We start from the raw sequence: 57,443 nt of genomic DNA, 5'->3' as shown, positions 1-57,443 counted from the left end.
ACACCGAGCGCAAGGCATCATTGAAGGCATGCTGGCAAGCCTTGGTTTCGAACAGCGTCTCGAACTTGCTGCCGAGGCCTGGAGCCAGGACGCAGTCGCGACCGCAGCTATCGAGGGCGAACGCGTCGACCTCGCCGCCGTGCGCTCGTCTGTGGCACGGCGCTTAGGTGTCGGGAATCAGGACGGCCCGAACGCACCGCGAAGCGTCGAAGGCCTACTCGACATCATGGACGACGCGGTGCGGCAACGAGAAGCGCCCCTCACACACGAGCGATTGTATGCATGGCAGGCCGCGCTCTTTCCCACCGGCTACTCGGGTATGACCGAAATTCTTGTCGGCGCCTACCGCGAACATGCTGAGCCAATGCAGATCGTCAGCGGGCATATCGGACGCGAGCGGGTCCACTACGAAGCTCCGCCATCGGAGCGCGTCGCAGCCGAAATGCAGACGTTCATCGAGTGGTTTAACGCAACGACCGAGCACGACACGCTGGTCAAAGCCGCACTCGCTCACCTCTGGTTCGAAACGATTCATCCGTTTGAGGACGGGAATGGACGCATCGGTCGCGTTCTGATTGACCTGGTGCTGGCACGCGACAGCGGTGAGGTCAGCCGCCTCATTCGAACCTCGCAGCGCTTGCTTGATAAGCGACGCGACTACTACGCGCAACTCGAGCGCGCGCAGCATAGCCAGCTCGACGTGACCGAATGGGTGCTGTGGTTCGTCGAACAGGTGCGCGTGTCCTGCGAAGAAGCGTCCAGTGCCGTGGACGCCTCACTGGCTAAAGCCATGTTCTGGATGAACCATCAGGACAAAGTACTCACGCCCCGGCAGCGCAAAGTCGTCAACCTTCTCCTCGATGCCGGCCCGAACGGTTTCGAGGGGGGCATGAGCACCAGAAAGTACGAGAGCATCGGCGGCACCTCGCGGGCCACCGCCTCGCGCGAACTGATCGAACTCGAGGACATGGGACTACTGCGTCGGTTCGGTGGCGGTCGTTCAACCCGCTATTACCTGAACATCTCCGGATGGGGCCCAACGGATACGTCGGCTTAAGCGGCGATAGGCGCATACCCCAATCTTCGCTTGTGCGGCGGCCTCACCAACTTGGCCCATCGCGCTCCCCATCGTCAAGCGTCGAGCACCGTAACAGCGCGCCGCACGCTTTGGCCGCACCAGCTTCGCCCATACCTGTCCATCCCTTTGCGCAATAGCAGTGCTGGCACACAGCTTGCTGTGGTCGGCGGGCCGCATAAAAACGGCACCGCTTGATGCGGTCTTATCCATACCAATCGCAATCCACCCACCGGCAAGGGGAAGCACATGAAACGTCGCAGCCTGTTGAAGCTCGGCACGGTTTCGGGCGCACTGGCACTCGCAGGGCAAACGCCGTTCGCGCGTGCGCAATCGAAAGACCCGATTAAAGTCGGCATCTTGCATTCGCTCTCGGGCACGATGGCGATCTCCGAGACGTCGCTCAAAGACACCGCGCTGATGACCATCGCCGACATCAACAAGAGCGGCGGTGTACTCGGCCGGCCGCTCCAGCCGGTTGTGGTCGACCCCGCATCGAATTGGCCGCTCTTCGCCGAGAAAGCGCGCCAGTTGCTCACGCAAGAGAAAGTCGCTTGCGTGTTCGGATGCTGGACTTCGGTTTCGCGCAAATCGGTGCTGCCCGTGTTTGAAGAACTGAACGGCTTGCTCTATTACCCCGTGCAATACGAGGGTGAAGAGATGTCGCGCAACGTCTTCTATACCGGCGCGGCCCCGAATCAGCAGGCCATTCCCGCCGTCGAATATTTGATGAGCCCCGAAGGCGGCGGCGCCAAACGCTTCTTTCTGCTCGGCACCGACTATGTCTATCCGCGCACGACCAATAAGATCTTGCGCTCGTTCCTCCATGCGAAAGGCGTGAAAGACACCGATATCCAAGAGATCTACACGCCGTTCGGTCACAGCGATTATCAAACAATCGTTGCGAATATAAAGACGTTCGCACAAGGCGGCAAAACCACAGTGGTCTCGACGATCAACGGCGATTCGAATGTGCCGTTCTACAAGGAGCTTGGCAACCAAGGGCTCAAGGCCACCGACGTGCCCGTGGTCGCATTCTCCGTTGGTGAAGAAGAATTGCGCGGCATCGATACGAAACCGCTAGTCGGCCACCTCGCCGCATGGAACTACTTCATGTCAGTGAAGAGCGCCGAGAACACGAAGTTCAAAACGCAATGGGCCGAATGGGTGAAGTCGCAAAAGCTCGCAGGCGCCGGCAAACGCGTGACGAACGATCCGATGGAAGCCACCTTCGTCGGCATCCATATGTGGAAGCAAGCGGTCGAAAAAGCCAAGAGCACCGACGTCGACAAAGTGCGCACGGCGATGATCGGCCAGTCCTTCAATGCGCCCTCCGGTTTCATGCTGTCGATGGACGGCAATCACCATCTGCATAAACCGGTGATGATCGGCGAGATTCGCGGCGACGGCCAGTTCAACGTGGTCTGGAAAACGAAGCAGGCAGTCCGCGCGCAACCGTGGAGCCCGTACATCGCCGGCAACGGAAGCAAACCGGACATCGTCAGCTCGATTCCTGAATTCCTGCGGCGACGCTTCATTGCCTGATGGTTCATTGATCGTCTGATGATCATTTGACCGGCATGCGCGCGACCCACGATGCGTGTCGTCGCGCATGCTCCATTTCTCACACCGCGACGTCCTCATGATTGACCGCGTACGCTATTGCCTGCGTGTCTTGCCGATCGTCTGTGTACTCTGGCTCAGCACGTCGGCCCATGCCCTGACGCAAGTCGATATCGCCCCGCTTGCAGGCGACGACTTCGACGCCAAATCGGCCGCCATCGACAAACTCGTCGCGGCACACGATTCCGCTTCGTTAGGACTCCTCAATGCATTGGCGAACGACCAGGCGTTGGCCGGCACATCCGGCCAAGTGCTGATTCAAAGCGGCGATGCTGCCGATCAAGCACGCGATGCGCTGACGAACAAGGTCATCGCTGTGGGCGATGCGCAGCCCGTCACGCTCAACAACCTGTTACGCAGCAAAGTCGCAGGCGCATTAGCCGGGCTCAAGCTCGCCTCGCCCGAGATCGCCGAGCGCCGTGCCGCAATCGACGCGCTGCTGAACAACCCCGATCCGTCGATGAAGCCGCTGATCGACAGCGCACGCGCAAAAGAAACAGACCCGGTGCTCAAGCGCCGCCTCGATACGCTATGGGCAACAACGGCGCTTTCCGATAGCAACGCGGTCAAGCGGCTGGAAGCAGCGCAACTTGTCGCGGCGCGGCGCGACCCCGACATGTATTCGCTGCTGCGTCCGCTGGTGGCCAAGCGAGCCGACGGGACCTTCGCTGAGCCCGACGCACACGTACGCGAAGCTGCGCAAAAAGGCATCGATGCGCTCGATACGATCGAGCGGGAAAGCCGCATTGCGGGGACGCTGTTCGCAGGTATCTCGCTCGGCAGCGTGCTGCTGCTTGCCGCGCTTGGATTGGCGGTCACGTACGGCGTCATCGGCGTCATCAACATGGCTCATGGCGAGTTCCTGATGATCGGTGCCTACGCCACCTATGTCGTGCAAAACCTCTTTCAACGCTATGCGCCTGGCGCCTTCGACTGGTATCCGCTCGCAGCCGTTCCTGCTGCCTTCGTGGCAGCGGCCATCGTAGGCGCCGTCATCGAGCGGCTCGTCATCAAGCATCTTTACGGCAGGCCGCTCGAAACGCTGCTGACGACATTCGGTGTCAGCCTGGTACTGATGCAAACCACACGCACGATCTTCGGCGCGCAGAACGTGCAGGTTGCCAACCCGCATTGGATGACGGGTGGCATCGCGCTGTTGCCCAATCTCATCTTGCCGTACAACCGCCTGGCGATTCTCGCGTTCTCGGTGGCCGTGATCACGATTGCATGGGCGGTGCTCACACGCACGCGGCTCGGGCTCTTCGTGCGCGCCGTCACGCAAAATCGCAGCATGGCCGCGTGTGTCGGCATCAAGACCGCGCGCATCGATTCATACGCCTTCGCGTTCGGCGCCGGCATTGCGGGCCTCGGCGGCTGCGCGCTCTCGCAAATCGGCAACGTCGGTCCCGATCTTGGCCAAAGCTATATCGTCGATTCGTTCATGGCCGTCGTGCTCGGCGGTGTCGGGCAACTTGCCGGCACCGTGCTCGGCAGCTTCGGGCTGGGCATCCTGGCCAAAGCCATCGAGCCGTTCTCGGGCCCGGTGCTCGCGAAGATCGCCGTGCTCGTGCTGATCGTGCTCTTCATCCAGAAACGTCCGCAAGGTTTGTTCGCCCTCAAGGGACGTAGCGCATGAGACATGCAATGACTTCCGCCACTCCTCTCGCTTCCGGTGCGACGGATTCGCCCGCCGCTAATGACCGGCGTGCGTATGCCGAATTCGCATTGGGCCTACCGCCGCGACGCGCGCTGCTGTCGCGTCCCGCGTGGGCTGCGCTCATTGCGCTTGTCCTTGCAATAGGTATCGGTGTGCCGTTCGCCGCGCTCGTGATACCCGAATCAAGCGCATTGCATCTGTCCGCCTATGGGCTCACGCTCGGCGGCAAGTTCATGTGCTATGCAATCGCGGCACTCGCGCTCGATCTTGTGTGGGGCTATTGCGGCATTTTGAGCCTCGGACACGGCTTGTTCTTCGCACTTGGCGGCTATGGCATCGGCATGTATCTGATGCGATCGATCGGGCACGACGGTGTCTATGGCAGCGATTTACCCGACTTCATGGTCTTCCTGAACTGGCATGCTTTGCCGTGGTACTGGCACGGCACCGAGCATCTCTGGTACGCGCTTGCATTGGTGGTGCTGGTGCCCGCGGTGCTCGCGTGGACGTTCGGTTTTTTTGCGTTTCGCTCGCGCGTGCAAGGCGTGTATCTGTCGATCATTACGCAGGCGCTCACCTACGCCGCGATGTTGCTTTTTTATCGCAACGAAACAGGCTTCGGCGGCAACAACGGCTTTACCGATTTCAAGCGCATAGCGGGCTTTGCGATCACGCATCCAGGCACGCGCACCGTGCTCTTTCTGATGACGTTCGCAACACTCGTGCTCGCGTTTCTCGCCGCGCGTGCGATTGTCTTGTCGAAACTTGGCCGCGTCGTCACGGCGATGCGCGATAGCGAAACACGGCTGATGTTTCTCGGCTACAGTCCGCTCGCTTATAAGCTTTTCATCTGGACGTTGTCGGCCGTTCTGTGCGCCATTGCCGGCGCACTGTATGTGCCGCAAGTCGGCATCGTCAATCCAGGTGAAATGTCGCCCGGCAACTCCATTGAAATGGCAATCTGGGTCGCCGTTGGCGGACGCGGCACGTTGCTTGGGCCCATCGCCGGTGCGTTCGCCGTGAACGGCGCCAAGAGCTTTTTTACGGCCCATTTCGCCGAATACTGGCTGTTCTTTCTCGGCGCATTGTTCGTCATCGTGCCACTCGTGTTGCCGCGCGGGCTCGCCGGTCTCGTCGAGACCTTGCTGGCAAGGAGGACCCAACGATGACCACCGTCCAACACGACGCAGCCAATGCGAGCGGATATGCGCTTTCCGGCACCGCGGGCATGGCGCATACGCTTACGCCAGGCGCGATCGATGTATCGCACGGAACGATCCTCTACCTCGAAGACGTGAGTGTCAGCTTCGACGGGTTTCGCGCGCTCAATGACCTCTCGCTGACGCTCGACGTCGGCGAGCTGCGCTGCGTGATTGGCCCGAACGGAGCGGGCAAGACGACGATGATGGATGTCGTCACCGGCAGAACGCGTCCCGATCACGGTAAGGTGTTCCTGGGCCAAACGCTCGATCTCACGCGCATGGACGAGCCGACGATCGCACGCACCGGCATCGGGCGAAAGTTTCAAAAGCCGACAGTGTTCGAACAGCATCCTGTCTGGGAGAACCTCGAACTCGCGATGCAAATGAACAAGGGGTGGTGGACATCGTTGCGCGCGCAACTAACACGCGAAGCGCAAGCGCGGATTGAAGCCACGCTCGAGACGATTGGCCTCGAAGCGCATGCGCGTCGCGCAGCGGGCGAACTTTCGCATGGACAAAAGCAGCGGCTCGAAATCGGCATGCTGCTGATGCAGCGCCCCGCGCTGCTGCTGCTCGACGAACCGGCCGCGGGCATGACCGACGACGAAACGATGGCGCTGGCCACATTGCTCGATCGATTGCGCGGCACCTGTTCGATGCTCGTCGTCGAGCACGATATGGAGTTCGTGGCCGCTCTTGCCGGTGCGCATTCGCGTGTGACTGTCATGGCTGAAGGCCGTGTGCTCGCAGAAGGAACGCTCGACGAAGTCAAACGTAATGAGGCCGTCATCGAGTCGTATCTCGGCCGATGAGACAGAACACAGAAAACAGAAAGCAGAAATCGGGATCACGTCGATGCTGAACATATCAGGACTGAACCAGTACTACGGCGGCAGCCACATCCTTCGCGACCTGACGATGGATGTGCCACAAGGCTCGCTCACGGTATTGCTCGGCCGTAACGGCGTGGGCAAAACCACTTTGTTGCGTTGCTTGATGGGTCTCGTACGCGCAAAAAGCGGATCGATTGCATGGGCCGGTCAAGCACTCGAAACACTGCCCCCTCATGCGCGCGTGGCGCGCGGCCTCGGCTACGTGCCGCAGGGGCGCGAAATATTCGGACGGCTCACGGTCGAAGAGAATCTGCTCGTTGGCGCGGCGAGCCGTAAGCCTGTCTCGCGCGTGCCCGAGCGCATTTACTCGCTTTTTCCGGTGCTCGAGGAAATGCGCAAACGCCGCGGCGGTGATCTGTCGGGTGGGCAGCAGCAGCAACTCGCCATCGGCCGCGCGTTGATGAGCGAGCCTCAATTGCTGATTCTCGACGAGCCGACGGAAGGCATCCAGCCGTCGATCATTCAGGAGATCGGCCGTACGTTGCGCCAGCTCGTCGACGAGACCGGCATGACGGTGCTGCTCGTGGAGCAGTACTACGACTTCGCGCGTGCGCTTGCAGACCGCTATTGGGTCATGCGCCGCGGCGAGATCGTCGCAGGCGGCGCAGGCGCGGAGATGGACGAAAAAGGTGTGCGCGAGCTGATCGCCGTGTAGGGTACGCCGAGTACTTCTCGCACATCGTACACCTCGGAGCCTGAGAACCACGATAACGGTAATTCGGACTCCTGAACTTTCGCGTAACCAAGGAAATCCCTCGCGATGAGTCCAGTGAGGCGCTCGATATCATCGGCCGTGGCCGAGCGTGCAAGCTCCGAAATAGATGTGCTATAGGCCTGCGCGTAGCGAGCAATCGTTCGATAGCCAACGATACCCATCAAGACAGGACGTGCGAGTAAATCTGGCCATAACGCAGCGCATTCGTCGAGCATCGAGGCGCCGGCTGAATGAAGCAGCATCGAGCGCACACGCGTGGCGGCCTTGGCCTTGAACACCTCGATCGGAGGCAGATGCAGCCGTTCGAATGTCCATTCGTATTCGCGCCAATTCGCATCCCGCGCCATCGCCTTTAGCATCGAGATCGATCCGCCTTCGAGCACGACGGTGGCATCGTAGCGCGCGAGCCGCGCGATCGCCTCGTGCAGCAACTTGTTCGCCTCGCCTGGAGGCAACTCGCCGTCTGCAACCGCCCTTTCGCATAGATACACCCTTCGTGTCGAGCGCAGTTCGGCCACTGAAGGCCTGCCGCTTCCCACGGCAAGTTCAGGGTGACACTGGATGCGATCGACGGCAACGACCGAAGCCCCCGTTTCGGCGGCTAGCGACACCGCCCGATCCGTTTTGCCGGTGGTCGTGGGACCCACGATGAAGTGCAGCTTAGGTTTCACGATATGGCCGAATCAAAAATGATCGCGCACGCGCTCGAACGCGCTGCGAAACCAGGCGGCGAATTCATCAGGCGAATCAGACAAACGTTGCTCGATCGATGCTATAGACGTGTACATCCACTCGCTCACTTCGCCGGGGTTGGGCGTGGGCGTGTCGGAGAACGACCCGATGAACAAATGGTCGATCTCGTGCTCGATCAGCCCTTGCCCCACGTCGGCTCGATAGCGAAAGACGCCAGCCCAGCGAAGCGCGCAGTCGAAGCCCATCTCTTCGCGAAGACGGCGATGCGCCGCCGCTTCGATCTGTTCATCTTGCAGCGGATGGCCGCAGCAGGTATTCGCCCACCGTGACGCGGAGTGATACTTGCCGGCGGCACGCCGCTGCAACAGCACTTCGCGTTCATCGTTGACGACGAAGATCGAGAACGCCCGATGCAATAAGCCGCGTGTGTGTGCGTCGATTTTTTCGGCAATGCCGACGGTTTGGTCGAGTTCGTTGACGAGGACGACCTGATTGATGTTGTGCACCAAGCGAACTCCCGCGCGACAAGTGAATAACGCAGCATGGACGGTGCGTCGAGGCACGCGTCAGACCACGGATTCAATCTTAGGATGCTGGACTCAGCCGCGCGCACGCGAACTCGTAGCCTGATGGGACAGTCCTCCGGTTGACTTGTCATTTTGATGAACTCGCGAGCGGCAAGTATCGCCCGCATCGGCTTTCGTGTAGATTCGCGGCACTGCATTTCGCTTCTCGTCGCCTTTATCATCGATGTCCACGCCGTATTCCTTCGCTCGATCGATCGCTTCGTTTGCGCCCCACCCCCGCGGCTGGGATGCGCGGCTGGAACTACATTTCGCTCGAATCGCTGCGCGAACTACGCTCACTCGACGCAAACATCTCGGCCCATTACGCGTGCAACGCCCGCTTTATCCCGAGGGCGAGGCGATCTGTCATGCGGTAATCGTGCATCCACCGGGCGGCGTTGCCGGCGGCGACAGGCTCGACATCGATATTGAACTCGGCGCGAACGCGCATGCGGTATTGACGACGCCGGGCGCAACGAAATGGTACAAAGCTAATGGCTTGAGTGCCTCGCAGCACATCGGCATTCGGGTTGCCGCAGGCGCCCGGCTCGATTGGCTTCCACAGAACAACATCGTTTTCGATGATGCCAATGCCGAACTATCGTTCGCGCTGGAGATTGCCGAAGGCGCCTCCGCGATGGGTTGGGACGCGGTTCAACTCGGCAGACAAGCAGCGGGCGAGCGTTGGATCGCCGGGTCGCTAACCGCCTTCACCTCAATCGCTCGCCCCAGTAATGGACCGCTGCTATGGCACGAACGTGTCCGGCTCACCGCGAACGATACGTTGCGCGCGGCACCGCAAGGCCTCGCCGGATACGCGGTGTTCGGCACGCTGTGGGCCGTGGGTGACGCCTGCACCGACGCGCTCGCCGAATCGCTTGCTGCGCAGTTGCCGTTCGACGATCGGCTGCGCGCGGGCGCAAGCACGTTGCCCGGCGGCGTATTGCTGATACGGGTGCTGAGCGCCTCGATGGAAGACCTGCAGCGGCTGATGCAACAGTGCTGGGCCACGCTGCGGCCAGTGGTGCACGGTACGTGCGCGCAGCCGTTACGTCTTTGGAGCACCTGAACACGCACAAAAACAGCGCCTGCTGACGGCGCATGCGCGATGGCTTGCCACAAATCGGCGCATGCAACGCGATAATTCCCCATTATCGTGCATGCGGCACCTGTCTTTCGACGTACACCGCCCGCTGCAAGATGGTGCACACGACGCTGGCACGAGCCTTGCTCTTTCGGGCGCTCGCACCGGTTACCGACGGTGCCGCTTTCCCGCGGCACGAGTAGCCGCGTAGGAGACCCCTTTCATGAAGCATCGCCTCATTGGGCGCACGTTCGCTGCGCTCGCTACTGTCACGGCCGTTGTCACGGCACTTGCAAGCCCTGCTGCGCACGCCGATGCGCTCGACACCGTCACAAAGAGCGGCGTGCTGCGCGTGGCGATCCCCGAGGACTACCCGCCATTCGGTTCGGTAGGCGCCGACATGAAGCCGCAAGGTTACGACGTCGACACCGCCGCACTGCTGGCCAAGTCGCTGGGCGTCAAGCTGCAACTCGTGCCTGTGAACAGCGCGAACCGCATTCCGTATCTCACGACCAACAAGGTCGACCTCGTGATCTCGTCGCTCGGCAGAACGCCCGATCGAGAGAAGGTCATCGATTTCTCGCAAGCTTATGCGCCCTACTATCAAGGCGTATTCGGCCCTGCCGACATCAAGGTAACGAGCCCCGCCGACCTGAGCGGCAAGACAATCGGCGCCACGCGCGGCGCACTCGAGGAAATCGCGCTCACACAAATGGCACCGAACGCCACGATCAAGCGATTCGAAGACAACAACGCAACCATCGCCGCGTTCCTCTCGGGCCAGGTTCAATTGATCGCGGCCGGCAATGTCGTCGCCGCGGCGATTTTGGCGAAACACCCGCCGCGACAGCCCGAACCGAAGTTCGTCATCAAGGATTCGCCCTGCTATGTCGGCCTCAACAAGAGCGAAACGCGCATGATGGAGAAGGTCAACGCCGCCATCGCACAAGCACGCCACGACGGCACGCTCGATGCAATGTCGAAGAAGTGGTTTGGCCAGCCGCTGCCGGCAACGCTGTAATGAGCTACACGCTCGAATTCGGCGAGCTCGCGCAATATGTCGGCATGTTCGGGCGTGGCGCGGCGCTGACACTCGCTTTGACGGCCGCATCGACCGTGTTGGGGGTGGCTGTCGGCATCACTGGCGCAGCGGCTCGCGAGAGCCGCTCCTCACTTGCGCGAGCGTGCGCCTCAATCTATGTCGAAGCGATTCGCAACACGCCCTTCATCATTCAGCTCTTCTTTGTTTTTTTCGGGCTGCCAGCACTCGGCGTGCGACTCGATGAAATCAGCGCCTCGGTGATAGCGATGACGCTCAACCTCGGCGCTTACTCGACCGAAATCGTACGCGCCGGTGTAGCGGCTGTGCCGCGCGGACATCTCGAAGCGGCAGCCTCACTTGCGATGACGCGCGCGCAGATTTACCGGCATGTGGTGCTGCCGCAGGCACTCGCCAAAGTCTTTCCGGCCCTCACGAGCCAGATCGTCATCGTCATGTTGGGCTCGGCGGTCATTTCGCAAATCTCGGTGCCCGACTTGACCTACGCTGCAAGCTACATCCAATCGCGCAACTTCCGCGCATTCGAAACGTACGTCGTCATTACAGCGTCGTATCTCGTACTTGCGATTGCGCTGCGCGCGGCATTGAACGCCACAGGCCGAAAGCTGTTCGCACGGGGCGCCCGATGATCGAATTCAGCTTTGCGCAGATCATCGAAAATCTGCTGCTCGCGGCACGCTGGACGATCGTGCTCTCGCTCGTGTCGTTTCTAACGGGCGGCATCGCGGGGCTCGTCGTGTTGTTTGCACGCGTGAGCCCATCGCGCATGCTTCGCACGACAGCCAAGGTCTACATCGAAGTGTTTCAGGGCACACCGCTTTTGATGCAGCTGTTCGTCGTGTTCTTCGGGCTGCCGCTCATCGGCCTCGATGTCGATCCGTGGGTTGCAGCCACGCTCGGCCTGACATTCTTCACAAGCGCTTATCTCGCCGAGATCTGGCGCGGCTGCGTCGAAGCCATTCCGCGTGGGCAGTGGGAAGCATCGGCCAGCCTCGCGATGAATTACTTCGAGCAATTGCGCCACGTGATCTTGCCGCAGGCGTTGCGAATTGCCATCGCGCCCACGGTCGGTTTTTCGGTGCAGGCCGTCAAGGACACCGCGCTCGTTTCGATCATCGGCTTTACCGAACTGACGAAAGCCGGCACCGTAATTTCCAACGCAACGTTCCGGCCATTCATCGTATATGGCTGCGTGGCCATCATCTATTTCCTGCTTTGCTATCCGTTATCGCGCACGGCCCGTGCGCTCGAAAGGAAACTGTATGTCGCTCGTTGAAGTCAGCCAGCTACACAAACAATTTGGCTCGGCACATGTATTGAAAGGCATCGATCTGAAAGTCGAGGCCGGGCAAGTGGTGACGATCATCGGACGCAGCGGCTCCGGCAAGAGCACGCTGCTGCGCACGCTCAACGGGCTCGAAAGTATCGATTCCGGCTCGATCGATATCGACGGCGAGCGCATCGACGCGCGTCATGCCGACCTTCGGCGGCTGCGGCTCAGGGTCGGCATGGTGTTTCAGCAATATAATCTGTTCCCGCATCTGACAGCCGGCCAAAACGTGATGCTCGCGCAGACCGTCGTGAAGAAAACGCCACGTGTGAAAGCCGAGGTCTTCGCCGCGAGGATGCTCGAGCGCGTTGGGCTCAGCGAAAAGTTCGATGCCTATCCGGAGCAACTCTCGGGCGGCCAGCAGCAACGCGTGGCCATTGCGCGCGCGCTGGCAATGGAGCCATCGCTGCTGCTATGCGACGAGATTACGTCCGCGCTCGATCCCGAACTCGTCGGCGAGGTGCTCGGCGTCGTCGAACAGCTTGCGAGCGAGGGCATGACGCTCGTTATGGTCACGCACGAAATGCGCTTTGCGCGTCGCGTCAGCGATACCGTCGTCTTCATGCATGAAGGGCGCGTGTGGGAGAGCGGGCCCCCCGAACTGATCTTCGATAGCCCGCAGAGCATAGAATTGCAGAAGTTCGTCCATTAATCGTCCAATCACGCGCTTTCAGACGGCTTTCACAGACCCAGCGATGAAGCTCACTCCACGCGAAAAAGACAAGTTGCTCATCTTCACGGCGGCGCTGTTGGCCGAACGTCGCAAAGCCCGCGGTCTCAAGCTCAACTACCCCGAAGCGGTGGCGTTCATCACGGCAGCACTGATGGAAGCAGCGCGCGACGGGCAAAGCGTCGCCGAGCTGATGCACTACGGCACCACGCTGCTCACGCGCGACGACGTGATGGACGGTATCGCCGAGATGATTCCCGACATCCAGGTCGAAGCGACGTTTCCGGACGGCACCAAGCTCGTCACCGTGCACCATCCGATTCCATGACCCGCTGCCGGCAGCGTCGGCATCGCGCCTAACCGTCTCAGGTCCTCTTCCATGATCCCTGGCGAAATTCTCACCGAACCCGGCGATATCGAGCTCAACGCGGGGCGCGATACGGTCGTGCTCAAAGTATCGAACACCGGCGACAGGCCCGTGCAGATCGGCTCGCACTTTCATTTTTATGAAGTCAACGCCGCGCTTTCGTTTGATCGCGAGCGTGCACGCGGTTTTCGGCTCAATATTGCGGCCGGTACAGCCGTGCGTTTCGAGCCAGGACAGGAACGTACTGTCGAGCTCGTCGCGCTTGCCGGCGATCGGGCCGTCTATGGCTTTAACGGCAAAGTAATGGGCCCGCTCTGACGTGCCGCATCGACGCCGCCCCAATCATTAGGACTGCGAATCATCATGACATTGCGCATCGACCGCCGCGCCTACGCGGAAATGTTCGGCCCGACGGCGGGGGACCGCATCCGCCTCGCCGATACGGATTTGCTGATCGAAGTCGAACGCGACTTCACGGTGTATGGCGAAGAAGTGAAGTTCGGCGGCGGCAAAGTGATACGCGATGGCATGGGCCAATCGCAACGCATCGCCGCACTCGTGGCCGATACGGTCGTCACTAATGCGGTGATCCTCGATCACTGGGGTATCGTCAAAGCCGACATCGCCATCAAGGACGGGCGTATCGCCGCGATCGGCAAGGCCGGCAACCCCGATATTCAACCCGGCGTGACGATTGCGATCGGCGCTGCGACGGAGGTGATCGCCGGCGAAGGATTGATCGTCACCGCCGGGGGCGTCGATACGCATATCCATTTCATCTGTCCGCAGCAGATCGACGAAGCGCTCGCATCGGGTGTGACGACGATGCTCGGTGGCGGCACGGGCCCGGCCACCGGCACCAACGCCACGACATGCACACCCGGCCCCTGGCACATCGAGCGCATGCTGCAAGCGGCCGACGGCTGGCCAATCAACCTCGGCTTTCTGGGCAAGGGCAACGCGAGCTTGCCCGAGCCGCTGACCGAACAGGTGGCAGCAGGCGCCATCGGTCTCAAGCTGCATGAGGATTGGGGCACGACACCGGCCGCTATCGATAACTGCCTGAGCGTGGCGGACGCAACCGACACGCAAGTCGCCATTCACACCGATACGCTCAACGAAGCGGGGTTCGTCGAAGCCACCGTCGCCGCATTCAAGGGCCGCACGATCCACACCTATCACACCGAAGGTGCGGGCGGCGGCCACGCACCCGACATCATCAAGGTGTGCGGCGAGGCCAACGTGCTGCCTTCCTCGACGAATCCGACGCGTCCGTATACGGTCAACACGCTCGACGAGCATCTCGACATGTTGATGGTCTGCCATCACCTCGATCCGTCGATTGCCGAAGATCTGGCGTTTGCGGAATCGCGCATTCGCCGTGAAACCATCGCTGCCGAAGATATCCTGCACGATCTCGGCGCGTTGTCGATGTTGTCGTCGGATTCGCAAGCGATGGGGCGCGTGGGAGAAGTCATCATTCGCACGTGGCAAAGCGCCCACAAGATGAAAGTTCAGCGCGGCGCACTGCCCGAAGACAGCGCGCGCAACGATAACTTCCGCGCGAAACGCTACGTCGCAAAATACACGATCAACCCTGCGATCACGCATGGAATAGCGCATGAAGTGGGTTCGATCGAGGCCGGCAAATGGGCCGATCTCGTATTCTGGGAGCCCGCGTTTTTTGGCGTCAAGCCGTCGCTCGTCGTCAAAGGCGGCATGATCGCGCTCGCGCAGATGGGCGACCCGAACGCGTCGATTCCAACGCCGCAGCCGGTGCACTATCGCGAGATGTTCGCCACGCGCGGCGGCGCGCTCGCGCGCACGTCGCTGACGTTCGTGTCGCAGATGGCGCTCGATGCGGGTATTGGCGAACGCTACGGGCTCGCCAAACGGCTTGTGCCCGTGCGCGGCTGCCGCAAGGTGACGAAGGCCGATATGATCCATAACGCGTGGCAACCTTCGATCAGCGTCGACCCTGAGACTTATCAAGTTGTTGCCGACGGAGAATTGCTTACATGCGAGCCGGCTACCGTCCTGCCGATGGCACAGCGGTACTTTTTGTTCTGAGTCCTAACTAATTTCGCCGGCCCCTATGCGCACCATCGATAAACGCATCGCCCCTAACATCAAACTCGCTGCCTCGCTTGTTGCGCGCGCGCCGACGCTCGTGCTCGCTTATGACGCGCGCTGCAAGAGCCGGCTCGCCGTCACACTCGATGCCGGCGAAGAGGTTGCGCTTGTTTTGCCGCGGGGCACCGTGCTTGCCGATGGCGATCTGCTCGTCGCCGACGACGGCGCACTGGTGCGCGTCGTGGCCGCACCCGAAGCGGTGTTGATCGTGCATGCAAGCGATGCGCTGACGCTCACGCGCGCGGCTTACCATCTCGGCAACCGGCATACGCCTGTGGAGGTTGGGGCTGATTACTTGAAACTAGCCGCCGACTCGGTACTCGAAGCGATGCTCAAGCGGCTCGGCGCGAGCGTCGAACGCGCGATGCTTGCGTTTCAACCCGAGTCCGGCGCTTACGGCGGCGGGCATCGCCATGGTCACGACGCCACGTTCGAAGAAGACTATGCGCTGGCGCAACAAGTCTTCCACGAACATCATGGCACACCGGCCTCCTCGTCTTGCGAAGAAGGTTGCGCGCACAACCATCATGGACATGAGCACGAGCATGACCATGATCATCGCCACGACGACGACCATGCGCATCGCTGAGCTGACCGCGCTGTTGCATCTTGCATCGCCTGCGTTGCCGGTGGGTGCATTCAGCTACTCGCAGGGCCTCGAATCGGCAATCGACACGCAGTGGGTCACCGATGAAACAAGCGCACGAACATGGATCGAAAGTGGCGTCGCGAACGTACTGGCGCGGTGCGAGTTGCCGTTTGTCGCGCATCAGCTTGCGCGCTGGAACGTAAATGATGGTGCGGGCCTCGCCGCCGCAGACGCGCAGTTTCTCGCCAGCCGCGAGTCGGCTGAATTGAGGCGCGAGACTGAGCAGATGGGCTGGTCGCTCAAGCAGCTGTGCCTCTCGCTCGAATGGGGCGATGAAGCGCGCCGCGCGACGCTGGCGGCTCTCGCTCCGGTCGCTCAACCGAGCGTATTTGCGTTCGCAATCGCGGCGCATGGCATCGAGATCGAAGCCGCATTGGCGGCCTATGCGTTTAGTTGGGTCGAGAACCAAGCCGCAGCAGCACTCAAGGCCGTGCCGCTTGGTCAAATGGCCGGACAGCGCATCATCGTCGGGCTGCGTGGGGCGATCGAAACAGCAGTCGAGCGCGCGCTTGCCACTTCGCCTGACGAGATCAACACGTTCGCGCCGATGCTGAGTGTGCTGTCGGCGCGGCATGAATCACAATATTCGCGACTTTTCCGCTCCTAGGCCAGCGATCGATAAAACGGATACATGCGATGAGAACGAAGAAACTCCCGCCGCTGCGGGTGGGTATCGGCGGCCCGGTTGGATCGGGCAAAACGACGCTGCTTGAAATGCTTTGCAAGGCGATGCGTTCGCGTTATGACCTCGTTGCGATTACGAACGACATCTATACGAAGGAAGATCAGCGCTTGCTGACGGTGGCCGGTGCGCTGCCGGCCGAGCGCATCATGGGCGTCGAAACCGGCGGCTGCCCGCATACGGCGATTCGCGAGGATGCATCGATCAACCTTGAGGCCGTAGACCGCATGCTCACGCGGTTTCCCGATGCCGACATCGTTTTTATCGAATCGGGCGGCGACAATCTCGCGGCGACGTTCAGCCCCGAGCTGTCGGATCTCACGATTTACGTCATCGACGTGGCGGGTGGCGAAAAGATTCCGCGCAAGGGTGGCCCGGGTATTACGAAGTCGGATTTGCTCGTCATCAACAAGACCGATCTCGCGCCGTTCGTTGGCGCGAACCTCGACGTGATGGCATCCGATGCGAAGAAAATGCGCGGCGAGCAGCCTTTTGTCATGTGCAATTTGAAGGCGCTCGATGGTGTCGAAGAGGTGGTTTCGTTCATCGAGACGAAGGGCTTGTTCGGTGCGTTTGGCGTGAAATAGCGCATCGCTAGCGATGTAATCCAGTCGTCCCAACCTATGACCAATCTGTCCGACCTGCCCAACCACACCCCCGCCGAAAGCCACATTGCCGTCACCGACGCGCAGCGAGTGCTTTCCTGCCACGAACTGGAGCGCGAGCGCGTCCACTTGTTGCTGATCGAAGAGGCCAGCAAGGGCCTGAACGATGTGCCTGCAGGCAGGGTGAAAGACGCTCGCAGCACCCTTTTCACCATCAAGCATCGCCGATTGAATCGCTGATTTGCACCGTGGCCGCGCGATGTATCGTCAAGCTCACGTGGAATTTCGAGCGCAGACATTGCTCGCCTAACCAAGCCACTCAACGCTCTTGCGGAGGGCAGCGAACTGCGCAAGTACTGATGACTCAATACCTGCTGTTATGTGTCCGGCGTCTTCGATATTGATGACGCTGTTGGGAGTGGCGAGGCGGTTAATGGATCAGGTCGGCGTTGACGTTCAATCGTTTCGCCAGAGCGGCTAGACGCCTATCCCGGGTCCATAGTTTTGCGTCTGACGTGAGCCTCGCTGCCGCGAGCAAATGCGCATCGACGTAGCCAATTCCAAGTCCGTAGAAGCGGTGCCGATTGATGAATTCAAACACCTCGGCATCAGTGGCGACGCTGGCCTGCGGCAGGTCTTGCAAGGCGTTAAGCACTATCTTGCGTTGTTTTAGAGAACCTAGTGCGATCTCCCCAGTGACGAACGGATGCGCGAGCACCCGGTTTGTCACCAAAAGTTCAGCAAGGATTGCGTCCCCAGACCGGAGATGATCAATCCATACGGACGTGTCGACGAGAATCATGCCAACCTCGATCGTCGGCGCGGCGGGGCTTCGATCGTCGGCTCCGAGCCGCCGAGCCTAGCGAGGCGTCTGGCGCTCTCGCGTTCGATCAGAGCTTTAAGCGCTTCGCGTATCAGAGCGGATTTCTCAGGCAAGCCCGTAAGTGCCTGTGCTTTCGCAAGCAAGTCGTCGTCGAGTGCGAGGGTCGTTCGCATGAGCACACCTATTTCGGCGGTGAAATATGCTCGAATTATAGCATCATTCGATGCGATTTTTTGTGCTGAACGTGCTCAGCATCGCCCGCCGGTGGTTACGAAGCAAACTTATTCCAGCATCGTGAAGATGGGCGCGTACGCGCCGCTTTGGCTTGATCCACGCAAGGGGTGGGGGAAGTGCCGAGATAACGTCAATCGAAGTGTGCAACGTAATCGGCCCGCAAGGCTTCGCGTATCGCGGTGGTCTGAAAGAATGCGCCGAGTTAGGAAGGCAGCGCCGGCCTCGCAGACCCGGCGAGCGGGTCGCCGGGGATGAATGAGGCGCAGGGGGGATCAATCGCGCCGGATGAGCCCCTTTCTAACGACGAATCGTTTGCCCGATCGAATCCGCGCGGCGAACAGCGCATCGTCGCGCGTCCTCGCATCGTCAACGGCAGGTTTTCTCACCGCTGATTTTCTTTGTCATGCGTTCCGTTACCGCGGTCTGACACAAGGCAATAGCCGTTGGCAGCATCGAGCCACCTTCATAATCCAATTTCGCTGACTTTTCACATCTGGCATCGCGCTTCTTCTTCCAAGCCGATATTCGTTTCTCAAGCGCCGCGCCGCACACGGGAGATTGAGCGCTGCGCTTATCGACCACTTGCTGTAACTGGTGTTCGGCGACAATAAGATCGCGCCACGCGCAGAAATTGATGCTCATTTGAGTTGCATCGCTCGATTCGCATTTCTTGAGCAGCGCTGATACTTCGCTCGCCGGTAGTTTGCTTTGTCGCGCGAGTTCGGTTGTCGGATCGAAGTCCGCGGCAGCGGCGGATGCCGCGATCAAGACGAAGAGAAAGGCTGGCACGTGTCTCATTGTCCACCCTGCTGGTTGCGGAATGGAGCCGATTCTTCTCGACGGCGGGTGACCAGTCCGGGTTGGCGCCTCGGGGGAAGCCGGCGACCCCGGTCATCTCGGGGGTGGGCATAGACATACTGCTCCATCTGGTTTGCCACGCGTGTATCTTCACCGCGGTTCGCGGTATGTAGAACAGACCGCGCGCCTGTCGCGCCGAGGTTATATGTGAAGCTCACGAGTGCGTCGAACTGCGCCTGTGTCAAATTTCGATCGGGCACGTTTCGCCGGACCGCAAGCTCCGCCTCATGAACGCGGCGGACAAACTCTGCCTCAACGGCAGCCGGGGCAACTTGGCGTTGGAGTTCCTCTTGGGTGCATGGACCGAGGTGTACAAGCGTACCGATTCCAAACGTGCAATTCCGAACGGAATCGTCGTAGTAACGCATCGTTAGTTGTTCGCGCGTACGCAGCGCCGCCCGTCCAGCGGAACTTAGCTGCGTTATTTTTGTTGTAGTTGGCATATGTCCCTCTCAGTTAATCGGACGGGAGGACTCTACCATTCGCGCGCGTCGTCCTGCAATGCGCTCAACCCGGTTTTCTAAATTGCGATCGATGTCGAGTGGTTGTCGGATCAATGCTCACTTCCAACTCGAGTGCGGTCGTAAATCCCCCTTCGGTCATCGCATGCGCGACCTTCGTCGCGAGCCAGGACCGTTGGACAATTTCGGGCTTCCAGCCGCTCAAAAAAAATCGGCATCTCCGGATAATAAATGCTTGGTTGCGCTGCGTGCGATTGTATTCGGCGGTCGCCGCTACGCGCGCATTTGTCTCGTTCGCATAGGTCTCTAGCGAGGCGTCTGGCGCTCTCGCATCCGCAGCCACTCCTACTTATCCACCCACCACCTCGCCACTTTCCAACAGCGCCATCAACACCTCGACGGACCGCTCGGTAGTCCCCCGATGACGCGCAGCGAAAGCGGAAGCCGCCGCACCCATCGCCACGCGCCGTGCGCGATCAGCAAGACTGCGTGACTTCGTTCCGTATGCTTTGAATACGCTTGTCGACGAACGGAAACCTCTTGCCGCACTACATTTAGGAGACTCACCGTCCGCTTTGCGAAAGACACCATGCGACCATTGTTCCCCCACAACTCCAGAGCCAGTCACATTTCCACGGATCAAGGAGACGACGTCTCGAAGCAAGCATCGCCGACTACTCGGGCTTCTCGACAAACTGGCGTCATGGGTAGCGTCGGCGACCTCGCCTCCAAGTTGCGGCCTTCGACGATCACATACAGCCGCCGTCTGAATCAGGTTTCGACAGAACGGTGGGGACCGGCTCGGGGAGAGGAACTGACACGGCTTGCCGTCCTGCTCGACAAGTTGCCGAGACCCAAGCGGTTGCCGGCATTCAACGATATTCTCGACAAGATAATTGGAGATATTCATCGGGACCAGTTTGGAATACGTGCTTACAGTGGACTTCCCTTTGAAGTGCGCCCCATTCCGCTGGCAGCACTTGCATTCCGGATTGGCAGCCTGCCTGATCCTGCTACGCGGGTGAGCGCATTTAACGACGTGACCGAAGGATACAGACAGCTGACTGAGTTCGTTAGCCAAAACAGGAACCGCAAAATCGGAACATCGCTGAACCCGCAACATCTGGCCATGCTTCGCGAGACTCTCGCGTCCGCAGTCGACCATCTACCCGAAGACGCGCGGCCGTCGGCCCTTGAATCCCTCGACGCAATTCATTGACGGGGCTTGCTGTCAACGCCCCAGCCTCCGCTTCGTGCGATGGCTAAGATCCGAGGCGACCCGGCACCGCCGCACGATGGGGAAATTCCGAGAGCATCGACGATGCGATCGCCTGTTTATCCATCGACTGCGTTGCCATTTTCCAACAGCGCCATCAACACCTCGACCGATCGCTCCGTCGTCCCGCGATGACGCGCAGCGAAAGCTGAAGCCGCCGCGCCCATCGCCACGCGTCGTGCGCGATCAGCAAACAGCCCATTGAGTTCGCGCGCAAGATGCGCCGGATCGCTAACTTGCAAAGCAGCGCCAGCCGCTACCGCATCCGCTGTCGCTTGAGCGAAATTGAAAACGTGCGGCCCGATCAGCACCGGCACACCAACCGCACACGCCTCGATCAAATTCTGCCCGCCGAGCGGCAACAAGCTGCCTCCGATAAACGCGACATCAGACGCCGCATAGTAGGCACCCAGCTCGCCCATCGAGTCCCCGAGCAACACTGCTACATCGGCAGATAACGGCGCCTGTGCAACCTGCGCAGCTGCGGCGGCCGCAAGCGGTTCACCGCCCCACACCGAGCGCCGCTCCACACTCAAGCCGCGCCTCACGACGAGTGCCGCCACTTCGTCAAAACGCTGCGGATGGCGCGGCACGAGAATCAACAGCGCGCCTTTCGTCGCCTGCGCCGAGAACGCATCGAGTACAAGCGCTTCCTCGCCTTCGCGCGTGCTCGCCGCGACCCACACGGGCCGCGAGCCGATCGCCGCTCGCCACGCACGGCCACGTGCTGCAAGCTCCGGCGGCGCCGTCATATCGAATTTCAGATTGCCAAGCACCGTCACCTGTCGCGCCCCGAGCGCCGTCAATCGCTCGGCATCGGCCGGACTTTGCGCAAGCACACGTGTGAAGCCGCCGAACACCTCGCGCGTCGCCGTGCCGAAACGTGCCGCGCGCCGATACGATCGCGCCGACATCCGCGCATTGGCCAGCACGAGCGGCACGTCAGCCTGCCGACATTCGTCGAGCAAGGTAGGCCACACCTCCGTTTCCATCACGACGCCGAGTGCGGGACGCCATGCGTGCAAAAAACGTCGCACGGCATGCGGCATGTCGTAAGGCAAATAACAGCGCGCGAGACGATCGCCGAAAAGCTGCTCGCCCGTTGCCCTGCCGCTCGGCGTCATATGCGTGAGCAAAATGCGGGCATCGGGTCGCGCGCGCATCAGCGCTTCGATCAACGGCTCGGCTGCCCGTGTCTCGCCAACCGAAACCGCATGAACCCAAACGAGCGGTGCCAGATCGTCGGGTGACCGGCCAGGCGCGCGACCGAAGCGTTCAACAATATGCTCGCGATAGCCGCGCTCGCGTCGCGAGCGCACGAAGAGCCGAATGACCGCCAGCGGTGCGACGATCCACCAGAGTGCGCGATAAATGGCCCTCAACATGCGGACCTCGCCATAGCGGCGGCGCTCAAACGAGCGAGCGGCCCTTGAGCCGCTCCAGAATGCCGAGCGGTGCCCTCTCGGGCGCAGCCATCGCATCAACAGGCAGGAAGAAAGTTTGCTCGAGCATGAATTGCCCCGACATCGCAGCATGTGACGTCTGATCCGAAAAACAGATCCATACGCTACCCGGCGGAAACGGCATGGTCTGCTGCGGGCTCGACTTCTGATAGTCCAGATCGGCCTTCATGCCGTCGTGCAGATGAAGCATCAGATGGTCGTATTCGCTGCGACGTGACTTCGTGATGTGCAACAACGCAAGCAACCAAGCGGACCCAGGCACCTGCGGTTTGATGCGCGGCAAGAAGCGCTTGGCCATCTGTTCGAACGGCTCGCCCACGCGCCATACACGTGGCACACCATTCGGATTCACGTTCGCGAACACGCGCAAGATTCGCTCGCCGCGATTCGGCCGCGACGGAAACGCATCAACGTGCAGACGGCTATCGTCCTTACGCCACGACGTATGCCGCGTTTCGACTTGTGTGAGACGCAGGCTCGTCGGCGCCGCGCGCAGCTTGCCGCGATACTCGGGCAACAGGCCATCCACCAGCGCGCGCGCGTTCGTTTGATAACGTGCGACGAGCGCACGCACGGCTGATATCGTGGCCTCGTTGCCGACCACACCGCGCAGCGCACCGCTATTCGCGCCATTCGCACCGTTCGCACCATTCGCATCGAGGCTGATGTTTTTGCGTTGCGGATCAGCAATCGCAGGGTCGAGCAAAGCCTGCTCGCCGCCGTCGATCGCAAAGCGCAGGTTCGGGAAGTACAACACCTTGCCCTGTTCGAGCCCGGCGACGAGTGTCTCGCGCGGAACCGACAAGCCTTGCCCCTGCCAGTCGGCCGCAGCCACTTCGATGATTTGCGATTCGTTCATGATCTCGTTGAACACAGCGGTTACAGCAGGCCAAAGCCCGCCAGCGCAGACTTCACTTGTTGCAACGAAGGCGGCGCGCCGCCTTCGCCGAGATTGACGACGCGCGGCGACCAATATCCACCGGTACGCCACGCAGTCGCGAAATTGTACAACTCGATCGTCGGCCGCTTGAGCGCCGCGGCAATGTGAACCAGCCCGGTGTCGACCCCGACCGTTGCCGCGGCCGCATCGAGCAACCCGACGACAGCCGGCAGCGACAGCCTCGGCGGAACGATCGCCGCCGCGCCGAATGCCTGCGCGAGCCGCTCGCTCGTTTGCCGCTCGGCATCGTTGCCCCACGGCAGCACGAGCGATATGCCGCGTGCGATCAATGCACGGCCCAGCTCGATCCAATCGGTCTCTGGCCATGCTTTATCAACCCGCGACGTAGCATGCACGAGTACGACGTAAGGCACGGGAAGATTGAGCCCATATGTCGATAGCGCGAACGACGCACGCGAGGTATCGAGACCGAAGTCGATGCTGTCGGCAACTGCTGCGGCAGAGGCCGGTCCCGGTCCCGCCAAATCGATTGCGGCCGCGACCAGCTGACGAGTGCGCTCGACGACGTGCGTGCGTGGAGCAATAGGCACACGCCGGTTATAGAAGAAACGCACCGGCCATTCGTAGCCCGCGCCGTCGGTGCGGTTGCCGAGCCCCACGAGCGGCCCGTGCGCCCATTTGGCGATCCACGCAGTCTTGATGAGCCCTTGGCAATCGATCACGAGGTCGTACCGTTCAGCGGCGAGTGCGCGCCGAAACACGCCAATTTCGCGCCACGTGGTGCGCGAAAACAGATGCTTGCGCCAACGCCGCAGCGAAAACGGAATGGCACGGCGAACACCGGCCACGAGCTCCACGAGATCGGCAAAGCTCTCTTCAACGAGCCAATCGATTTGCGCGCCCGGATACCGGCGCCGAATATCGGCCACCGCGGGCATGTTGTGAACGACGTCGCCCAGCGACGACACTCGCACGATCAGGATCTTTAGCACACCGAAAGAAAAGAAAGGAACGCCGTATGCGGCGAAGCAGGCGGCGCCGGTTTCGCGCTCAACCAAAGACCGCGATTTTACCGCGTCGGCGCAATCCTTCCTCAACTTGGCGTGCGATGAGTCGACGTCGTCACATCGCACGGTCGATTTGAGCGCCTTATCCTTCCCGCGCCGATCACACTACAATGCAATGTTTGTCGCTTCGAATTGCATCATTACCGCAGGCTGCTTACTCGATCATGCTCACGTCTCGTTCCCTTCTTTCCGGCATCGCGCTGCCGCTCACGATGTCAGCCTTGCTAGTGTTGGCGGCGTGCTCGAGTACGCCAACGCCGAAGTCCCAGCAACCGATGTTCGACACGGGCGCCAGCGCGTTTTCGCGCGATTTTCGCGCCACCAACACGGATGCCTGCGAAGCCGCGAGGCGCGCATTGTTGAGCCAGGGGTATCTGACGACCAACTCGCGCACCGATACGATCGACGCCAGCAAAGACTTCCAGCCGAGCGGCGACAAACACGTGACGATCGAATTTCACGTGGTTTGCACGCCGGGAGAAGACGCCGAGAATTCGAGCATCGTGTACGCGAATGCCGTGCAAAGCGGCTACGCGCTGAAAAAGAGCGACACGTCGGCCAGTGTCGGATTGAGCATACTCGGCTCGCTATCGCTGCCGATTCGCTCCAATAGCGATGCAATGGTGAAAGTCTCGAGCGAGACGCTTCAATCGTCTGCGTTTTACGATCGCTTTTTCGATTATGTCGATCAGTACCTGCGCACCGTCGTGAAAGCGACGCCAGTGCCGCCGGCGCCGCCCATCAAAGCGAGCGAATTGCCGCCCTCGCCGCCGGCTGTGCAACCGCCGCCGCAACCGCAGCAGCAATCGCAGCAGCAACCACAGCAATCACAGCAATCACAACCACAGCAACAGCAACAGCAACCTGCGGCAACGGCCGCAACCGCCCCGCACTAGGCGGGACGGTCCAAGGGTTAGAACGGCAACTTCGCGTCCGGCTTGGCCGCCAGCATCACGCGACGGAAATCGCCCTGGATGCGCGCAAGCGCATCCGGATTGTCCGCCTCGAAACGCAGCACGACGACCGGCGTCGTATTCGATGAACGCGCGAGCCCGAAGCCATCCGGATATTCGACGCGCAGACCATCGATGGTCACGACCCGGTCCGCACCCACGAAGCGCGCGTCCTTTTGCAACTGTGCAATCAACGCGAAGTTTTCTCCTTCCTCCAGCTTCAATTGCAATTCGGGCGTCGAAAGCGAGTTCGGCAAGTCGTTGAGCACCTTGCTCGGATCCCCCACGCGAGCAAGCAATTCGAGCAGGCGCGCGCCGGTGTAAAGCCCGTCGTCGAAGCCATACCAGCGGTCTTTGAAAAACACGTGTCCGCTCATTTCGCCCGCGAGCGGCGCACCGGTTTCGCGCAACTTAGCTTTGACGAGCGAATGCCCCGTCTTCCACATCACCGGCTCGCCACCGTGCTCGCTCACCCATGTCGCCAGATTGCGCGTGCATTTAACGTCGTAAATAATCTGCGCGCCGGGCTGTCGCGACAGAATTTCCTGCGCGAACAACATCAATTGGCGATCGGGATAAATGATCTGCCCATCTTTCGTGACAACACCAAGCCGGTCACCATCGCCATCGAATGCGAAGCCAAGTTCGGCGTCCGTTTCCTTCAACGCGCGAATCACATCCTGCAGGTTTTCCGGATGCGCAGGGTCGGGATGATGGTTCGGGAAGTTGCCGTCAATATCGGTGAACAGTTCGACAAGCTCGCAGCCCAGTGCCTTGAAAAGGCGCGGTGCGAGCGCGCCCGCCACGCCGTTGCCCGTATCGACAACGAGCTTCATCGGCCGCGCGAGCTTCACGTCGCCGACGATTCGCTCGAGGTAGGTATCGGCGATGTCGTACTCGACATAGCTGCCCTCGCCCGCGCTGAATTGCCCTTCGGCCGCGCGTCGATAAAGCGCTTGGATCTGCTCGCCGTAGATGGCCGCACCGCGCAGAACCATCTTGAAGCCGTTGTAGTCGGGCGGATTGTGACTACCCGTCACGACGATGCAGGAATCGACCGAACGTTCGCCATCGGGCAACGCGAGCGGCACGCTCGCAGCAAAGTAGCCCACTGGCGTCGGCACCATGCCGATATCAACGACATCGACCCCTGCCGCGCGCAAGCCGTCGGCAAGCGCTGTCACGAGCGATGGTCCGGACAAGCGCCCATCGCGCGCCACGACGACGGCGTCTCCGCCTTGCGCACGCACTTCGCTGCCGAATGCGCGCCCGATCAGGCGGGCCACGTCGACATCGAGCGTCTTGCCTACGACACCACGGATGTCATACGCCTTGAAGATGGATTGTGAAATCATGGATAGGCTCTCACTGACTGCAAAAAAAGGATGCAAAGCGGCGCTGCAGCGCGTTCGTCGAGCACGCTGCGCGCGGTGTCGCCAATCCCCGTCACACCGCCGCCGCACGAAGGTGCGCCGTAATTCCAACTTATAATTGCCGTTTTTCGACCGACGCACGAAGCGCCCATTTTAATGCCAAGACGTTTTCTCGCCGGACATTCGTCAGTTGCTACCGTCGCGACACGCCCCGCTGCGGGGCTCGCAGGCGTTGCTGACGCTGCGCTTGCGCTCACCTCCGCGACACGAGCAACATCCCTGCCGTGCCGCGCATGCTAAGGCGCCTCGCCAATCCGGACGTCGCGAAGGCGCTTGCGAACATCGTCTGGCTCGGGCTCGAAAGGTTGACGCAGATCGTCGTCGCTATCGCCGTGGCCGGGCTGCTCGCACGCTACTTCGGCCCCGATGCGTTCGGCAAATGGCAATACGCGAATACGCTGCTTTTAGTGCTCGTTCCGGTCACCTGGGTATGCGGTGCTGAGATTCTCGTCCCCACGATCGTGCATCGTCCCGCCTCGGAACTGGGCACCGTGCTCGGCAGCGCCTTCGCATTGCGCATAACCGTGTCCGTGGTTGCGCTCGCTGCCACGTGGACCGCCATTGGGGTCGGTATCACTGACCCGCTCGTCGGGGCGATGCTCGCCGGGCTGGCCGTGACCATGCTGTTCAGGGAGCCGGTTATCGGCGTCATCAACGCGTGGCTGCAAAGCATGACGTATAGCAAGCCGCAGTTGTTGGCGAGCATCGTCACCGCGCTCGCGAAAGCCTTGCTCGTGTTTTTGTTCGTACGCATCGCGTTGGCGCCGGCGGCATTCGGTTGGCTTTGGGCGGCCGAAGCGGCCGTCATTGCCGCCGCACTCGTCGTCTACTACATTCGCCGCCATCAGGGCACCCTCGGCTGGCGCGTCGATAAACCGCTCGTGCGTCACTTCGCGAGTGCCGGCACGGTGTTCTGGATCGGCCTCGTTTGCATGTATCTCTTTCTCAAGCTCGACCGTCTGATGCTCGAGCGCGCGATCTCGTTCGCCGATCTCGGCCGCTACTCGGCCGCGCAGCAAATCAACGAGAATTGGATCGCACTCGGCCTGATGCTCGCGCAGACGATCGCCCCCGCCTTCGTCTATCGCGTGCACGACGCACGACACCTGCTGCGCAATATCCGCCGGCTGATGCTGCTGGCGGCCGCGTTGATGGCAACAGGTGCGCTCGTCCTCGATTTGTTCGCACACCTAATCATTACGCGCGTATTCGGCCCCGACTACGAAGGAGCCATCGCGATTTTTCGGTGGTGCGTGTGGTTATCGGTGCCGGCCGGCGTCGAAGCCATCGGCAATCTCGTCGTGCTCAAATACCAGGCGAAGTTCGTCTTGCTCGCGAAGTGGGTACTTGCATTGGCCATCGCGTTCGCCGTCAATCTTGTCGCCATCGCACGAATGGGTTCGTATGGCGCATTGGTCGGGCTCGCCGCCGGTTATCTTGCAGCCACCGCAGTGAACGTTTACTACATCCGCTTGAAGCTACGCTCATGACGAACCCGCCGAACGACGCGCTGGCCGACGTCACCGTGTTGATGCCCGCCTATAACGCGCAAGCGGATGTCGCGCGCACGATCGCCTCGTTCGACGAGGATGCGCTGGTGCGCGTGCTGATCGTCGACGATGGCAGCACGCCACCCATCGTGGCCCCTGCACTGCCGAATCTGGTTGTCGAGATTTTGCGGATACCGCAAAACGGCGGCATCGAACGCGCGCTGCAAGCCGGCATCGATGCGCTCGCCGCGCGCGGTTGCAAATACGCTGCACGCATCGACGCAGGCGATCTGGCAGCGCCGGGCCGGCTTGCCAAGCAACGCGCTTACCTCGAAGCCCATCCGAACGTCGCTGGTGTCGGCATGTGGACACAGGTCGTCACGCACGAAGGCCAGCCGCTTTTCATGCTGCGCCCGGCCACGGAGCCGGCCGACATTCGCCGATTGCGCTTTTTCCGCTCCTCGCTGGTGCACCCGGCGATGATGCTGCGCGTCGATGCGGTGCGTGCGGTCGGCAACTATCGCGTGGCGTACCGCGCAGCCGAGGATCTCGACTTGTTCCTGCGCCTGATGAAACGCTACGACTGCGCGAATTTGCCCGAACTCGGGCTTTATTACGAACTCAACGAGGGCGGCATCAGCGCCACCAAACGACGCCAGCAAATCACGTCGACGCTCAGGCTTCAACTGTGTTATTTCGATGCGCGTAATGTCTACGATTGGTTAGGCCTCCTAAAGAATATGCTGCATCTCGTTACACCGTACACATGGCTGCAACGAATGAAGCGCACGCTCTTCGCGACACATACCGGATGAATGCCCCTTCCCTTCGCGCCACGGCATCAACTGCGCCACTTTCGGTCTGCCTCGTCTGCAATACCTCGTTTGCGATTCATACCTATCGGCAAGGCTTGATTCGCACGCTCGTCGAGAAAGGCGTCGTCGTCACCGTGATAGCGCCACGTGACCGCACAACCGCGCTGCTCGAACAGATGGGATGCCGCTACATCGAACTGTTCGTGGCATCCAAAGGCACCAATCCGCTCGACGACCAGCGCACGCTGCGCGAACTTTATCGTCATTACCGGGCGATGCGGCCCGATGTCGTCTTTCACTACACGATCAAGCCGAACATTTACGGCTCAGTGGCCGCATGGCTCGCGCACGTGCCGTCGATTGCCGTCACGACGGGGCTCGGCTATGTGTTCATTCAAAAAAGCCGAGCGGCCGTTATCGCGAAGGCCCTTTACCGGTTTGCGTTTCGCTTTCCGCGCGAAATCTGGTTCTTGAACCGCGACGATGAGGCGGCTTTTGTCAAATCACGGTTGCTCGCGCACCCCGACCGCGCACGGCTATTGAATGGCGAAGGCGTCGATTTGAATCATTTCGCTTATACGCCGGCCGTTCAGAAACAGAACTTTACATTTGTCTTGATCGGCCGCTTGCTTTGGGACAAGGGCGTCGGCGAATATGTCGAGGCGGCACGCATCTTGCGGGCGAACCACCCCACCGTTCGGTTTCAGCTGCTCGGGCCGGTCGGCGTGGATAATCCGAGCGCCATTACGCTCGATGCCGTGCGCGCGTGGGAGCGCGAGGGCATCGTCGAATATCTGGGCGAGGCCCATGACGTGCGTGAATTCATCGCGAACGCCGAGTGCGTCGTACTGCCTTCGTATCGCGAAGGCGTGCCGCGCACGTTGATGGAAGCGTCCGCAATCGGGCGGCCCGTCGTCGCGACGGATGTCCCAGGCTGCCGCGAGGTGGTGGCCGACGGCGTAACGGGCCTGCTGTGCGAAGCGAAAAACGCCTTGAGTCTCGCCGAGAAACTCGAAGCGATGTTGGGCATGACATACGGCGAACGAAAAGCAATGGGCGAGCGCGGCCGGGCGAAGGTTGTCGCCGAATTCGACGAGGCCGGCGTGATCGCGCGGTACATCGAAACATTGCGCCGGCTCACCGGCGTATCGCTTGATATCAACTGATTTGATATTTGATCTTGACGGAGCACGACGATGGCGAACAAAGGCACGATTCTGGTGACGGGCGGTGCGGGCTTCATCGGCTCGCATACCGCAGTCGAACTGCTCAACAGCGGCTACGACGTAGTCATCGTCGATAACCTGATCAACAGCAAGCGCGAATCGGTTCGGCGGATCGAGCGAATCACGGGGCGCAGCGCTGCGTTTTATGAAGCCGACGCGTGCGACGCGAAAGCGCTTGCCGCGGTATTCGATAAGCATCCGATTGATGCCGTAATTCATTTCGCCGCATTGAAAGCCGTGGGTGAATCGGTTGCCAAGCCGATCGATTATTACCGCAACAATATCGACAGCCTGCTTGTGCTGCTCGATACCATGCGCGCACGCAATGTGAAGAACTTCGTATTCAGTTCGTCGGCAACCGTATATGGCATACCTGAGCGTTCGCCGATTGATGAATCGTTTCCGTTATCGGCGACGAATCCGTATGGGCAATCGAAGTTGATTGCTGAACAGATTCTCCGCGATGTCGAACGGGCTGATCCTGAGTGGCGCGTTGCCGTGCTCCGTTATTTCAACCCGGTAGGCGCGCACGAAAGCGGGCTCATCGGGGAAGATCCGGCGGGGCTGCCGAACAACTTGATGCCATATGTGGCGCAAGTGGCTGTCGGCAAGCTCGACAAGCTGCGCGTATTCGGCAGCGATTACGACACACCCGACGGCACCGGCGTGCGCGACTACATCCATGTCGTCGATCTCGCTCGCGGGCATATCGCGGCGCTCGATGCGTTAAAGACGCGCGATGCGAGCCTGACCGTCAATCTTGGCACCGGCCGCGGTTATTCGGTATTGGACGTTATCAAAGCGTTCGAAGCGGCGTCCGGACGGAAGGTGCCGTACGAACTCACCGAACGGCGGCCCGGCGACGTCGCGTCGTGCTTCGCGAGCACGGCAGCGGCCGAGCAGGTTCTGGGATGGCGTGCGCAACATGGCATCGAGCGCATGTGCGTCGATCATTGGCGGTGGCAGTCGACGAATCCGAACGGGTACGTTTGACCGAGTGGAATAACGTGGTCGGCACCATTGACGCGGCAGACGCCTCGACGGCTCTCGGTATAATTCGCCGTCCGCCACCAGGCTACCGCCCATGTTAAGTTTTGCGCTCGGCTTTCTCGTCTCGCTGCTGGTCACGCTGCTGATCGTGCGCTATGCGCATCTTCACGAAAAATTCTCGGTCGATGCCGATTTGGCCGGCGTGCAGAAATTCCATGCGCAACCCGTGCCGCGCGTAGGCGGCATTGGCATCGTCGTTGGGCTCGTCGCTTCGACGCTGCAGCTATACGGCCCCTATCCGGCCGTCGCGCCGGGCATCCTCGCGTTGGTTGCTTGCGGCATTCCCGCTTTCGCCTCGGGCTTGACGGAAGACCTCACCAAACGCGTCTCGCCCACCGTGCGGCTGGTGGCCACGATGGCTGCCGCCGCACTCGCCTACTTCACGTTGCATATCGCCGTTGTGCGCATCAGCGTTCCGCCGCTCGATTTTCTGCTTTCGTATGCGGTAATTTCCGCGGCGGTGACGGTGCTTGCCGTCGCGGCGCTGGCCAATGCGGTGAATATCATCGATGGCTTCAATGGCCTTGCCTCGATGGTCGCCATGCTGATGTTCGCATCGCTCGCCTACGTCGCGTTCCGGCTCTCGGACCCGATCGTGCTGTCAACATCGCTGATCATGATGGGCGCCGTCCTCGGTTTTTTCATTTGGAATTTTCCGGCGGGGCTGATCTTTCTCGGCGATGGCGGTGCATATTTCATCGGCTTCATGCTGGCCGAGCTCGCCATCATGCTCGTGATGCGGCACCGCGAAGTATCGGCGTGGTACCCCGTGCTGCTGTTCGTTTATCCGATCTTCGAAACCTGCTTTTCGATTTATCGAAAGAAATTCGTGCGCGGAATCTCGCCCGGCATTCCCGACGGCGTGCACTTGCACATGCTCGTCTATAAGCGCCTGATGCGCTGGGCCGTGGGCACGAAGACCGCGCACGAACTGACCCGACGCAATTCGCTCACGTCGCCGTACCTGTGGTTGTTGTGCTTGATCGGCGTCATTCCGGCAACGCTTTTTTGGCAGCACACGGTGCATCTATTCGCATTCGTCGTGCTGTTCGCCGTGACTTACGTGTGGCTCTACGTGAGCATCGTCAGGTTCAGGTCACCGAAATGGCTCGTCATTCGTCGCCAAGGCCGGCGTTCACGTTAGTTCGACGACGGGGCGCCATGTGCGCGTTCGTACGCACGCCAGCGCGAATCGATCCTTATTCCCGCGCCCGCGAGCAGCAGATACCAACCCGCAACCATCAGCCATTGCACCAGCGTCGGCATGCGCAATGCCAACAACGCGACGAGCGAGCCGCACAACATCAGCCCGTAATAGAGCAACGCGACGCTAACGTGCGTCGCGCCGAGCTGCACGAGGCGCTGATAGTAGTGCTGCCGGTGTGCTTCCCATATTTTCTCGCCGCGGGCAACGCGCCTAAGCAGCGTTGCTGTTGCATCCGCAATGAACGGTGCAAAGGCAAGCGCGGGAAACCATAGCGGCCATGCATCGTGCTGCCAGCCCCAAAACCCCAACGCGCCGGCCAGGAAGCCGAGCGGGATCGAGCCAGCATCGCCCAGAAAAATGCGAGCCGGATGGAAGTTGAGCACGAGAAACCCGACGCCCGCGCCCGCGATGGCCACCGATGCAACAGCCAATTGCGGCGCGCTCGACATCGCGGCAATAGCGTATGTCGCAAACCCGAACACGGTCATGCCGCCCGCGAGCCCATTCGAGCCATCCATGAAGTTATAGAGGTTGATCAGCCACACGAGTGCAACGACTGCCAGCGCGGCGAGCCACCACCCGATACCGTTGGCGCTGAACATAACCGCGCAAGCCGCCACGATCAGATGTGCGGCGAAGCGTGTTTTTGCCGACAAGCCGCGACGGTCATCGATCTGCGAAACGGCGCCGAGCACGAGCGCGCCGAGCGCAATCCATCGCATCAAAGGCGCTTCGATTGCGATGATGACGAGCGCAGCGGGCAGCACGCCCCATCCGCCAACACGCGGCACAGGTTTGACATGCAACGAGCGATGATTGGGAATATCGAGTGCGAGATCGAACGCCCACCCTGTGCGCAGCAAAATGCATAGGACTACGAAACAAATGCATGCCGCCATGAAGCCGATGAAAAGCAGAGACGAGATCGTCATCAATAGCGCCTCATTCGTCGGTTGAACACGTTGAACAGGTTGCATCGCTTGACCGCGCACGCACCGTTTCTGTGAGCCCTTCCGAGACTTGCCACGGCGGCGTCCATCCGAGCTCCTGACGCAGCCTCATGCATTCGACGCGTAACGGGCTTGTAAGCCGATTGATGCGATCGGACTGCCTCGTTACTACGCCGAGCGCTCGCAACCAGCGTACGGGCACCGGCACGAGCCGTGCGGGCCGCTGCAATGCGCGAGCAATGGCGCGGATCATTTGCGACACGCTCAAATCCACGCAGTCGGTCACGTGAAATACGCCATCGAGCGGAGCGGGCGAAGTGGCCAACACGCGAATCGCATCGGCGAGGTTGCCGACATAGACCATGCTGCGCTGCGCATCGATGGCGCCAAGCGGCAAAGGAACGCCTTTTTCGACAGCCTTGATGAGTCCGCGAAAATTCGCGCGCACACCCGGGCCATAGACCAACGGCGGCCGCACGATGACGATTTCGATCCCGTTGGCCAAGCCGAATGCGCGCAGCGCCACCTCTGCTTCGCGCTTCGAAATGCCGTACGGGTCAACTGGCGCTGGCTCGTCGTTCTCGCGCCACGGCCGGCCCGGCTCGCCTTCGCCGAGCGCTTTGATGCTGCTCACGAAAATGAAACGGCGCGCGCCGCTCAGCAATGCTGCGCGCACTGCGTTCAGCGTCCCATCGACGTTCGTTGCCCTATGCGCCGCCAGTGGGTCGATTGCGTTATCGCGCATCACGTGCACGCGCGCGGCGAGATGAATGAATGCATCGCACGGGCCGAAGGCAGGCTTACCCACAGCAAGCGCGGCGAAGTTATCGTCTGCAATCACGCACTCTTGTACGCCCGATTCGCATACGCCGAGCCTGCGTACCAGCGCGATGACCTCGTGGCCCTCGCTGCGCAACAGCGCACTCACCGCACGACCGACGAAACCGTTCGCACCCGTGACCGCAATTCGCACATTGTCCTCCTTAAACGCCGGCGCCCGCACGCATCACGCGAGCACCGACCGATAGACGTTGCTGGTCTGTTCCACCGTCGCCGCCCACGTCAGCTGCGCGGCACGCCGCAACCCTTTGATGACGAGTTCGTCGCGCAATGAGGAATCCTCGAGCAATCGTTCGAGCCCATGCGCAATTTCATCGACCGAGTACGGATCGACCTCCCAGGCCGCGCCTTCGGACACTTCCGGCAGTGATGTGACGTTACTGCTCAACGTTGGCACTCCGCTTGCCATGGCTTCCGCAACCGGCAGCCCGAAGCCTTCGTACAACGATGGATACGCGAAAACAGCGGCTGACGACAGCAGATGCGTCAAATCGACACGCGACACATATCCCGGCGCGATGAGCTGTCCCGCACTCGCGAGCGGTTCGATATCGCGCAATAGTTCCGAATTCATCCACCCGTCGGCACCAATGAGCACGAGCGGAAATTCGCGTCGCAATGTTTCGGGCAGGCACGCATAGGCTTTGACGAGACGACGCAGGTTCTTTCTCGGCTGCAACGTACAAACCGATAACACAAAGCCACGATATTTCAAGCCGAGTGCGGAAAGCACATCCGCACACGTTTCATCCGATCGCGGCTGAAAGCATGCTTCGACGCCAAGATGGATTGCCACGACTTTCTCGTCGGGCAAGCCGTAGATCTCGTGAATTTCCTTCTTCGTATAGTGACTGTCGGCGATGACGACCTGCGCTTGCGCGAGCGTGCGCGGCAAACCGTCATCGAGATATTCGACCGCCACACGCGGATGAAACTCCGGATGCCTTCGATGAGACAAGTCGTGAATCGTGACGACCGAGGGCCCGCGGTAAGGCGAAGCAATGAAGTTGGTCTCGTGATACAGATAGCCGCGCTTGGCGAAATCCTTTCGCAGGCTCGCCGAGGCGATGTTTCGAACCAGCGTTCGAGTCTTGTAGACGCCGGGGACGTTACGCGCGGCGCGTAACAGCGTCGCCTTCATGCCCTTGCTGAATTGGGCCGCCTTGCCAAGCGCCGTCTGATCACACATCAACGCGCTCAGGTCCCGTCCCTCGTAGACGTTCGAGCCGACCCAGCCGGCAATCGTCTCGACATCGTTTTGCTCGAGCAATCCTTCGAGCAAATGCTGCGTGTAGTAGCCCACGCCGCTGCGTGGCGGGCGCAGTGAATTAAAGTCGAAAAGCAGTTTCATGCGGTGGCAGCGCAGCCTGAGCAGCCGCGAAAAAGGGGCGCAAAAAAATGCGCGACAGTAAAAGCTGCCATCCTACGACAGGAATCGGTCGATTTTCCAACAGCGTTGAAGCGGTTTAACGTGTGAGTACGCCGGCAGGCCGAGCGACGGGCACCGTTTCGAGGCGCGGCGCGACCGTCGTCTCATATTCTGGGACCCAGCGTCGCAAATCGCGGCGCACTTCATCGTCGGTCAGCACGCGGTGCTGCATCAACCATGGCAGCAGTTCGTCCAGCAGGTTGTCCGGTGCTTCGCGCGCTCGTGCAATGCGCAGCTTGGGATGAACCGTGCGCGCGGTGGTTTCGTCGTCAGCGAGCAATTCCTCGTAAAGTTTTTCGCCGGGCCGCAGGCCCGTGAACACAATGCGAATCTGCTCTTCGTTGAAGCCATAAAGGCGAATCAGATCACGCGCGAGATCGACGATCTTCACCGGCTGCCCCATGTCGAGCACGAAGATGTCGCCGCCCTGCCCCATGCTCGATGCCTGCAAGACAAGTTGCGACGCCTCGGGAATCGTCATGAAAAAGCGCGTGATTTCCGGGTGCGTGACCGTAACGGGGCCACCCTTCGCGATCTGCTTTTGAAACTTCGGGATCACACTTCCCGCGCTGCCCAGCACATTGCCGAAGCGCACCGTTTCGAACTGCAGCGTCTCGCTCATTTGCTGCAGCGCCTGACACGTCATCTCCGCAAGCCGCTTGCTCGCGCCCATGACGTTCGTCGGGTTGACCGCCTTGTCAGTCGAGATCAGCACAAAGCGCTTCGCGCCATGGCGAATGGCCGCGCGCGCCACGCGATAAGTGCCGAGCACGTTGTTGCGTACCGCTTGCCACGCGTTCACCTCTTCCATCAACGGAACGTGCTTGTACGCCGCAGCATGAAAGACGATATGAGGCGCATAGCGCGAGAACACTTGATCGAGCAGCAGCGAATCTTTTGCATCGCCCACCACCGACACCATCGGCACGCCCGGGTGTTGGTCCGCCAACTCTTCGGCGAGCCGATAAATTGCGTACTCCGACACATCAAATGCAATCAATTGAGCCGGCTGAAAGCGCAGGATCTGGCGACACAGTTCCGAGCCGATCGAGCCACCCGCGCCCGTCACCATCACCACGCGCCCGCGCAGCAGCGCTTCCACGTGAGGCGTATCGATTTTGACGGCCTCGCGCCCGAGCAGATCTTCGAGGTCGATATGCCGAACGCGCGCGAGAAACGGCTGGCCTTGCGTCAGCGCCGTGAGCGCCGGGAGCACCAGCGCGCGCACGCCAGCCCGAACGCATAGCGCAACGACCCGGCGCTGCGCGTCGACCGACGCCGACGGGATCGCGATAATCGCATGCTCGGCTTTCAACTGCTCGGCGAAACGGGGTAAATCGCTGATCGAACCCAGAACCTTGTAGCCGTATATTTCGCGACCATGTTTGGCGCGGTCGTCGTCGAGCAGACCGACCAGACGCCAATCGCTCGAGCGGGACAGTTCACGCGCCAGGCTCGCCCCGGCCGATCCGGCGCCCAGCACCAGCACCGGCTTGCCCTGGGCCATCAGCCCGCCGTACAAATAAAATTCCTTAGCAGTCCTATACAACGCGCGCGCGCCGCCCATCACGAGGAAAAGCAGTATCGGACATACGATCAATACCGTGCGGGGGATGATGGGCCACGGTTGCAGCATGACGGCACCGATCATGACGACGAGCGCGCCTGCGCCGACCGCCTTCGAGATACGCACCAGATCCGGCAGACTCGCAAAGACCCACATGCCGCGATAGAGCCCGAACGTGCGGAACATCACTGCGTAGACCAATACGACCCAAACGAGCGCATGAAGCGCACCATGCCAGAACGCGGTGGGCACGGCGCCGTTGAAGCGAATGACGTAAGCGGCGAGCCACGCAGCCGTCACGGCCAATGCGTCGAAAGCAAAGGCGCTCAGCGACAGCCATGACGATTTGAATCGAGCCATCCCGCTATTTACCTCGGAGTAAGAGTTAGAGTTCATAGCGCCGGGAAGCTAGGGACAGCAGCGGGTACGTTTCTTGTTCTCGTGATCGTTGATTGCAGCCCGCTCGACTTCGCAATTGCGCAGGCGAGCATTATGCGGCAGATCGACCGCAATTTCCATGCGCAGACGCGACAACACCACGCCCGATCCCGCCACCGCTGTTACGGCATAAGCCTCGGCGAGCCTTCACGATACGCCAGAAAAGAGACTGGAAGGAATAGCGGGACAGGTTGAGTCTTGCAAAATCGGTAACGAGATGTACCCATTTGCGGTTCGGTGAGGTCAATTTCGGCTAGAATCGCCCCCTGCACAATGGATCAGCGCCGATGAATATCATTCCTGTCATCATCTGCGGTGGCGCCGGAACGCGCCTTTGGCCGGTTTCTCGCGAAACGTTTCCGAAGCCGCTGCTTAAACTCGCGGATGGTCAAAGCCTTCTTCAAAAGACGTTTTTACGCGCATCGCGTGTTGCGTCGGCGAATGAAGTGCTGATTGTCACTAATCGCGAAACATATTTCCTGATCAAAGACGAGTGCGCCGAATTAGACGCAGACATATCGCGCCTCGGTTTCGTACTTGAACCCGCCGCCCGCAATACCGCAGCCGCGATCGGCGCGGCCGCCGAGGTGATTCGCGCAGAGCACGGCCCGGACGCCGTCATGCTCGTGATGCCCGCCGACCAGCTCATCGAGAAAGAGCAGCAATTCGCGCAAGCGGTGCAACAGGCAGCGCAGTGCGCGATGGACGGACGCATCGTCACGTTCGGCATTCGTCCGACAGCGCCCGAAACCGGCTACGGCTACATCGAATTCGAAGCGCGTCCGTTGCCGGGCAGCGCATCCATCCACAAGGTCGAGCGTTTCATCGAGAAACCCGAACTCAGCGTCGCGAAGGAATTGATCGGCTCTGGCCGGCACCTTTGGAATGCGGGCATGTTTTGCTTCACCGCGCAGACGATGCTCGACGAATTGCACAAGCACGCTACGAACGTGATCGAGCCGACGCTCGCGGCCGTGCAAGAGGCACGGCGCAGCACCTCGAACGACGGCTTTTGCGTCGAACTCGATGCTGCGCACTTTTGCAAAGCGGAGAACATCTCGATCGACTATGCCGTCATGGAGCGATCGAACAATGTGAACGTCGTGCCTTGCGATCTCGGTTGGAACGACATCGGGTCGTGGCTCGCCGTTAGCGAGCTGACTGCGCCTGACGAACTTGGCAACCGGATCAACGCGAAAACCGCGCTTCACGACGTCGAGAACTGTTTCGTGCAAAGCGACGAGCGCCTGGTCGGCATGGTGGGTGTGCGCGACCTGATCGTCGTCGATACGCCCGATGCGCTGCTGATTGCCGATAAAGCGCATGCACAGGACGTCAAGCAGCTCGTCGCCAAGCTCAAACGCTCGAACCACGACGCTTGCCGCCTGCACCGTACCGTGCATCGGCCGTGGGGCACGTACACCGTGCTCGAAGAGGGCGACCGCTTCAAGATGAAGCGTATCGTCGTGAAACCCGGCGCATCGCTGTCATTGCAGATGCACCATCATCGCAGCGAGCATTGGATTGTCGTCAGTGGTTGCGCCGAAATCATCAACGGCGAACAGACCATCTCGTTGCAGCCGAACGAGTCGACGTACATTCCGGCTGGCCACAGGCACCGGCTCGTGAATCCGGGCGTGCTCGATCTCGTGTTGATCGAAGTGCAATGCGGCGAATATCTCGGGGAAGACGATATCGTTCGCTTCGAAGACGTCTACGGGCGCGCGCCCAGCAACTAAGTTGCCGTTGCGTGAGGCCGTTTGCGCCTCACGCCCTCTTTGCGAAAACTGCACGACACATGCGCGTTCTTCATTTTTATAAAACATATAAGCCCGATTCGATGGGCGGAGTCGAAGAACTGATCGGGCAGATATGCTCGGGCGCTGCGAAACAAGGGGTCACGAGCGAAGTGTTGACGGTCAGCAAAGATACGTCGACGGTCGACTTCGGGGACCACATTCATTACCGTGCGAAGCTCGACTTCGAGATTGCGTCGTCGGCATTTTCGATCCATGCGTTAAAGCGTTTTACGGAACTGGCTCGGCATGCGGATGTGATTCATTATCACTTTCCATGGCCGTTCGCCGACATGGCGCATTTTCTGACGCGCGTGCGCAAGCCGTGTCTCGTCACGTATCACTCCGATATCGTGCGGCAGAAATTCTTGTTGCAGTTTTATAAGCCGCTGCGCGACCGGTTTCTTGCGAGTGTCGACAAGATCGTTGCAACCTCGCCGAATTATGTCGAGACGAGCGAGGTGCTGCAGCGCTTTCGCAGCAAGGTGGAAGTCATCCCGATCGGGCTCGATCCGGCATCGTACGCGGCGCCGAGTGACGAGAAGTTGCGGTACTGGCGCGAGCGAGCTGGCGAGAAGTTCTTCTTGTTCGTCGGGAATTTGCGGTACTACAAGGGACTGCATATTCTGTTAGACGCACTCGCGGGGACTGATTTTCGTGTGGTGATTGTGGGAGCCGGGCCCGTCGAAGGTGAGTTGCGGCAACAAGCGGCGCGGCTCAAGCTCGGCAATGTGGATTTCGTTGGGCCAGTAGGCGACGACGACAAGATCGCATTGCTCACGCTGTGTCATGCGCTCACGTTTCCTTCGCATCTGAGGTCCGAAGCGTTTGGGATCTCGCTGCTCGAAGGGGCGATGTTCGGCAAAGCGCTGATATCGGCGGAGATCGGGACGGGGACGTCGTATGTCAATGTCGACGGGCAAACGGGGGTTGTCGTGCCGCCGAGTGATCCGCAAGCGTTGCGGGAAGCGATGGGGAGGATTTGGGGGGATGACGCGTTGGCAGGTCGCCTAGGCCACAATGCGAAGCTGCGTTTTCAGAACTTGTTCACAGCGCAACAGATGGCCAGCGCTTACGTCCAGTTATATCGCCAGCTCACTGTAAAGGAATAATCGCGGAGACCCATGATAAGCGCACCCGCACAAACAAGGCACCGCTCGAATTCTCCGCTCGCCTATGCAGTAACCGTTATAGCCGTAATCGTTACGTACGCCTTTGCTAAGACGGTGTTGACGCCGACTCGCGTTGGCGACGGCAGCGAGTATTACGCCATGTATCTGGCATGGACCACAGCACATCGCCCTTTTATGACCCCCGACGCCTGGGCGATGTTGGATCAGCTCGCCCGGTCTCGCGCTATTCTCAATTTTGTCCCGACGTCACAACTCTTTGCGCAGTTCCCCCAACTCCATCTGGGTGACACCGCTGATTTCAATCATTTCTGGTTATACAGCCTGCTCGCTGCGATAGTTGGAAAAGCCTCAGCGCTCTTTGCCTCTCCCGTGAGCCCGCACGATGCGTTTCTGTTGCTGCACAGTTTGCTTTTCGGATTTCTTCTCGCACTCGCCTATCTCATCAATCGTTGGAGCGGTCTGACAGCCGTCACTGTGCTTACCGTGCTATCGCCATTGGTGTGGTACGTCGACAAAGTGCACACCGAATTTTTCACCTACTGCATGGTATGCGGGGCCGTGATCGCGCTCTGCGGCCATCGGTATTTTCTTTCGTCGGTTTTGCTCGCGATCGCATCGACACAAAATGTGAGCTTCGCAGCGATCGCTGCGTTACCCCTCGTTTTCGCCCTATTTGACGGCGGCATCCACCAGCGCTTCACGCTTGGTCAGCTCATCTCGGCTGCGGCAGTAGCGTTGCTCGTCTTGTTGCATCCAGCATATTATTTTTTCCGCTACGGGGCCATCGACCCTCAGTTGATTGCTGGCGGCGCATCGATCGGCGGCAATCTGCGCAACTTCTATGTCTGGTTGCTGGACCTTGACATCGGCTTGTTCCCCAATTGGCCGCTTGGCGTGCTGCTAATTGTGGCGCTCATCGTTTCTCTCGCTCGAAAATTGTTTGGCCGCGACAACATGAGCCAAGCGTCGGCGAGAAAACGCATTCACTGGCGCGAGTATTTGATCTTCTGTGCTTGCTATTTGATCGTTAACTTATTTGCTCAGTCGTCGACAGAAAAACTGAATTCCGGGGCGACCCCTGGCCTTGCGCGCTACGCGACATGGTACATCCCGCTGTTCTATCCGGCTCTTCGGACGTTGCTCAGAAATGTCCAACGCATAAAGCTGAGCACAGTGAGCGGTGCCGCAAAATTGATCTGCTTGGTGCCGGGCCTCGCGATATGCATCGGCTACACATATGCGTTTCAACGCCCCGAGTTGTCGGAGGGCGGCTACGTACAACCATCACCAGCATCACGCTTTGTCCAGACGCATTGGCCTGGCACCTACGATCCACCCGAAGAAATTTTTGCAAAACGATATAGCGGAGTGGGTGAGGCTCCGGAGCTCGCCACCGCCTTAGCGGTCGTCGGTCCCGACTGCAGAAAGGTCCTGGTAGAGAAAGGAGCGGGGCGAATATTTGGCCTTGCTGGATGCGGATTAGACGAGAAACGTATGTCCGCATTGCTCAGATCAGGCACACTCTCCGAAGTACCACGAGGGGACTACGTCGAGCTTTCGGATAAACAAGCCGAGGCTCTGCTCCTGCCGTGTCCAGACGTGATCATTCTGTCCGACCGCAGTAACGCGATCGACGAAATGCTTCGCGGATTTAGCGCGGCAGAGCCATGGGGGCGTTGGAGCGATGGGACCCACGCCTCGATTGTCTGTGCATCACGGGGTATAGGGAAAGCGGTAATCACCGCGCACGGATTTACCACCCCAGGACGAGTACAACGCTGGAGCGTGGCCGCGAACGAAGGCCCTCGCTTGTCGTTTCAATTCGACGCTTCGACGCGTGAAGTGGAAGCGCCGATCGCGGCGGAGAAAGGCAAACAAATGAAATTGACGTTCTGGTTTCCGGACGTCATATCGCCGCAAAGTCTCGGGTTGAGCGAAGATCAACGCCAACTGGCGCTCGGCCTTACTACAGTCCGCTTTACGCCGTAGTACAAAAACGATGCTGACGTCGAGAGCCGAATATTGCTAACGATGTCCCACAAGAAAGCGGCGACTTGGTCTCATCGATGACCTTGACGCCCCCGAATGCGTTCGAGGAGCACGTTTTGGATAGGTCAAAAATCGGCACCGCATGTTTTGTACTGATTACTGCGGTCTTGCTTCCACTGATTAGTTCAGATCGCATCTGGTCAAGCAGCGTCGATCTGGCACACCACTATGCTCTGGTGGAGCGCCTCCTCGAACCGGGCGGAGTTGGCTCGACCCCGGACTTAACCCTTGGCGAAATGCAGTTTTATCCGCGCGTGGGCCATCTGATCGCCACCGTCGTCGCGAGCGTTCTGGGCTCCAGCATTGCTGGCATGGCGCTCACTGGCACCGCCTCGTTAACCGTTATCTGGATCGCCGTCGCATACCTTCTGTCTGCGGTTGGCAGGCCGATCGGTATGCGTGTGCTCTTTGCCAGCGCAATGACTGTCGGCGTTGGCGGTACTGTCTTGAAGCTGCAAATTTTTGGAAACGAGATCGTCGGTAACTACTTCTTTTCTCAACTGATTGCGCAGGCTGTCCTATTGATCGCGGTAGCCGCCGCATTGTGGCTGGAGCGGCAATCATTTCCACGGTGGCTCCGCTACGGATTTTTGGCTGCTTCCATTCTCGTAATCGAGAGCATCCATTTATTGCCTGCTATCGAAGGGCTGGGTGTTTTGGGCTTCTTGTTGCTGTCAGACGTGGTCGACTCATGGGACGCACGCGCAACCAACGGCGCCGTCGCTCGTTCGATCGTGCGTTCGGTGTTGCTCTTGGCTGCGACAACCGCCGCGGTGATAGCACATCCGACTTTCGCAGTCATGCGCACAATCAGCGAAAACAACGGGGCGCTTCCGCTGACGCTGTTCCGCTCGCTGACCGGTTTATTCGCGCTGGCGCTCGTTGTGTTCGGATTGTCCATCGCGTTAATGCTTCGATCGAGAAATGTGACAGCCGAAACACGCCAGAGCGCACTACCGTTGAGATACATCGGTGCGCTCGGAGCATCTTGCAGCGTTTTGTTCGCCCTTCAGTGGCTGGCCGGCCATTTCGGACAAGGCTCGGAGTATGCGAGCAAGAAGTATGTGTTCGCGCTGACATCGATATTTCTGATCGAAGCTCCGCTCTTTCTGATCGCTACTCCAAGCGCATTGAAAATCGCAGCGAACGCACATCAAGGCAAAGCGTACAGATTCGTTGACTCGATTGCGCTGATCGCCTTTATCGTTGCAGCCTTTCTCGCGGCCACACCTCGACATGCTGACTTGTCGGTGGCGAAAATGCGCGGGATCGAGCGAGAAACGAAGGCGATTCAGACATTCCGTCTTGAACACGGCATTACCGGCCGAGCATTCGCAATTCATCTGCCTGCTGCGAGCCCTGTGTTGGATTATATGTTTTCGATTGCCACGCTCAAGGCACCCAGAGATGACGCGACCTACGACGTGCTCCTCGGCAGGACACCGCGAGGATTGGCGCAGGACGTCGTTATCGTCACCGGTCGCGACGACCCAACGTACGATGTGCATCAGTGTCGCTTTCCTACCGCGACGACAAGCCTGGTCGCCGTCGACGCGCGATGCTTTGTGACAGCAAAGCATCTGAACTCCACCTGTCGAGACTACTTTGATCTGACCTCTGCAAGCCCAATTGACCCCTCGCTGCTGTCCGGGTTCAGTTCGCAGGAACCGGCTGGAAGTTGGACCGATGCCAAGAGCGCGTCTTTCAAGTGCGAAATGCCAGTCGCAGCGACCTTTCGCCCCCGCTTCGTTGATGTGACAGCCAGTGCGTTTGTCCCGAGCGGGCATAAGCAGCGTCTCACGTTGTCGCTGGGCGATTCGGACGTACATCAGAGCGTCGTCTTTACCCGCCCTGCAGAGGCGAGAGTGATAACGCTGCCAATAAGCAGTAGCACAGATCACTGGCTGAGCCTTCGCTTCTCGCTACCTGATGCGATTTCGCCTGCCCAGGCAGGCGTTAGCGCCGATGCCCGCTTGCTTGGCGTACAGATCAGTGCAATCCGTCTTCGATGAACGACTGTACCGACCACCGATCGCATCGGCACCAAAGCGCTGCGCGGAAGTAAGGGTTAGCGCAATATCGCGGTGCGCTTGCCCTGAGTGATGAGAGGCCCCACGAATCGAATACAATAGCGGGCTTATTACCATACCTTACGGAAGGTTACGGCATGAGCACGCCTCCCCTGTTCAACTTCGAGCGGTCGCTGGCGGGAAAGAAAATTCTCGTGACCGGCCACACTGGCTTCACCGGTGCATGGGCATGCCTCTGGCTCAGCGAGATTGGCGCTCGGGTTGCCGGTATCGCGCTACCGCCGGATCAAACCCCTTCACTTTATGAAGAAGTCGGCTTTGCTGCGGACATTGATTCGGTATACGCCGACATCGGCAATGCCGATGATGTCAGGCTTGCCTTCGACAAGTTCGCACCGGACGCGGTTTTGCATCTTGCTGCACAGCCGCTCGTGCGCCGCTCGTATCGCGAACCGGTAGCGACATTCGCGACCAATGCACTGGGCACGGCACACATACTCGAAGCGGCTCGCTCAACGCCCTCCGTCCGCGCCGCTGTATGCGTAACAACCGACAAAGTTTATAAAAACAACGAGTGGCAATGGCCGTACCGCGAGAACGATCCATTGGGCGGCAAGGATCCGTATAGCGCGTCCAAAGCCGCCGCAGAAATGATTATCGACAGCTTCCGCAGTTCATTCGGCAAGACCGACGGCACGGGCCTGGCGATCGCAACAGCTAGAGGCGGCAACATTATCGGCGGCGGCGATTGGTCGGAGGATCGCCTTGTGCCCGACTTCGTCCGCGCGGTGATCGGAAAGTCCCAGTTAACGCTGCGTTATCCCGACGCGACAAGACCATGGCAGCACGTGCTCGCCCTCGTGCAAGGCTATCTGATGTTGATGGCGGGTTTGTTGGAAGAACCGGCGAAGTTCGCGCGCTCATGGAACCTTGGGCCGCAGGACCCCAAAAGTTTCACTGTGCGCGACGTTCTCGAAGAACTCGCAAAAAACTGGGAACGGCCGAACCTTGAATATATGACTGAACCGCTACCCGAGGCTGGCGCGCTTGCCCTCGATAGCTCCCTTGCACGTAACGTCTTGGGATGGGCTCCGCCCTGGGATACTCGCCGCGTTGTGTCTGAAACGGCCAACTGGTACCGCGAATATTATCAACGCCCATCGGACGCACGGGCGATATCGCTGACGCAGCTTTCGCAGTGGCGCTCCGATTTGCGGAACGCCGGGGCCTAGCACATGCTATCCCGCGTTCTACTTACGGGCGGCTCCGGCTTCGTTGGGCGTCGATTAGCGCAGATGCTGCGTCGCTCAGGCGTTGACGTGACGAATATCGGGCGGCGCCCGTGCCCCGTTGACGGAGTGGACAATCGAATCGTCGCAGCATTGTCGATCGAGTCAATGACAGAGGCGATCGGGAAAAACAATAAGTTCGATGGGCTGATACATCTGGCGGCTTCAGGCGTCAATCCAGGCAGCCGCGATCCGCTTGATCTGATTGAAGTCAACGCTGCGCTCGCGCCAAAGATCGTCATGTTGGCGGCGGATCTGGGCTGTCGAGCCGTCGTAATCGCGGGCAGTAGCGCCGAGTATCACGCGCCGCAGACCGATGTACCGCTCGTTGAAGACGCGCCGCTCGAAATGCAAAAGCTCTACGGTGCCACGAAAGCGGCCGGCAGCATTCTCGCGCTAGCCAGTGGCGCTGCAATTTCGCTTCCTGTTGCGATCGGCCGACTGTTCAATGTCTTCGGGCCTGGGGAAGCTCCGCATCGTCTGCTACCGTCGTTGGCTACCAACCTGCGTGCGGGACAACCCGTCAGGTTGTCCGCAGGCACTCAGGTCAGAGATTTCATCTACGTCGACGATGCGTGCACAGGGCTGATAGCGCTCGCCGAAGCGTTGAGCGAACACAGGATGCCTAGCGGTGCTTACAACTTGGCGACGGGCACGGGCCATTCGGTTGCACAGTTCGCACGAACGGTCGCATCGGCAATAGACGCCGACGAAAGTCTGCTTCAGCTCGGCGCACTGCCGATGCGCGCCGACGATTTACCGTACGTCGTGGGTAACCCCGATCGACTGAAGCAGGCATGCGGGTGGAGTGCCGCCACCACACTTATCGACGGCATCCGCCGGACGCTCGACGAGCTTGAGCGCACTTCCTAGACAATTAACCATGCCCAACGTCTATGCGAATTGATTCCGCTATCGCTTGCCGCCCCCTCATTTCGATCACGATCCCCGTGCTAAACGAGGCGGACAATCTCGACATGCTGTACGCGCGCCTCGATGAATTGTCAAAAAAGATGGCGAGCAAGTGCGACATGGAGTTCGTCTTTTCCGACAATCATTCGGATGACCGCACCTGGGAAATCCTTTCCGAATTCGCTCGTCGGGACCCGCGCGTGCGCGCGATCCGTTTTTCAAAAAACGTCGGATTTCAACGGTCGATCCTTGCCAATTACATCCATACGCGCGGGGATGCAGTGCTTCAGATCGATGCTGATCTACAAGACCCGCCGGAGCTGCTGGAAAAATTCTTTGCGCTGTGGCTGGAGGGTTATCACGTTGTTTACGGTGTGCGCGTAAAACGGCGCGAGGGTCGCCTGATCAACGCGTTTCGCCGCGTCGGCTACTGGATCATAGATAAGATAAGCGAACACCCCATCCCGAGAGATGCAGGCGATTTCCGGCTCGTAGATCGAAAGGTCATCGACGCCGTGCAGAAGTTTCGGTCGCCGAACCCTTATCTCCGCGGCCTGATTGCAGGACTGGGCTTCAAGCAAATCGGTATCACGTATGAAAGGTCGGCGCGCGTTGCAGGCTCGAGTAAGTTCGGCCTCGCACAGCTCATTCGGCTAGGCTTAACCGGCGTCTTTAATCACTCAGTCATTCCCCTGCGGATCGCAACTTATGCCGGCGTGCTATTGCTAGGTGTCAGCATCGTAGGCGCCCTCTACTACGCCGTACTTCGCATTTTTCACCCGGACCTGCCGCGCGGACTTGCCAGCATTCACATATTGGTATTGTTCGGCATCGGCTTTCAATCGCTGCTGCTGGGCATCCTTGGGGAATATCTTCGGCGCATATATGTCTTACTGCGCTCCGAGCCAACAGCCATCGTCGAGCAAGCGCTGAACATTGCGCCCGACGAGCTAAAACTTTGAATTGGGGGAGTGAATGAAAGCTGTTATCTTGGCAGGTGGCCTTGGGACGCGGATCGCGGAGGAGTCGGACCACAAGCCGAAGCCGATGGTCGAGATTGGCGGGAAGCCGCTTCTGTGGCACATCATGAAGACGTATAGCCATCACGGCATCAACGACTTCATCATTTGCCTCGGCTATAAAGGCTATGTAATAAAAGAATTTTTCTTTAATTATTATCGTCACACTGCGGATCTCGAAGTCAATCTGGCTACCGGTGAGCATAAAGTTCTAAGCTCGCAGTCCGAACCATGGACGATCACGCTCGTCGATACCGGCGCCGATACGATGACGGGTGGGCGCCTCAAGCGCGTGGCATCGCACTTGAACGACGAAACGTTTTGCCTGACCTATGGCGACGGTCTTGCGGATATCGATGTCGCCGCCGAAATCGAATGCCATCGGAAGCACGGCAAACTTGCGACTGTTGCCGCGACTCAGCCGCCGGGACGTTTCGGAGTACTAAACATCGCGGACGGCAATCAGGTCACGAGCTTCGAGGAAAAGCCGACAGACGAAATCGGTTGGATCAATGGCGGCTTTTTCGTGCTGGAACCGAAGGTGATCGACTACATCGATGGCGATTCGACATCGTGGGAGCACGCCCCGCTGCGCAACCTCGCAGGCGATGACCAACTGGTAGCGTTCCATCACCACGGGTTCTGGCAACCGTGTGACACGCTTCGGGACAAGCGCCAACTCGAAGCACTATGGGAAAGCGGGAAAGCCCCTTGGGCAGTCTGGAACGCTCGCTAAGCACGCATTAGGACAACGCCCACTCATGAATTCTGCGCAAGACAACTCGCTACGACGAAAACGGCTGCCTTTACGACAGTTGGTAGGTGTCGGCATATCGATAGCCTGCCTCGTACTGGTCTTTCGGAAGGTCGACGTTGCTCAGTTACGCATCGCATTGGAGAACTTCAAGTGGCATTTCCTTGCACTTGGTATCGCATCGCTCGCGATCGATTACGCGGTCCGTATCCAACGCTGGGCGGTGTTGCTACGGGCAGGTGAAGCCAACGTGACTGGCTGGGCTTGTGCCGCCCCGTTCCTGGGCTCGATTACGCTGAATAACGTGTTGCCGTTTAGGGCGGGCGACCTGGTGCGCGCGCTGCTCTTTCCGGCCGCCATTGGTGTGCGGCGTGTGACCGCGACGGCAAGTCTGTTGCTCGAGCGACTCATCGACATGCTGACGCTTTTGATGAGCTTGGGCATTGGCCTTTCGCTAAGCCCCGTGGCGCACGTTCCCGAATGGCTGGGCCATACAGTTACCGGTTTGGCAATCGGAGGTTGCGTCACGCTCTTTCTTATTGCCGTACTAAACGGGCCGTTATTGAGGCTGCTCGCGTCACTTCGCGCAATCGCCGACCGTCGCGGCCTATTAAAGGTCGGAAGCGGGATAGCGTTGTTGATTGAGTTGACTCGCGATGCTGCCGGCATGTCGCGACCACGCGTTCTCGGCGCACTGGCGTTGTTGTCAGCAGTCATTTGGGTCGGGGAAACCGGGTTGTTCTGGGCTGTTTTGCACGGGCTGTCGATCGACGCCGCGTTCCCCGCCGCGCTGACCATTATGGCAATAGCAACGCTTTCGACGCTCGTTCCATCTTCGCCGGGCTACGTGGGGCCTTTCCATTTGGCGGCCTATTCAGCAGCGGTCATGCTCGGCGGTTCATCCGCCCAAGCGGCGAGCTTCGCAGTCCTGGCGCACCTCGGGCTGTGGCTTCCGACCACGCTCGCCGGAAGCATTGCGATTCTCGCCAAGCCCGCGCTCTTCAAGGGCCGATCGGCGGTCCATCCGACCGCCTGACCTCTTTTTGGATTCAAGCAAGCAATGAGTACGCAATACGATGTCGTTATTGTTGGCGCCGGTTTTACCGGCTTGGTCGCAGGCCTCGATCTCGCACGAGCGGGAAGGAAGGTCCTCATCCTAGAACGAGACGCAGGGCCCGGCGGGCTTGCGGGAACATTCGAGTTCAAGAACGGCATCACCATCGAAAAGTTTTATCACCATTGGTTCAACAACGACGAATACGTGCCCGAGTTGGCCAGCGAACTGGGGATTGCGGATCAGATCGTGACGCTGCCATCCAAGACTGGCATGTACTTCAACGGCAAACATTGGCGGCTGTCGACGCCATTGGACCTACTAAGATTTTCGCCGCTACCGCTGCTCGATCGAATTCGATTGGGCTTGCTTGTGTTTCAGGTCCGGAAGATCAAGGACTGGAAAACCATTGAGCACTTGTCGATCCGCGAGTGGCTGGAACCGCTGTGCGGCAAGAACGTCTTCAAAGTCGTCTGGCAACCGTTGATCGAATCGAAGTTCTCCGTATACGCGGACGCGGTCAATGCGGTGTGGTTTTGGAAAAAACTCGTTTTACGAGGCAGCACGCGCGACAAACAGGGCGGCGAACAGCTCGCTTATTTCAGAGGCGGATTCGGGCGATTGGCTCAGAAGATCGCAGATGAAATCGTTCAGTTGGGTGGCGAAATTCGGTATGGAACCGAAGTTACTGGGACCGAGACGTCTAACGGGCATGTCACTGCCCTTCAGACATCGCAAGGCTCTCTGACATCGAAACATTTCCTCTTCACGCCTTCGTTTCAAGTCATCGCAAATATTTTTAACGGTGCAGCTGATCCGAAATGGCTCGATTCTCTGCGACGCATCAACTACCTCGGCAACATGTGTCTGGTGCTGCAACTCGATCGCAGCCTTTCCGAGACCTATTGGCTAAACGTCAACGATCCGGGCTTTCCGTTTGTGGGTGTTATCGAACACACGAACTTCGACCCTCCGGAAAACTATGACGGCAAGCATATCGTCTTCATCTCGCGCTACTTGGCAACACAGGACCCTGTATGGGCATACGAAGACAGGGAGTACCTCGATTTTGCTATCGAGCATCTGCGCCGGATGTTCCCTGAGTTCAACGAGTCGTGGGTACAAGACTTCCGCGTCTGGCGAGCCGAGTATGCTCAACCGGTGACCGAGCGCAACTACTCGGCGTATGTGCCGAAGCGGGAAACACCGTTCGCAAACGCGACGATATCGACCATGGCACAGATTTACCCCGAGGATCGGGGAACGAATTACGCCATACGTGAAGGCAGGGACGTGGCGCAGGCGATTAACGCACGGCTGAACGGCTAACCCTGGAAATCATGTACAGTCCCCCGCTGATAGCTGGAGAAGGCTCGCTCTGTCGGTAACCATATGAACAAGCTGCCTCCCACGAGCGTAGCGACAAGATCGGGGCGCGAGCCCCGAGTTCGGTTTGCGGCAGTGACCCGCCTTCTGAAAAAAGGGGGGCTGTTGGCGTCACCGATTTCCTTGTACAAGGATAAGACCACTCATTGGGCCGAGGCTTCTGCCATTATTTATTTGGTGGCCCCGGTCTTTGTTTTCTTCGCATTCTTCGTGCGAATTTCGATTGCTATACCGGCCTGTCTTTTTATCGTTTTATGCTTAATCGATATCGCTGGCAAGACTGAATGGATGCAGGGTTTCCGGCCCTCACGCCAAACGCTTTACGCGTTTTCGGTCGCCGCGATATGGCTATGGCTTGCAGGAAGCTTCGGTGGGTTGCGGCAAAATTCCGACTGGGTCAAACATTACGCCCTGCTCAACTACCTCGCGGCGAATTCATGGCCCGCGACGATTCACGTGGATGGTCTCAACGGGAACTGGGGCGTCCGGTATTCGCTCGGTTGGTATCTCGTGCCTGCGTTGGTGCTGAAATACACGGGCCTGCATGCGCAACGCATAGTGTCTGGCCTGTGGTCACTGATCGGCTTATTTCTCTTTTTTCGCACGCTGCTCGGCTTGATCACGGCGCGGCGAGCGCAACTTATTGTCCCGTTGGTTTTCGTCGTTTTTAGCGGTGCCGACATTATCGGCACCGCGCTTACGCACTTTCAGATGGGGCTCATCTATCACCTTGAATGGTGGGATGGTTGGATCGAATACGGATCGAACATGACATCACTGTTTTGGGTTCCCCAACACGCGATCTCGGTGTGGCTCGGCATAGCGACGCTAATGCCGCAAGATCGCCGGCCGACTCTGTTGCCATATCTGGCCTTGATGTACTCAGCAATCTCATTCTGGTCCCCATTTGCCGCGATAGGCCTCGCTCCCTACGGCGCGTGGCTGGTTTGGCGCTACGGCGTGCGGCAAATTGTTTTCAGCCCACAGGCAATTTCCACTGTGGCACTTCTGACAAGCCCAATCGTTCTATATCTGGCTGCGGGCTCTGGGCAAATCCCGCATGGCTTTATCGGAACAGCCGCAAACCGATGCGTTTTGAGCGAAAGCGCAGGTGCGCCATGCTTTTCGTGGGCGTCGTACCTCATGTTCGTTGCCGTCGAGTTCGCGGCGCCCGCAGCTATTCTGCTGACGGCAAAAAATGAGCGCAAAGCGATATTGGTAATTGCGATCGCGTCGCTGGTGCTCATACCGCTCTATAAGGTCGGGGCATACAACGATTTCGGCATGCGCGCATCCATGGCCAGCCTCGCTGTTCTAGCGAGTCGATCTGGAGAACTGATCGCAACTGGCCAACGTATTGCAGTAGCAGCAATGATGGTCGCACTCGCCTTTGGTTTGCCCACTGCGGCAGGAGAGATGGCACGGGCGTTCACGAATGCACCGGAGCCCGACATCGATTCGGACCTGACGAGATCGCTCAATGATCATCCTGAAGTGTTGCCGCAGTACTTCGCCAAATTGCCTATTCCAGTGCTTAGGACGTCAAGCGGCGAAGCCGCGACAAAAGCAGTGCATTAGCCAACGAGCCGAATCTCGACGACGCGTTTGAACGATGCCGTTCGTGCCGCAGCACCCAAAATTCACCGATACTCATCATTCAAGCTTCTCCGGCGGATACGACCGATACAGCCACGCCGGCAACTTGCCCCCATCCGCCCCATTGTTTGTAGCGCGAAGGAAGATGTACTGTCCCAGGTCGTGCTTCCGATATTCGATCAAGTGACCAAATTTGCTTGGCTCGATAAAATTCGACGTTATGTTTTCGTGCACATCCGCCGTAAATATTTCCTCCACTGTAAAGCCGAGGTAACCGAGTAGCGTGTGCAGTTCATGCTTGTTGTACTCCCTGTTATGCCGGCCGTACGGACCGTATCCACTATATGGGTCGTAGATGTTGCTGCCAACAATAAGTCGGGCCACGTTTTCGATCCGATCGACATTTGGCGTCGTCAGTATCAGCGAGCCGCCTTTGCGCAACACTCGTTTTATCTCGCGCAAAACCTTGCAAGGATCATTTAACAGATGCTCGATAATCTCGCAAAATAGGACAACATCAAACGAAGCAGCATCGAAAGGAAACGAATCTTCCTCGATATTGAAGTGCTGATACGAGAGTTCGGTCGGGGTAATTTTCGTATCGGCTGTGTAGCCTTTATGAAAGACTCGCTGTTTGTTTAGTCCGTGGGCAAACTCTGCACTGAAATAGTTGGCAAGACTCCACTCGACTGACGTAAAACGCTTCAGCAGCATGGTCGTGAAGTACGGATTGGCTCCAAGTTCCAGACCGGTGCACGGCCGTTCCGATGCACTTGTCGCCCGTTGAACCAACCCATAGGTGTGAACGAAACGTTCGAAATCCTGCGTGCAGTAGCTCTGGATCGATTCCGGAGCGCCCTCGACCCGCACGGACTTCAACCAATCGAAGAGCGCCGCTCTAGAGATCCCCTCCGGTAGCGGCAACGGAAGGCGAAGGGGAAACGAATCAAGGGTATGGTGATGGATCTTATTGGTTGCGATCTCTCTCGATGCCGCCATTTCAAGCGCATCAGCGCTGTTACGTCTCCGCAAGAACATATGGCCCTCTCTCTGTCGCGAGCACGACGCTCGCTTTTCGTTAAGTAAGCAACAGCTAAAGCAGTTGATACTGACCGCCGAGCAAAGCAGTGTAGCTCCGGAATATGTAACCGCAACCAATAAAAATTTATCCCGCCATCGCCGCAACAGCTCCCCAATTCGCATACCAAGCGTTACCCAAGATGACGTTGCTCAGCCGGAGGGCACTCTGCTCCCACGTCAGCCAGCGCATTCCCGAAGAAGCGGGGATAGTGCCCGCATCACGCAACCGCAACCATTCCCGAACGCAGTCCGTCAGCACCTCCGCGCCTTCACCGTCGAAATACAGCGCATGGTCCCCGGCCACTTCACGAAACACCGGTATATCACGAGCGATAATCGGAAGTCCTTTTTGTGCCGCCTCGATGAGCGGCAATCCAAACCCCTCGCCTTTCGAAGCAACAATCAAACAAGACGCAGCTTCGTAGATCTGATCGAGATATTCGTCGCTTGCACCCTGAATCCAGAAGAAACGTTTCCCGGTCTCCGGATGAGTGTTGAGCACGCGGTCGAACCCATTCAAACCCCACCCTGCTTTCCCAACGACAGTCAGATTCACATCCGCACCCGCCGCCCACAGTGCATCGAACGCGGCGATCGCCTGATCATGTCCCTTGCGCGGCTCGACGGTGCCCACCAACAAAAACGTCGGCTTCGCTCGCATCGCATCGATAAGCGTCACCGCGTTCTCCGGCACGCCCCGTGACGGTTGGCTACTCTCCATATCAGCGCCAAGATGGAAATACCCAAGCTTGAGTTCGCGCAACCGCGCGACCCCCGACGAATCGAGCCAGTCCTTCACATCGTCGGCCACGGCACGGGAAATTCCGATAAGCCCGTCCGCAACGGTAGCGATTGTCTTCAACCACGGCGGAAAGCATCCGGCAATTCCCTCATGGAACCATTCGGGACGCCTGACCGGTAGCAAGTCATACACGACGAAATGAATCTGCACGCCGCGCTGCCGTTGTTTGAGAAACCATCGCTCAGCAGCAGGTATCCGATCCGCGACCAGATCGAGCCCAAGAAAAACGTCTCCCGGTTGAGTATCAACCCAATCGTCGTCATCGTGCGATGCGTCGCTGGCAAAATCGAGCGACCGCCAAAACTGATTGGCGTACCGATAAGCCATTGTCGAGCGCTCCAGCCTCACGGGCCGAACCCGCCATCCCGGCGGCGGCGCCATCAGAAACTGACGCAGAATCGCACGCGTGACTCGTTGAATGCCCGACTTCGCGTCAATCTCCGACAGAACAGATACATCAATCAGAAATTGCCGGTCACGATCCGCACGTTGGTTGGACGCAATAGCATCCGCAGCCACGAGGCAATCGGAATCAAGCGCCGACGCATCGAGCTTTCTCAGCGAGTCAATCAAGCGGTGATAGCGGTTTTCGGCGGCCTCGCGGCGGTGGTGCAAATTCGCAGTGGCCCCTTCGGCGGCGCTTATCCCCGCCACGCGAGCCGCATATGCCGCTTCAAATGCTTGGACGGTGCGTCGCCCCGTCTCGTCCCAAGAAAAACGGCGCGCGCGAATTTGCGCATCCTCGCGCAGCGAAAGGGCGAAATCGTCATCGGTGAGCACGCGGCGCATCAGCGACACCATCTGCGAGACGTTCCGCGGATCGAACAGCGCATCTTCGCGCGCAATGACTTCGGGAATGCTCGTCGTATTCGAACCGATGACGGCAGCGCCCGTGGCCATCGCTTCCAACGCCGGCAGGCCAAAACCTTCGTGCAGCGACGGAAACACAAACAAGCTACATTGGTTATAAAGCGCGACAAGATCGTCGTCAGGGATATAGTTTCCCAGCACCAACTCGTCATGCCCCACACCGTTCGCCTTGGCAATTCCCCTTAGCTTGATGGCCTGTGCTTCGGTTGCCTGACACGCGAGGAACAACTGGTGCCGATGCCGAACCTCCGTCGGAAGTTTCGAATAAGCCACGATGAGCCGTTCGAAATTCTTGCGAGGCTCGACAATCCCAGTCGACATGATGAACGGACGATCAAGCGAGTAGCGGCGAAGCAAATCGCCCGCCTGCGCCGCTGAAACATCAAGTCGCTTAAATATATTCGACACGCCAGACGAGATATTGATGATCCGCTCGCCGGGAATCCCAAGTTCGCGAGATGCCTCCTCCGCGCAGTACTGCGATATCGCAAGCAGCACATCGGCGCGCTTCAACGCGTCGATCTTCTCGTAGTAATGCCGTCTGACACCAGTGTCCGCCAAATATCGCTCGGGGTTCAGAAATGGAATGAGGTCATACAGGGTAACGGCCGTAATGATATCGGCGTCGAATGCCTTCACCGAACTCGTCGACTGGTCGACGTACCCTTCGAACAAACTGCTGATATGGACCAGGTCCGGTTCAAGCTCGGCGATTGCGTATTCGCGAATGAGTTGGGCGGCGCCCACACGCCAGTTCTTCGACCCGACATAGGGCGTGAGTGGCGGAACGGAAAACACGACGATCCGCTCGCTGGGAAGCAGCCCCGCCAAGGAGGCGCGAATGCACTCTATCGAATCGGGAAATGCATCGCTGAGGATGACCCATATTTCGTGTGCGCCCGCGTTCCTGATAATCGACTTGGCCAACGCCATGCTATATCGGCCAATACCTCGAAATCTGCTCGCGGATTGGCAGCCTTGAAGGTCCAATACGATGCGCATAGTCGTCCTAACGTTGATTTACGGGGTACTGTTACTGCTGTCTTTCGCTTTCGTCAGATCGGCGTAGACTTTGCGCCCACGAGCCGTCAGGCGGTCGACAGAATCGACTTCGTCAACCCCATTGCCGGCAACGCCACGAAGCGCATCGATGCCAAGCGCGCCCACGAGGCGCGAACGCAGCTTCGGAAAGCGCGACAGCACCGTCGATAAGCGCGCTTTCAATACCGGCCGGCAACGCACGTATGCGGCAGCGTGCAACAGGCCCAGCGTAACGAGGCGCTTGGCAGCAGGTCTCGATACCGGCGCTTTGCGAAGCACCATGCCGCCCAGGCGAACGGGCGCGGACAGGCGCCAGCTTCGGCTGTTATACATGGCGTTGATCTGATCCTGCAGGCTCACGATCTCCACCTCGGCCGTCGCGGCGCGCTGTTCGATCCTGAATCGTTCGGCTTCGGCGCGGCGCTCCGCCTCACTCAACTTCAACTCGAAATCACGAATCCGGAGCTCGGCCTGATACGCCCGCTCTTGCCATCTGCGAACCTCCGCTTGGGCCTCGACAACGGTCAGATTCAACAGATCCACGCTGTCCTCTTCTCTCTTCGATACTGCGAGCAAGGATCCACTCACCAACGACTGGGCAGTCGCGACAAGCTCCGGGTTGTGCCGCTTGAACGCGATCACCGCATAATCTGGCGCCTGCATCAGATTATCGTCGAGCACTGAGACAACTTTGTTAATTACTGTTGCGCCGGCAAGCTCGATCGGCATCATTTCGAGGTCGTTGCGAACCACACCACGATTGACCGGAACGACAACCGCACTCTCGAATCCCGAATATTCGCAGGCAAAGCTTAGTAGTACTGACGGAATGGGCCGCTCGTGCGTGGGGTCGAGATAGAAGTTACAGGCACCCACAACTAAATTGGCCGGGTTCGGCGTTTCGAGAAGAATCGCGCCCCCATCGTCAAGCACGCGGTGCGCCTCTTTCAAAAATGCCAATAAGTTGTCGAAGCCCAGATGCTCGACGACGTGGAATGCGCTGACCAGTCCGTATGCATTCGCCGGCTGCGAAGCCAAAAACTGCATCGCGTCCGCCTTCGTCACCGACAACCCCGCAGCCCGCCCTGCCTCGACGAATTCTTCGTTCAGATCGAGACCCTCAGCCGGAATGCCGTGCTCGCCCAAC

General features: G+C 59.4%; 53 protein-coding genes (2 of these 53 cut by a window edge). 36 read left to right on the top strand and 17 right to left on the bottom strand.

Annotation, left to right across the window (positions count from 1 at the left end; all coding sequences use genetic code 11):
* The 6 genes from ACSQ20_RS04770 to urtE all read left to right on the top strand — a co-directional run.
* On the top strand, positions 1-1,057 hold the 3' portion of the coding sequence (locus ACSQ20_RS04770) for a Fic family protein (protein WP_436017943.1). 92 nt of this gene lie to the left of the window's left edge; the window shows 1,057 of its 1,149 coding nt (coding positions 93-1,149); its start codon lies off the left edge, out of view; the stop codon is at positions 1,055-1,057.
* Between the two features lie 267 nt (positions 1,058-1,324).
* Entirely contained in the window at positions 1,325-2,620 is a 1,296-nt protein-coding gene (urtA, locus tag ACSQ20_RS04765) for an urea ABC transporter substrate-binding protein (RefSeq protein WP_436017941.1), read from the top strand.
* A gap of 97 nt (positions 2,621-2,717) precedes the next feature.
* Entirely contained in the window at positions 2,718-4,334 is a 1,617-nt protein-coding gene (gene urtB, locus ACSQ20_RS04760) for an urea ABC transporter permease subunit UrtB (protein WP_436017939.1), read from the top strand.
* 8 nt (positions 4,335-4,342) lie between these two features.
* A complete protein-coding gene (gene urtC / locus ACSQ20_RS04755) occupies positions 4,343-5,524 on the top strand; it encodes an urea ABC transporter permease subunit UrtC (protein ID WP_436017937.1) in 1,182 nt (393 codons plus the stop codon).
* Positions 5,521-6,369, top strand: coding sequence for an urea ABC transporter ATP-binding protein UrtD (urtD, locus tag ACSQ20_RS04750; RefSeq protein WP_436017935.1), 849 nt, complete (start codon positions 5,521-5,523; stop codon positions 6,367-6,369). Before urtC ends, urtD begins: the two co-directional genes overlap by 4 nt.
* A 43-nt stretch (positions 6,370-6,412) precedes the next feature.
* Positions 6,413-7,105 (top strand): urea ABC transporter ATP-binding subunit UrtE, encoded by a 693-nt coding sequence (gene urtE, locus ACSQ20_RS04745; protein WP_436017933.1) that lies wholly within the window; start codon positions 6,413-6,415, stop codon positions 7,103-7,105.
* Here urtE and ACSQ20_RS04740 read toward each other — a convergent pair.
* Positions 7,015-7,836: an isopentenyl transferase family protein gene (locus ACSQ20_RS04740; RefSeq protein WP_436017931.1), complete on the bottom strand. Its 822-nt coding sequence runs from the start codon at positions 7,834-7,836 to the stop codon at positions 7,015-7,017. The two genes, urtE and ACSQ20_RS04740, sit on opposite strands and share 91 nt — an antisense overlap.
* Before the next feature lie 12 nt (positions 7,837-7,848).
* Positions 7,849-8,364, bottom strand: a complete 516-nt coding sequence (gene idi / locus ACSQ20_RS04735) for an isopentenyl-diphosphate Delta-isomerase (RefSeq protein ID WP_436017929.1) — start codon at positions 8,362-8,364, stop codon at positions 7,849-7,851.
* A 244-nt stretch (positions 8,365-8,608) separates the two neighbouring features.
* Here idi and ACSQ20_RS04730 point away from each other — a divergent pair, with 244 nt between their 5' ends.
* The 12 genes from ACSQ20_RS04730 to ACSQ20_RS04675 all read left to right on the top strand — a co-directional run bounded on the left by ACSQ20_RS04730 (position 8,609) and on the right by ACSQ20_RS04675 (position 17,244).
* Entirely contained in the window at positions 8,609-9,493 is an 885-nt protein-coding gene (locus ACSQ20_RS04730; protein WP_436017927.1) for an urease accessory protein UreD, read from the top strand.
* Positions 9,494-9,731: 238 nt separating this feature from the next.
* A complete protein-coding gene (locus ACSQ20_RS04725; protein ID WP_436017925.1) occupies positions 9,732-10,529 on the top strand; it encodes a transporter substrate-binding domain-containing protein in 798 nt (265 codons plus the stop codon).
* A complete protein-coding gene (locus tag ACSQ20_RS04720) occupies positions 10,529-11,197 on the top strand; it encodes an amino acid ABC transporter permease (protein WP_436017923.1) in 669 nt (222 codons plus the stop codon). The genes ACSQ20_RS04725 and ACSQ20_RS04720 overlap by 1 nt, the downstream gene beginning before the upstream one ends.
* Positions 11,194-11,844: an amino acid ABC transporter permease gene (locus tag ACSQ20_RS04715; RefSeq protein WP_436017921.1), complete on the top strand. Its 651-nt coding sequence runs from the start codon at positions 11,194-11,196 to the stop codon at positions 11,842-11,844. Before ACSQ20_RS04720 ends, ACSQ20_RS04715 begins: the two co-directional genes overlap by 4 nt.
* Entirely contained in the window at positions 11,831-12,550 is a 720-nt protein-coding gene (locus tag ACSQ20_RS04710) for an amino acid ABC transporter ATP-binding protein (protein WP_436017919.1), read from the top strand. Before ACSQ20_RS04715 ends, ACSQ20_RS04710 begins: the two co-directional genes overlap by 14 nt.
* A 43-nt stretch (positions 12,551-12,593) precedes the next feature.
* A complete protein-coding gene (gene ureA / locus ACSQ20_RS04705) occupies positions 12,594-12,896 on the top strand; it encodes an urease subunit gamma (protein WP_436017917.1) in 303 nt (100 codons plus the stop codon).
* A 51-nt stretch (positions 12,897-12,947) separates the two neighbouring features.
* A complete protein-coding gene (locus ACSQ20_RS04700; RefSeq protein ID WP_436017915.1) occupies positions 12,948-13,253 on the top strand; it encodes an urease subunit beta in 306 nt (101 codons plus the stop codon).
* Positions 13,254-13,298: 45 nt separating this feature from the next.
* Positions 13,299-15,005, top strand: coding sequence for an urease subunit alpha (gene ureC / locus ACSQ20_RS04695; RefSeq protein WP_436017913.1), 1,707 nt, complete (start codon positions 13,299-13,301; stop codon positions 15,003-15,005).
* 25 nt (positions 15,006-15,030) lie between these two features.
* A complete protein-coding gene (gene ureE / locus ACSQ20_RS04690) occupies positions 15,031-15,657 on the top strand; it encodes an urease accessory protein UreE (RefSeq protein ID WP_436017911.1) in 627 nt (208 codons plus the stop codon).
* Entirely contained in the window at positions 15,644-16,324 is a 681-nt protein-coding gene (locus ACSQ20_RS04685) for an urease accessory protein UreF (RefSeq protein ID WP_436022917.1), read from the top strand. The genes ureE and ACSQ20_RS04685 overlap by 14 nt, the downstream gene beginning before the upstream one ends.
* Before the next feature lie 29 nt (positions 16,325-16,353).
* Positions 16,354-16,986: an urease accessory protein UreG gene (gene ureG / locus ACSQ20_RS04680; RefSeq protein ID WP_436017909.1), complete on the top strand. Its 633-nt coding sequence runs from the start codon at positions 16,354-16,356 to the stop codon at positions 16,984-16,986.
* A gap of 36 nt (positions 16,987-17,022) precedes the next feature.
* Positions 17,023-17,244 carry a prevent-host-death protein gene (locus ACSQ20_RS04675; RefSeq protein ID WP_436017907.1) on the top strand — a complete coding sequence of 74 codons (222 nt, stop codon included), beginning with the start codon at positions 17,023-17,025 and terminating at the stop codon, positions 17,242-17,244.
* A gap of 190 nt (positions 17,245-17,434) precedes the next feature.
* On the opposite strand, the gene ACSQ20_RS04670 is transcribed toward ACSQ20_RS04675, so the two are convergent.
* The 4 genes from ACSQ20_RS04670 to ACSQ20_RS04655 form a co-directional block, all read right to left on the bottom strand.
* Positions 17,435-17,806, bottom strand: coding sequence for a type II toxin-antitoxin system VapC family toxin (locus tag ACSQ20_RS04670; RefSeq protein ID WP_436017905.1), 372 nt, complete (start codon positions 17,804-17,806; stop codon positions 17,435-17,437).
* Positions 17,803-18,000, bottom strand: a complete 198-nt coding sequence (locus ACSQ20_RS04665) for a type II toxin-antitoxin system VapB family antitoxin (protein WP_436017903.1) — start codon at positions 17,998-18,000, stop codon at positions 17,803-17,805. Before ACSQ20_RS04665 ends, ACSQ20_RS04670 begins: the two co-directional genes overlap by 4 nt.
* 427 nt (positions 18,001-18,427) lie before the next feature.
* On the bottom strand, positions 18,428-18,859 hold the full coding sequence (locus ACSQ20_RS04660) for a lysozyme inhibitor LprI family protein (RefSeq protein ID WP_436017901.1): 432 nt from the start codon (positions 18,857-18,859) through the stop codon (positions 18,428-18,430).
* Positions 18,856-19,287 (bottom strand): lysozyme, encoded by a 432-nt coding sequence (locus ACSQ20_RS04655; RefSeq protein ID WP_436017899.1) that lies wholly within the window; start codon positions 19,285-19,287, stop codon positions 18,856-18,858. Before ACSQ20_RS04655 ends, ACSQ20_RS04660 begins: the two co-directional genes overlap by 4 nt.
* A gap of 796 nt (positions 19,288-20,083) precedes the next feature.
* Between ACSQ20_RS04655 and ACSQ20_RS04650 the strand changes: the two genes are divergently transcribed.
* Entirely contained in the window at positions 20,084-20,599 is a 516-nt protein-coding gene (locus ACSQ20_RS04650; RefSeq protein ID WP_436017897.1) for a hypothetical protein, read from the top strand.
* Between the two features lie 116 nt (positions 20,600-20,715).
* Here the strand turns inward: ACSQ20_RS04650 and waaA are convergent, their stop codons facing one another.
* Genes waaA through waaC form a run of 3 tightly spaced genes read right to left on the bottom strand, consistent with a single transcriptional unit; the run spans position 20,716 to position 24,012 of the window.
* The gene (gene waaA, locus ACSQ20_RS04645; RefSeq protein ID WP_436017895.1) at positions 20,716-22,041 is read right to left on the bottom strand and encodes a lipid IV(A) 3-deoxy-D-manno-octulosonic acid transferase; all 1,326 of its coding nucleotides are present in this window, start codon (positions 22,039-22,041) and stop codon (positions 20,716-20,718) included.
* Positions 22,042-22,066: 25 nt separating this feature from the next.
* Entirely contained in the window at positions 22,067-22,978 is a 912-nt protein-coding gene (locus ACSQ20_RS04640) for a Kdo hydroxylase family protein (protein WP_436017893.1), read from the bottom strand.
* Between the two features lie 20 nt (positions 22,979-22,998).
* On the bottom strand, positions 22,999-24,012 hold the full coding sequence (waaC, locus tag ACSQ20_RS04635) for a lipopolysaccharide heptosyltransferase I (RefSeq protein WP_436022915.1): 1,014 nt from the start codon (positions 24,010-24,012) through the stop codon (positions 22,999-23,001).
* Between the two features lie 239 nt (positions 24,013-24,251).
* Here waaC and ACSQ20_RS04630 point away from each other — a divergent pair, with 239 nt between their 5' ends.
* On the top strand, positions 24,252-24,983 hold the full coding sequence (locus ACSQ20_RS04630) for a DUF2242 domain-containing protein (protein WP_436017891.1): 732 nt from the start codon (positions 24,252-24,254) through the stop codon (positions 24,981-24,983).
* Between the two features lie 17 nt (positions 24,984-25,000).
* Here the strand turns inward: ACSQ20_RS04630 and ACSQ20_RS04625 are convergent, their stop codons facing one another.
* Complete coding sequence (locus ACSQ20_RS04625) at positions 25,001-26,395, bottom strand: phosphomannomutase/phosphoglucomutase (protein WP_436017889.1); 1,395 nt, start codon at positions 26,393-26,395, stop codon at positions 25,001-25,003.
* Positions 26,396-26,706: 311 nt separating this feature from the next.
* Between ACSQ20_RS04625 and ACSQ20_RS04620 the strand changes: the two genes are divergently transcribed.
* The 5 genes from ACSQ20_RS04620 to ACSQ20_RS04600 all read left to right on the top strand — a co-directional run bounded on the left by ACSQ20_RS04620 (position 26,707) and on the right by ACSQ20_RS04600 (position 32,198).
* Positions 26,707-27,963 (top strand): oligosaccharide flippase family protein, encoded by a 1,257-nt coding sequence (locus ACSQ20_RS04620; RefSeq protein WP_436017887.1) that lies wholly within the window; start codon positions 26,707-26,709, stop codon positions 27,961-27,963.
* Entirely contained in the window at positions 27,960-28,778 is an 819-nt protein-coding gene (locus ACSQ20_RS04615) for a glycosyltransferase (RefSeq protein ID WP_436017885.1), read from the top strand. The genes ACSQ20_RS04620 and ACSQ20_RS04615 overlap by 4 nt, the downstream gene beginning before the upstream one ends.
* Positions 28,775-29,944: a glycosyltransferase family 4 protein gene (locus ACSQ20_RS04610; RefSeq protein ID WP_436017883.1), complete on the top strand. Its 1,170-nt coding sequence runs from the start codon at positions 28,775-28,777 to the stop codon at positions 29,942-29,944. The genes ACSQ20_RS04615 and ACSQ20_RS04610 overlap by 4 nt, the downstream gene beginning before the upstream one ends.
* Positions 29,945-29,974: 30 nt before the next feature.
* Positions 29,975-30,997 carry a UDP-glucose 4-epimerase GalE gene (galE, locus tag ACSQ20_RS04605; protein WP_436017881.1) on the top strand — a complete coding sequence of 341 codons (1,023 nt, stop codon included), beginning with the start codon at positions 29,975-29,977 and terminating at the stop codon, positions 30,995-30,997.
* A gap of 91 nt (positions 30,998-31,088) precedes the next feature.
* The gene (locus ACSQ20_RS04600) at positions 31,089-32,198 is read left to right on the top strand and encodes an MraY family glycosyltransferase (RefSeq protein WP_436017879.1); all 1,110 of its coding nucleotides are present in this window, start codon (positions 31,089-31,091) and stop codon (positions 32,196-32,198) included.
* On the opposite strand, the gene ACSQ20_RS04595 is transcribed toward ACSQ20_RS04600, so the two are convergent.
* The 4 genes from ACSQ20_RS04595 to ACSQ20_RS04580 all read right to left on the bottom strand — a co-directional run bounded on the left by ACSQ20_RS04595 (position 32,195) and on the right by ACSQ20_RS04580 (position 37,407).
* Positions 32,195-33,193 (bottom strand): MraY family glycosyltransferase, encoded by a 999-nt coding sequence (locus tag ACSQ20_RS04595; RefSeq protein ID WP_436017877.1) that lies wholly within the window; start codon positions 33,191-33,193, stop codon positions 32,195-32,197. The genes ACSQ20_RS04600 and ACSQ20_RS04595 overlap by 4 nt on opposite strands.
* A 10-nt stretch (positions 33,194-33,203) precedes the next feature.
* Positions 33,204-34,184 (bottom strand): UDP-glucose 4-epimerase family protein, encoded by a 981-nt coding sequence (locus ACSQ20_RS04590; protein WP_436017875.1) that lies wholly within the window; start codon positions 34,182-34,184, stop codon positions 33,204-33,206.
* A gap of 33 nt (positions 34,185-34,217) precedes the next feature.
* Positions 34,218-35,402 (bottom strand): glycosyltransferase family 4 protein, encoded by a 1,185-nt coding sequence (locus ACSQ20_RS04585; protein ID WP_436017873.1) that lies wholly within the window; start codon positions 35,400-35,402, stop codon positions 34,218-34,220.
* A gap of 115 nt (positions 35,403-35,517) precedes the next feature.
* Positions 35,518-37,407 carry a polysaccharide biosynthesis protein gene (locus ACSQ20_RS04580; protein WP_436017871.1) on the bottom strand — a complete coding sequence of 630 codons (1,890 nt, stop codon included), beginning with the start codon at positions 37,405-37,407 and terminating at the stop codon, positions 35,518-35,520.
* Between the two features lie 365 nt (positions 37,408-37,772).
* On the opposite strand from ACSQ20_RS04580, the gene ACSQ20_RS04575 reads away from it, so the two are divergent.
* The 11 genes from ACSQ20_RS04575 (at position 37,773) to ACSQ20_RS04525 (ending at position 52,485) form a co-directional block, all read left to right on the top strand.
* Entirely contained in the window at positions 37,773-39,224 is a 1,452-nt protein-coding gene (locus tag ACSQ20_RS04575; RefSeq protein ID WP_436017869.1) for a mannose-1-phosphate guanylyltransferase/mannose-6-phosphate isomerase, read from the top strand.
* A 59-nt stretch (positions 39,225-39,283) separates the two neighbouring features.
* Entirely contained in the window at positions 39,284-40,393 is a 1,110-nt protein-coding gene (locus tag ACSQ20_RS04570; protein ID WP_436017867.1) for a glycosyltransferase family 4 protein, read from the top strand.
* 159 nt (positions 40,394-40,552) lie between these two features.
* Positions 40,553-42,403: a hypothetical protein gene (locus ACSQ20_RS04565; protein ID WP_436017865.1), complete on the top strand. Its 1,851-nt coding sequence runs from the start codon at positions 40,553-40,555 to the stop codon at positions 42,401-42,403.
* Between the two features lie 77 nt (positions 42,404-42,480).
* Positions 42,481-44,475, top strand: a complete 1,995-nt coding sequence (locus ACSQ20_RS04560) for a hypothetical protein (protein WP_436017863.1) — start codon at positions 42,481-42,483, stop codon at positions 44,473-44,475.
* A gap of 155 nt (positions 44,476-44,630) precedes the next feature.
* Entirely contained in the window at positions 44,631-45,725 is a 1,095-nt protein-coding gene (rfbG, locus tag ACSQ20_RS04555) for a CDP-glucose 4,6-dehydratase (protein ID WP_436017861.1), read from the top strand.
* A gap of 3 nt (positions 45,726-45,728) precedes the next feature.
* Complete coding sequence (locus tag ACSQ20_RS04550) at positions 45,729-46,655, top strand: NAD-dependent epimerase/dehydratase family protein (protein ID WP_436017859.1); 927 nt, start codon at positions 45,729-45,731, stop codon at positions 46,653-46,655.
* Between the two features lie 23 nt (positions 46,656-46,678).
* Positions 46,679-47,656 carry a glycosyltransferase family 2 protein gene (locus ACSQ20_RS04545; protein WP_436017857.1) on the top strand — a complete coding sequence of 326 codons (978 nt, stop codon included), beginning with the start codon at positions 46,679-46,681 and terminating at the stop codon, positions 47,654-47,656.
* Positions 47,657-47,669: 13 nt separating this feature from the next.
* A complete protein-coding gene (gene rfbF / locus ACSQ20_RS04540; protein ID WP_436017855.1) occupies positions 47,670-48,449 on the top strand; it encodes a glucose-1-phosphate cytidylyltransferase in 780 nt (259 codons plus the stop codon).
* A gap of 25 nt (positions 48,450-48,474) precedes the next feature.
* Entirely contained in the window at positions 48,475-49,503 is a 1,029-nt protein-coding gene (locus tag ACSQ20_RS04535) for a lysylphosphatidylglycerol synthase transmembrane domain-containing protein (RefSeq protein WP_436017853.1), read from the top strand.
* 24 nt (positions 49,504-49,527) lie between these two features.
* Positions 49,528-50,850, top strand: a complete 1,323-nt coding sequence (locus tag ACSQ20_RS04530) for an NAD(P)/FAD-dependent oxidoreductase (protein ID WP_436017851.1) — start codon at positions 49,528-49,530, stop codon at positions 50,848-50,850.
* A gap of 132 nt (positions 50,851-50,982) precedes the next feature.
* Positions 50,983-52,485, top strand: a complete 1,503-nt coding sequence (locus ACSQ20_RS04525) for a hypothetical protein (RefSeq protein ID WP_436017849.1) — start codon at positions 50,983-50,985, stop codon at positions 52,483-52,485.
* Positions 52,486-52,560: 75 nt separating this feature from the next.
* Here the strand turns inward: ACSQ20_RS04525 and ACSQ20_RS04520 are convergent, their stop codons facing one another.
* From ACSQ20_RS04520 to ACSQ20_RS04510, 3 genes are all read right to left on the bottom strand, one after another.
* Positions 52,561-53,541 (bottom strand): class I SAM-dependent methyltransferase, encoded by a 981-nt coding sequence (locus ACSQ20_RS04520; protein ID WP_436017847.1) that lies wholly within the window; start codon positions 53,539-53,541, stop codon positions 52,561-52,563.
* A gap of 127 nt (positions 53,542-53,668) precedes the next feature.
* Complete coding sequence (locus ACSQ20_RS04515; RefSeq protein ID WP_436017845.1) at positions 53,669-56,257, bottom strand: glycosyltransferase family 4 protein; 2,589 nt, start codon at positions 56,255-56,257, stop codon at positions 53,669-53,671.
* 18 nt (positions 56,258-56,275) lie between these two features.
* Positions 56,276-57,443: the 3' portion of a class I SAM-dependent methyltransferase gene (locus ACSQ20_RS04510; protein WP_436017843.1), read on the bottom strand. It continues 167 nt past the right edge of the window; the window shows 1,168 of its 1,335 coding nt (coding positions 168-1,335); the start codon falls outside the window, past its right edge; it ends in the stop codon at positions 56,276-56,278.

The sequence above is a fragment of the Trinickia sp. LjRoot230 genome (assembly GCF_964253315.1).
GTDB lineage: Bacteria > Pseudomonadota > Gammaproteobacteria > Burkholderiales > Burkholderiaceae > Trinickia.
Note: the sequence above shows the minus strand (reverse complement) of the source record. Positions and strands in the feature narration are given on the sequence as shown.

What these genes read in the sequence shown, in the direction of transcription:
- rfbF (WP_436017855.1), top strand. Translation starts at nt 47,670, where the DNA reads ATGAAAGCTGTTATCTTGGCAGGTGGCCTTGGGACGCGGATCGCGGAG.
- ACSQ20_RS04700 (WP_436017915.1), top strand. Translation starts at nt 12,948, where the DNA reads ATGATCCCTGGCGAAATTCTCACCGAACCCGGCGATATCGAGCTCAAC.
- ACSQ20_RS04520 (WP_436017847.1), bottom strand. Translation starts at nt 53,541, where the DNA reads ATGTTCTTGCGGAGACGTAACAGCGCTGATGCGCTTGAAATGGCGGCA.
- urtE (WP_436017933.1), top strand. Translation starts at nt 6,413, where the DNA reads ATGCTGAACATATCAGGACTGAACCAGTACTACGGCGGCAGCCACATC.
- rfbG (WP_436017861.1), top strand. Translation starts at nt 44,631, where the DNA reads ATGAGCACGCCTCCCCTGTTCAACTTCGAGCGGTCGCTGGCGGGAAAG.
- ACSQ20_RS04595 (WP_436017877.1), bottom strand. Translation starts at nt 33,193, where the DNA reads ATGACGATCTCGTCTCTGCTTTTCATCGGCTTCATGGCGGCATGCATT.
- ACSQ20_RS04585 (WP_436017873.1), bottom strand. Translation starts at nt 35,402, where the DNA reads ATGAAACTGCTTTTCGACTTTAATTCACTGCGCCCGCCACGCAGCGGC.
- ureA (WP_436017917.1), top strand. Translation starts at nt 12,594, where the DNA reads ATGAAGCTCACTCCACGCGAAAAAGACAAGTTGCTCATCTTCACGGCG.
- ACSQ20_RS04720 (WP_436017923.1), top strand. Translation starts at nt 10,529, where the DNA reads ATGAGCTACACGCTCGAATTCGGCGAGCTCGCGCAATATGTCGGCATG.
- ACSQ20_RS04685 (WP_436022917.1), top strand. Translation starts at nt 15,644, where the DNA reads ATGCGCATCGCTGAGCTGACCGCGCTGTTGCATCTTGCATCGCCTGCG.
- ACSQ20_RS04580 (WP_436017871.1), bottom strand. Translation starts at nt 37,407, where the DNA reads ATGGCTCGATTCAAATCGTCATGGCTGTCGCTGAGCGCCTTTGCTTTC.
- ACSQ20_RS04660 (WP_436017901.1), bottom strand. Translation starts at nt 18,859, where the DNA reads ATGAGACACGTGCCAGCCTTTCTCTTCGTCTTGATCGCGGCATCCGCC.
- ACSQ20_RS04665 (WP_436017903.1), bottom strand. Translation starts at nt 18,000, where the DNA reads ATGCGAACGACCCTCGCACTCGACGACGACTTGCTTGCGAAAGCACAG.
- ACSQ20_RS04710 (WP_436017919.1), top strand. Translation starts at nt 11,831, where the DNA reads ATGTCGCTCGTTGAAGTCAGCCAGCTACACAAACAATTTGGCTCGGCA.
- ACSQ20_RS04550 (WP_436017859.1), top strand. Translation starts at nt 45,729, where the DNA reads ATGCTATCCCGCGTTCTACTTACGGGCGGCTCCGGCTTCGTTGGGCGT.
- ureG (WP_436017909.1), top strand. Translation starts at nt 16,354, where the DNA reads ATGAGAACGAAGAAACTCCCGCCGCTGCGGGTGGGTATCGGCGGCCCG.
- ACSQ20_RS04575 (WP_436017869.1), top strand. Translation starts at nt 37,773, where the DNA reads ATGAATATCATTCCTGTCATCATCTGCGGTGGCGCCGGAACGCGCCTT.
- ACSQ20_RS04670 (WP_436017905.1), bottom strand. Translation starts at nt 17,806, where the DNA reads ATGATTCTCGTCGACACGTCCGTATGGATTGATCATCTCCGGTCTGGG.
- ACSQ20_RS04715 (WP_436017921.1), top strand. Translation starts at nt 11,194, where the DNA reads ATGATCGAATTCAGCTTTGCGCAGATCATCGAAAATCTGCTGCTCGCG.
- ACSQ20_RS04675 (WP_436017907.1), top strand. Translation starts at nt 17,023, where the DNA reads ATGACCAATCTGTCCGACCTGCCCAACCACACCCCCGCCGAAAGCCAC.
- ureC (WP_436017913.1), top strand. Translation starts at nt 13,299, where the DNA reads ATGACATTGCGCATCGACCGCCGCGCCTACGCGGAAATGTTCGGCCCG.
- urtA (WP_436017941.1), top strand. Translation starts at nt 1,325, where the DNA reads ATGAAACGTCGCAGCCTGTTGAAGCTCGGCACGGTTTCGGGCGCACTG.
- ACSQ20_RS04640 (WP_436017893.1), bottom strand. Translation starts at nt 22,978, where the DNA reads ATGAACGAATCGCAAATCATCGAAGTGGCTGCGGCCGACTGGCAGGGG.
- waaA (WP_436017895.1), bottom strand. Translation starts at nt 22,041, where the DNA reads ATGTTGAGGGCCATTTATCGCGCACTCTGGTGGATCGTCGCACCGCTG.
- ACSQ20_RS04600 (WP_436017879.1), top strand. Translation starts at nt 31,089, where the DNA reads ATGTTAAGTTTTGCGCTCGGCTTTCTCGTCTCGCTGCTGGTCACGCTG.
- galE (WP_436017881.1), top strand. Translation starts at nt 29,975, where the DNA reads ATGGCGAACAAAGGCACGATTCTGGTGACGGGCGGTGCGGGCTTCATC.
- urtD (WP_436017935.1), top strand. Translation starts at nt 5,521, where the DNA reads ATGACCACCGTCCAACACGACGCAGCCAATGCGAGCGGATATGCGCTT.
- ACSQ20_RS04725 (WP_436017925.1), top strand. Translation starts at nt 9,732, where the DNA reads ATGAAGCATCGCCTCATTGGGCGCACGTTCGCTGCGCTCGCTACTGTC.
- urtB (WP_436017939.1), top strand. Translation starts at nt 2,718, where the DNA reads ATGATTGACCGCGTACGCTATTGCCTGCGTGTCTTGCCGATCGTCTGT.
- ACSQ20_RS04610 (WP_436017883.1), top strand. Translation starts at nt 28,775, where the DNA reads ATGAATGCCCCTTCCCTTCGCGCCACGGCATCAACTGCGCCACTTTCG.
- ACSQ20_RS04560 (WP_436017863.1), top strand. Translation starts at nt 42,481, where the DNA reads ATGACCTTGACGCCCCCGAATGCGTTCGAGGAGCACGTTTTGGATAGG.
- ACSQ20_RS04655 (WP_436017899.1), bottom strand. Translation starts at nt 19,287, where the DNA reads ATGCGTTACTACGACGATTCCGTTCGGAATTGCACGTTTGGAATCGGT.
- ACSQ20_RS04515 (WP_436017845.1), bottom strand. Translation starts at nt 56,257, where the DNA reads ATGCGCATCGTATTGGACCTTCAAGGCTGCCAATCCGCGAGCAGATTT.
- ACSQ20_RS04730 (WP_436017927.1), top strand. Translation starts at nt 8,609, where the DNA reads ATGTCCACGCCGTATTCCTTCGCTCGATCGATCGCTTCGTTTGCGCCC.
- ACSQ20_RS04615 (WP_436017885.1), top strand. Translation starts at nt 27,960, where the DNA reads ATGACGAACCCGCCGAACGACGCGCTGGCCGACGTCACCGTGTTGATG.
- ACSQ20_RS04535 (WP_436017853.1), top strand. Translation starts at nt 48,475, where the DNA reads ATGAATTCTGCGCAAGACAACTCGCTACGACGAAAACGGCTGCCTTTA.
- ACSQ20_RS04620 (WP_436017887.1), top strand. Translation starts at nt 26,707, where the DNA reads ATGCTAAGGCGCCTCGCCAATCCGGACGTCGCGAAGGCGCTTGCGAAC.
- ACSQ20_RS04570 (WP_436017867.1), top strand. Translation starts at nt 39,284, where the DNA reads ATGCGCGTTCTTCATTTTTATAAAACATATAAGCCCGATTCGATGGGC.
- ACSQ20_RS04650 (WP_436017897.1), top strand. Translation starts at nt 20,084, where the DNA reads ATGGGTAGCGTCGGCGACCTCGCCTCCAAGTTGCGGCCTTCGACGATC.
- ACSQ20_RS04630 (WP_436017891.1), top strand. Translation starts at nt 24,252, where the DNA reads ATGCTCACGTCTCGTTCCCTTCTTTCCGGCATCGCGCTGCCGCTCACG.
- ureE (WP_436017911.1), top strand. Translation starts at nt 15,031, where the DNA reads ATGCGCACCATCGATAAACGCATCGCCCCTAACATCAAACTCGCTGCC.
- urtC (WP_436017937.1), top strand. Translation starts at nt 4,343, where the DNA reads ATGACTTCCGCCACTCCTCTCGCTTCCGGTGCGACGGATTCGCCCGCC.
- ACSQ20_RS04545 (WP_436017857.1), top strand. Translation starts at nt 46,679, where the DNA reads ATGCGAATTGATTCCGCTATCGCTTGCCGCCCCCTCATTTCGATCACG.
- ACSQ20_RS04565 (WP_436017865.1), top strand. Translation starts at nt 40,553, where the DNA reads ATGTATCTGGCATGGACCACAGCACATCGCCCTTTTATGACCCCCGAC.
- ACSQ20_RS04530 (WP_436017851.1), top strand. Translation starts at nt 49,528, where the DNA reads ATGAGTACGCAATACGATGTCGTTATTGTTGGCGCCGGTTTTACCGGC.
- ACSQ20_RS04625 (WP_436017889.1), bottom strand. Translation starts at nt 26,395, where the DNA reads ATGATTTCACAATCCATCTTCAAGGCGTATGACATCCGTGGTGTCGTA.